40 protein-coding genes and 2 tRNA genes are annotated in these 45495 nt (G+C 74.0%); 24 read left to right on the plus strand and 18 right to left on the minus strand.

Features of this window, described 5'->3' with window-relative positions; translation table 11 throughout:
* Positions 1-58 precede the first annotated feature (58 nt).
* Positions 59-2476, minus strand: a complete 2418-nt coding sequence (locus EBN88_RS07150; protein ID WP_158621329.1) for an ATP-binding protein — start codon at positions 2474-2476, stop codon at positions 59-61.
* A gap of 265 nt (positions 2477-2741) precedes the next feature.
* Between EBN88_RS07150 and EBN88_RS07155 the strand changes: the two genes are divergently transcribed.
* The 6 genes from EBN88_RS07155 (at position 2742) to EBN88_RS07180 (ending at position 7606) form a co-directional block, all read left to right on the plus strand.
* Complete coding sequence (locus tag EBN88_RS07155) at positions 2742-3518, plus strand: DUF6338 family protein (RefSeq protein ID WP_199742290.1); 777 nt, start codon at positions 2742-2744, stop codon at positions 3516-3518.
* Between the two features lie 108 nt (positions 3519-3626).
* Entirely contained in the window at positions 3627-3836 is a 210-nt protein-coding gene (locus EBN88_RS07160) for a hypothetical protein (RefSeq protein WP_122182970.1), read from the plus strand.
* A gap of 105 nt (positions 3837-3941) precedes the next feature.
* Positions 3942-4958 (plus strand): glycosyl hydrolase, encoded by a 1017-nt coding sequence (locus tag EBN88_RS07165; RefSeq protein WP_122182971.1) that lies wholly within the window; start codon positions 3942-3944, stop codon positions 4956-4958.
* Between the two features lie 147 nt (positions 4959-5105).
* Positions 5106-5513, plus strand: a complete 408-nt coding sequence (locus EBN88_RS07170; protein ID WP_122182972.1) for a MerR family transcriptional regulator — start codon at positions 5106-5108, stop codon at positions 5511-5513.
* 49 nt (positions 5514-5562) lie between these two features.
* A complete protein-coding gene (trxA, locus tag EBN88_RS07175) occupies positions 5563-5904 on the plus strand; it encodes a thioredoxin (protein ID WP_122182973.1) in 342 nt (113 codons plus the stop codon).
* Positions 5905-5971: 67 nt separating this feature from the next.
* Positions 5972-7606 (plus strand): hypothetical protein, encoded by a 1635-nt coding sequence (locus EBN88_RS07180; RefSeq protein WP_147472672.1) that lies wholly within the window; start codon positions 5972-5974, stop codon positions 7604-7606.
* 111 nt (positions 7607-7717) lie between these two features.
* On the opposite strand, the gene pdxR is transcribed toward EBN88_RS07180, so the two are convergent.
* Positions 7718-9127, minus strand: a complete 1410-nt coding sequence (pdxR, locus tag EBN88_RS07185; RefSeq protein ID WP_122182975.1) for a MocR-like pyridoxine biosynthesis transcription factor PdxR — start codon at positions 9125-9127, stop codon at positions 7718-7720.
* Positions 9128-9173: 46 nt separating this feature from the next.
* Here pdxR and EBN88_RS07190 point away from each other — a divergent pair, with 46 nt between their 5' ends.
* Together EBN88_RS07190 and EBN88_RS07195 are read left to right on the plus strand one after the other, a co-directional pair.
* A complete protein-coding gene (locus tag EBN88_RS07190) occupies positions 9174-9626 on the plus strand; it encodes a carboxymuconolactone decarboxylase family protein (protein WP_233580513.1) in 453 nt (150 codons plus the stop codon).
* 53 nt (positions 9627-9679) lie between these two features.
* Positions 9680-10885: an MFS transporter gene (locus EBN88_RS07195; protein WP_233580514.1), complete on the plus strand. Its 1206-nt coding sequence runs from the start codon at positions 9680-9682 to the stop codon at positions 10883-10885.
* A 92-nt stretch (positions 10886-10977) separates the two neighbouring features.
* Here EBN88_RS07195 and EBN88_RS07200 read toward each other — a convergent pair.
* The 7 genes from EBN88_RS07200 to galU form a co-directional block, all read right to left on the minus strand.
* Positions 10978-11051, minus strand: a tRNA-Ala gene (locus EBN88_RS07200).
* Positions 11052-11162: 111 nt separating this feature from the next.
* Positions 11163-12179 carry a divisome protein SepX/GlpR gene (sepX, locus tag EBN88_RS07205; protein ID WP_233580515.1) on the minus strand — a complete coding sequence of 339 codons (1017 nt, stop codon included), beginning with the start codon at positions 12177-12179 and terminating at the stop codon, positions 11163-11165.
* Positions 12180-12340: 161 nt separating this feature from the next.
* Positions 12341-13078 carry a GNAT family N-acetyltransferase gene (locus EBN88_RS07210; protein WP_122182978.1) on the minus strand — a complete coding sequence of 246 codons (738 nt, stop codon included), beginning with the start codon at positions 13076-13078 and terminating at the stop codon, positions 12341-12343.
* Positions 13075-13572: a MogA/MoaB family molybdenum cofactor biosynthesis protein gene (locus EBN88_RS07215; protein WP_122182979.1), complete on the minus strand. Its 498-nt coding sequence runs from the start codon at positions 13570-13572 to the stop codon at positions 13075-13077. The genes EBN88_RS07210 and EBN88_RS07215 overlap by 4 nt, the downstream gene beginning before the upstream one ends.
* Positions 13569-14048 carry a cyclic pyranopterin monophosphate synthase MoaC gene (gene moaC / locus EBN88_RS07220; protein ID WP_122182980.1) on the minus strand — a complete coding sequence of 160 codons (480 nt, stop codon included), beginning with the start codon at positions 14046-14048 and terminating at the stop codon, positions 13569-13571. Before moaC ends, EBN88_RS07215 begins: the two co-directional genes overlap by 4 nt.
* A gap of 23 nt (positions 14049-14071) precedes the next feature.
* Positions 14072-15436, minus strand: coding sequence for a molybdotransferase-like divisome protein Glp (gene glp / locus EBN88_RS07225; protein WP_267902540.1), 1365 nt, complete (start codon positions 15434-15436; stop codon positions 14072-14074).
* The gene (gene galU / locus EBN88_RS07230) at positions 15429-16340 is read right to left on the minus strand and encodes a UTP--glucose-1-phosphate uridylyltransferase GalU (protein WP_122183004.1); all 912 of its coding nucleotides are present in this window, start codon (positions 16338-16340) and stop codon (positions 15429-15431) included. Before galU ends, glp begins: the two co-directional genes overlap by 8 nt.
* A gap of 251 nt (positions 16341-16591) precedes the next feature.
* Here galU and EBN88_RS07235 point away from each other — a divergent pair, with 251 nt between their 5' ends.
* Positions 16592-17203 (plus strand): 5-formyltetrahydrofolate cyclo-ligase, encoded by a 612-nt coding sequence (locus EBN88_RS07235; RefSeq protein ID WP_122182982.1) that lies wholly within the window; start codon positions 16592-16594, stop codon positions 17201-17203.
* 58 nt (positions 17204-17261) lie between these two features.
* Here the strand turns inward: EBN88_RS07235 and EBN88_RS07240 are convergent, their stop codons facing one another.
* Entirely contained in the window at positions 17262-19970 is a 2709-nt protein-coding gene (locus EBN88_RS07240; protein WP_122182983.1) for a penicillin acylase family protein, read from the minus strand.
* A gap of 180 nt (positions 19971-20150) precedes the next feature.
* On the opposite strand from EBN88_RS07240, the gene EBN88_RS07245 reads away from it, so the two are divergent.
* From EBN88_RS07245 to EBN88_RS07260, 4 genes are all read left to right on the plus strand, one after another.
* Positions 20151-20528 (plus strand): FmdB family zinc ribbon protein, encoded by a 378-nt coding sequence (locus tag EBN88_RS07245; protein WP_122182984.1) that lies wholly within the window; start codon positions 20151-20153, stop codon positions 20526-20528.
* Positions 20525-21439 (plus strand): S-methyl-5'-thioadenosine phosphorylase, encoded by a 915-nt coding sequence (locus tag EBN88_RS07250; protein WP_122182985.1) that lies wholly within the window; start codon positions 20525-20527, stop codon positions 21437-21439. Before EBN88_RS07245 ends, EBN88_RS07250 begins: the two co-directional genes overlap by 4 nt.
* A gap of 450 nt (positions 21440-21889) precedes the next feature.
* Positions 21890-22489 carry a hypothetical protein gene (locus EBN88_RS07255; protein ID WP_122182986.1) on the plus strand — a complete coding sequence of 200 codons (600 nt, stop codon included), beginning with the start codon at positions 21890-21892 and terminating at the stop codon, positions 22487-22489.
* A 210-nt stretch (positions 22490-22699) separates the two neighbouring features.
* Positions 22700-23206 (plus strand): large conductance mechanosensitive channel protein MscL, encoded by a 507-nt coding sequence (locus EBN88_RS07260; RefSeq protein WP_407703384.1) that lies wholly within the window; start codon positions 22700-22702, stop codon positions 23204-23206.
* Between the two features lie 20 nt (positions 23207-23226).
* Here EBN88_RS07260 and EBN88_RS07265 read toward each other — a convergent pair whose 3' ends face one another.
* From EBN88_RS07265 to EBN88_RS07280, 4 genes are all read right to left on the minus strand, one after another.
* Entirely contained in the window at positions 23227-23922 is a 696-nt protein-coding gene (locus EBN88_RS07265; protein WP_122182987.1) for an AMP-binding protein, read from the minus strand.
* 321 nt (positions 23923-24243) lie between these two features.
* A complete protein-coding gene (locus tag EBN88_RS07270; RefSeq protein ID WP_122182988.1) occupies positions 24244-25776 on the minus strand; it encodes an MFS transporter in 1533 nt (510 codons plus the stop codon).
* Positions 25777-25926: 150 nt separating this feature from the next.
* Positions 25927-26577: a TetR/AcrR family transcriptional regulator gene (locus EBN88_RS07275; protein ID WP_122182989.1), complete on the minus strand. Its 651-nt coding sequence runs from the start codon at positions 26575-26577 to the stop codon at positions 25927-25929.
* 300 nt (positions 26578-26877) lie between these two features.
* Complete coding sequence (locus EBN88_RS07280; RefSeq protein ID WP_122182990.1) at positions 26878-27888, minus strand: sigma-70 family RNA polymerase sigma factor; 1011 nt, start codon at positions 27886-27888, stop codon at positions 26878-26880.
* A 464-nt stretch (positions 27889-28352) separates the two neighbouring features.
* Here EBN88_RS07280 and EBN88_RS07285 point away from each other — a divergent pair, with 464 nt between their 5' ends.
* The 10 genes from EBN88_RS07285 to EBN88_RS07335 all read left to right on the plus strand — a co-directional run bounded on the left by EBN88_RS07285 (position 28353) and on the right by EBN88_RS07335 (position 39314).
* Positions 28353-29885: an FtsW/RodA/SpoVE family cell cycle protein gene (locus tag EBN88_RS07285; RefSeq protein ID WP_122182991.1), complete on the plus strand. Its 1533-nt coding sequence runs from the start codon at positions 28353-28355 to the stop codon at positions 29883-29885.
* Between the two features lie 70 nt (positions 29886-29955).
* The gene (locus EBN88_RS07290; protein ID WP_122182992.1) at positions 29956-31143 is read left to right on the plus strand and encodes a M20 metallopeptidase family protein; all 1188 of its coding nucleotides are present in this window, start codon (positions 29956-29958) and stop codon (positions 31141-31143) included.
* Between the two features lie 98 nt (positions 31144-31241).
* Positions 31242-32711 carry an ergothioneine biosynthesis glutamate--cysteine ligase EgtA gene (gene egtA, locus EBN88_RS07295; RefSeq protein WP_122182993.1) on the plus strand — a complete coding sequence of 490 codons (1470 nt, stop codon included), beginning with the start codon at positions 31242-31244 and terminating at the stop codon, positions 32709-32711.
* Positions 32708-34132, plus strand: coding sequence for an ergothioneine biosynthesis protein EgtB (gene egtB, locus EBN88_RS07300; RefSeq protein ID WP_122182994.1), 1425 nt, complete (start codon positions 32708-32710; stop codon positions 34130-34132). The genes egtA and egtB overlap by 4 nt, the downstream gene beginning before the upstream one ends.
* Positions 34132-35031, plus strand: a complete 900-nt coding sequence (gene egtC / locus EBN88_RS07305) for an ergothioneine biosynthesis protein EgtC (RefSeq protein ID WP_122182995.1) — start codon at positions 34132-34134, stop codon at positions 35029-35031. The genes egtB and egtC overlap by 1 nt, the downstream gene beginning before the upstream one ends.
* 13 nt (positions 35032-35044) lie before the next feature.
* The gene (gene egtD, locus EBN88_RS07310; RefSeq protein ID WP_122182996.1) at positions 35045-36031 is read left to right on the plus strand and encodes an L-histidine N(alpha)-methyltransferase; all 987 of its coding nucleotides are present in this window, start codon (positions 35045-35047) and stop codon (positions 36029-36031) included.
* Positions 36032-36078: 47 nt separating this feature from the next.
* Positions 36079-36151, plus strand: a tRNA-Arg gene (locus EBN88_RS07315).
* A 522-nt stretch (positions 36152-36673) separates the two neighbouring features.
* The gene (locus EBN88_RS07320; RefSeq protein WP_122183006.1) at positions 36674-37327 is read left to right on the plus strand and encodes a restriction endonuclease; all 654 of its coding nucleotides are present in this window, start codon (positions 36674-36676) and stop codon (positions 37325-37327) included.
* 575 nt (positions 37328-37902) lie between these two features.
* Entirely contained in the window at positions 37903-38490 is a 588-nt protein-coding gene (locus tag EBN88_RS07330) for an RNA polymerase sigma factor (protein ID WP_233580516.1), read from the plus strand.
* Between the two features lie 2 nt (positions 38491-38492).
* Positions 38493-39314, plus strand: a complete 822-nt coding sequence (locus tag EBN88_RS07335; RefSeq protein ID WP_122182998.1) for a hypothetical protein — start codon at positions 38493-38495, stop codon at positions 39312-39314.
* Between the two features lie 124 nt (positions 39315-39438).
* On the opposite strand, the gene EBN88_RS07340 is transcribed toward EBN88_RS07335, so the two are convergent.
* From EBN88_RS07340 to EBN88_RS07355, 4 genes are all read right to left on the minus strand, one after another.
* Positions 39439-40641 (minus strand): alpha/beta hydrolase-fold protein, encoded by a 1203-nt coding sequence (locus EBN88_RS07340; RefSeq protein WP_122182999.1) that lies wholly within the window; start codon positions 40639-40641, stop codon positions 39439-39441.
* A 39-nt stretch (positions 40642-40680) separates the two neighbouring features.
* The gene (locus EBN88_RS07345) at positions 40681-41487 is read right to left on the minus strand and encodes a heme ABC transporter ATP-binding protein (protein WP_122183000.1); all 807 of its coding nucleotides are present in this window, start codon (positions 41485-41487) and stop codon (positions 40681-40683) included.
* A gap of 64 nt (positions 41488-41551) precedes the next feature.
* Entirely contained in the window at positions 41552-42811 is a 1260-nt protein-coding gene (locus EBN88_RS07350) for a FecCD family ABC transporter permease (protein ID WP_122183001.1), read from the minus strand.
* Positions 42808-43863, minus strand: coding sequence for an ABC transporter substrate-binding protein (locus EBN88_RS07355; protein WP_199742291.1), 1056 nt, complete (start codon positions 43861-43863; stop codon positions 42808-42810). Before EBN88_RS07355 ends, EBN88_RS07350 begins: the two co-directional genes overlap by 4 nt.
* A 214-nt stretch (positions 43864-44077) precedes the next feature.
* On the opposite strand from EBN88_RS07355, the gene EBN88_RS07360 reads away from it, so the two are divergent.
* Positions 44078-45115 carry a hypothetical protein gene (locus EBN88_RS07360; RefSeq protein WP_122183002.1) on the plus strand — a complete coding sequence of 346 codons (1038 nt, stop codon included), beginning with the start codon at positions 44078-44080 and terminating at the stop codon, positions 45113-45115.
* The last annotated feature ends 380 nt before the right edge of the window (positions 45116-45495 follow it).

Here is a 45495-nt window from a genome sequence, read left to right on the forward strand (position 1 = left end):
CCGCGCCGCGCCGGCGCCCGGCGCCGGCCGGCGCATCCCGAGGCTGGCCGCCAGGCCGTCACCCGTCGAGTTGGGCCAGCCGCTCCCGCAAACGACGAACCGTCGGATGGTCCGCGCCCCGGGCGGCCAGTGCCTCCGCGGCCGTCAGGTCGGCCCGCTCGGCGGCGGCGTCCCCGTCCTCCCTGGCCACGCGGGCGCGCAGCTCCAACGCGTCGATCCAGTAGGGCCGCGCGTCCGCCGCCGCCATCTTCTCGATGGCCCGGTCCAGACAGATCCGCGCGTCGGGCAGCGCGCCCGCCTCCAGATGGGTCTCGCCCAGGCTGGTGTAGACGCGGCCCTCGTTGTACGGGTCGTTCACCTCGCGCAGCGCGACAAGCGCCGCGTTCAGCTGGTCCACCACCTCCGGGTAGGGGCGCAGGGGGCGCATCGCGCGCCCCCGGTTGTGTTCGAGCAGGGCAACGGCGCGCGGCACGTCCTCCGCGCCGACCTCCCCGGGCCGGATCGCGCGGAGCACCGCCATGGCCTCCGTGAACAGGTCGAGCGCCTCCTGGCAGCGCCACTGGCGCAGCCGCAACAGGCCCCGCATCTCCAACGCGCTGGCCTGGCCGCGCCGGTGCTCGGCCCTGCGGTCAGCCGCCAGCGCCCGTTCCAGCGCCTCCTCGGCCTCCGCGAACCGGCCCAAACCCAGGTACCCGTAGGCCTGTTCCACCAGCATCCGGCCCTCGGCCATCGGGTCGCCATAGGCCTCCGCCGCGTGCCGCGCGGCGGCCTCCGCGCCCTTCGCGTGGGTGGCCACCAGCCGCTCGTGGTAGCCGAGCCGCAGATGGAGCGGCCAACTGGCCTCCGCCAGCTGCCACGTCTGCTCGTCCAGCCCGTACCGGGCGGCCGCGTCGACCGCCGCCCACAGCGTCTCCCGTTCCGCGTCCAACGCGCGCAGCGCCAGCGCCGCGTCCTCTCTCGGGCGGTCCGCCGGCAGGCTCAGCCGGGCGAACGCCGGGCCCAGCCACCAGCGGTCGGGCAGCACCCGGAAGGCGCGTTCGGCGGTGCGCCCGAGGACCCAGAGCACCGCGAGGCGCATCGCCCGCGCCCGCTCCCGCTCGCTCTCCTCGCCCTCCGCCCGCGCGGCGCCGAACCGCCGCACCGCGTCATGGAACCGGTACCGCTCCTCGCCGAACTCCTCCAGCAGATGCACCGACGCCAGCTCCTCCAGGCCGGCGCGGGCGCCCTCCTCGTCCAGCCCGGCCATCGCGGCGGCCAGCCCCGGCGTGATCGCCGGCCAGGGCCACAGCGCCGTCAGGCGCAGCAACCGGGCGGTGTCGGTGGACAGTTCGCTGTAGCTCACCTCGGTGCTGGCCCACACCGGGTCGGGCCTGCCTCGGTCGGTCATGGTGTCCTCCCTGTTGTCGCCCTCCTGCGGTCGGGCCGCCGTCCACTCGGCCAGCCTCCGCCCCACCGTGGTCACGGACAGGTGCTCGCGCTCGCGCAGCAGCGAGCCGGTCTCGCAGAGCGCGAGGGGCATCCCGCCGCAGTGCGCGGCCACCTCGCCGAGCGCCGACGCGTCCTCCGCCTCGCGCCCGGCGACGCGGGCCAACAGCAGCTGGTCGTGGGGCGGTTCCAACGGGCCCAGCGTGATGATCTCCGCTCCCGGGTCCATGCCCAGTCCGCGCAGCCTGCGGCGGCTGGTGACCAGCACCAGCGCCTCGGGATGCGCCGGCAGCAACGGGAGGACCTGCGACGCCGAGTGCGCGTCGTCCAGCAGCACCAGCAGCCGCCGGCCGGCCACGGTGTCGCGGAACCGCGCGGCCAACTCGTCGAGACCGCCCGTCGGCTGCGGGCCCCTCGGGTCGAGGGCCCGGAGGAAGGCGGTGAGCACGTCGGCCGGCGAGACGGCGGTGGCGGCGGAGGCGCCGCGCAGCGGCGCGTACAACTGCCCGTCCGGGAAACGGTCCTTGAGGCGGTGGGCGCAGTCCAGCGCGGTGGCGCTCTTGCCGACCCCGCCGGGGCCGACGAGCGCGGCCACCGTGGGCGCGCCGACCACCGGCGAGCCGCCGGGCGCGTCGGCCACGGCCTCCAGCAGCGCGCCGAGCCGGGCCCGCACCAGGTCCCGGTCGGTGAAGTGGCGCGTGACCGCCGGCAGCATCCGGGGCACGGCCAGCGGGGCCCTGCCGGCCCTGGCCATCGCCTCGGCCTCCTCGACCAGCCGCGCCAACTCGGCGCCGAGGTCCGTCGATCCGCTGGCGAGCCGGTGCAGCTCGGCGGCGAGCTGCCGCCGCTCGTCGGGGGTGGTCGGCAGGGTGGGAACCGGCTCGTCCGTGCCCTCCCTGGCCCGACTGGCGAAGCCGAGAAGCCGGTTGGCCAGCCGCTGGCCGGCCACGTCGGCGGCGCCGGAGAGATAACCGGAGACCGCCGTGTCCACCATCGCGAGGACCGAGCCCATCGGGTCCATCGTCCACCCCCAACTCCACGCTCTCGGCATCGTATCGGCACCCTCTGACATGGAACGACTACGGCGAGGCGGCCGGCCTGAGGAACCGTCACCCCGCGTCATGGAGGCGGGGGCGTTGTCAGTGGTGGGCGTTACGATGGGCGCCAACTGGTCACGCTCGGTGCATGTTTGGGGCCGATCCGGGCCTGGCCCACCGCCCCGGCGTGTCGCGCCGGGACCGGACCGGCACCGGCACCGACGGAAGTACGGAAGCCCGGAAGCATCGGACGCGGAAGCACGGAGGGAGGGGAGCGACATGGGACAGGCGGCGCCCTCGACGGTGGTGCAGCTGGCGCTGTTGGCGCTGGTGGTGCTGCCCGGCGCGGTGTACCAGTTCCTGCGGGAGCGGTTCCGAGGCCCGGTCCCGGGCGAACGGGAGCTCGGGGAGCGGGTGTTGCGGGCGCTGGTGGCCTCCATCCTGCTCGACGGGGTCTATGCGGTGGCGGTCGGTCCCCGGCTGCTGCGGCTGCTGCGCGGGGCCGACGGCAAGGGGTGGGACGGGCCGCTGGAGCGGCCGAGGGCCGCCGGGCTGTGGGGGCTGGTGCTGCTGATAGCCGTGCCGGCGCTCGCCGCCGGCCTCGTCTCCTGGTGGGAGCGCCGCCGTTGGCGCGCCCGCTACCACGGCACGCCCACCGCCTGGGACCACATGTTCCGCGCCCGTGGCTCGTGCTTTGTGCGCATACGCCTCAAGGACGGCACCTGGGTGGGCGGTTGGTACGGCGGCCGGTCGTACGCCACCTCCTATCCGCATCCGCCGGAGCTGTTCCTTGAGTCCGCCTGGCGGATGCGCGCGGACGGCTCCTTCGACCGGCGCACCCCGCACACGGCGGGTCTCCGGGTGCTGGGCGAGGACATGGACCTGCTGGAGTTCCTCTCCCCGCCCCGGGCCACGCCCGCGCCACCCGACCCGTCGCCCGACCCGTCACCCGACCCGTCGCCCGGCCGGGACCCCGCGCCGTCCGCCCCGACGTCCCCCGATCCGACGCTCCCCGACCCGTCGCCGCCGGCCGGCGACCCGAAGGCAGGAACATGACCGCCGGTGACGCGGGTTCCGGCCGCCCGCCCGGAGCCGCCCGGGAAGCGGAGCGCCCACGAGCGACCCGACGAGGGCGCACGCCCCACGGCACAGAGAGGTGATGCCATGCGACAACGCGACGAGCCCGAGCTGGAGTTGACGCCGCAGGAGTTGGCCCTGCTGGAGAACCCGGGGGAGGTGCGCGGCTACACGCCCTACGACGGGGTTCCCGAGCCGACCGAGGCCCCGGGCGGCCCGGCCAGCCCCTCGCCCGCCGGGGCCTCCGACGAGGAACGCCCACCGGCCACAGGCCCGGGCGCCAGCCCCGACTCCTGAGGCGCCACGGCGCGACCGCCCGCGTTCCCTCGGGGAGCGCGGGCCCGCGGCCCCGGCCGCCCGCCCTCCCGGGCCCCCGCCGACCGGCGCCTATATCGTTACACCATGCCGCACACACCGCCCACGCCAGCCACCCCGCCCACACCACCCGCACCGCGCGAACCGGCCGCCCCCACCGCCCCGTTCGCGCCCGTGACGCCCGACGCGACCCCGGGCGCCCGGGGCCTGCTCGACCTGCTCCACCGGGTCTCCGGCGAGGCCACACTCTCCGGCCAGCACAACCAGCCCGTTCACCGCTCCGAATGGACCGAGCGGATCACCGCCATCACCGACCGGGTGCCCGCCGTCTGGGGCCAGGACATCGGTTTCTCCGCGCCCGGCACCCTCGACGGCGTCGACCACCGCGAGCCCAACGTCGCCGAGGCCATCGCCTGGCACCGGCGCGGCGCGGTCATCACCTACACCTGGCACGCGGTCTGCCCGGCCGACGACGAGCCGGTCGCGTTCGAGGGCGGGCTCATCAGGGAGTTCGCCCCCGCCGAGTTCGACGCGGTCCTCGAACCGGGCACCGACCTCCACGCCCGCTGGTGCGCCCAGGTCGACGTCGCGGCGCACGTGCTGCGGCGCCTGAGCGATGCCGACGTTCCGGTGCTGTGGCGGCCGTACCACGAGATGAACGGCCCCTGGTTCTGGTGGGGAGCCCAGCCCGAGCGGCTGGTCGCGCTCTGGCGACAGCTCTTCGACCGGCTGGTCCACCACCACGGGCTGCGCAACCTGGTGTGGGTCTGGAGCCCCAACGCCGCCTACGACAGCGCCACCCCGTTCGCCCCCTACTACCCGGGGCACGACGTGGTCGACGCGCTGGCCATGGACACCTACGGCGGCCACTACGAGCCCGAGCACTACGAGAACCTGCTCGCCCTCGCCGAGGGCCGCCCCCTCGGGCTGGGCGAGATCGGCGACCTCCCGTCCGCCGAGGTGCTGGCCCAACAGCCGCGCTGGGCCTGGTTCATGGCCTGGCCGAACATCATCACCGACCGCAACTCCGACGAGGCCATCCGCGCCCTCTACCACCACCCCCGGATCAGCAACCTCCCCGACCTCCCCGCCCGGCACTCCTGAGCACCTGCCGCCGGAAGGATCGAACGCGCCCGGGCTGGCGTTGACGCCGACGTCAGGTACTACCGTCGCTCATGACGCGGCCAACGGCACAACCGCCGTTGGCCGGCCGTCGCGCGGCGGTAGGCCCACGTTCGGAGAGGAGAGCCCATGCGCATCGGAGAGCTGGCCACCCTGGCCGGCACCAGCACCCGCGCGCTGCGCCACTACGAGTCGCTGGGACTGCTGACCGCGCGCCGCGACCACCGGGGGCACCGCACCTACGACGAGAACGACCTCCGGATGCTGCGACAGATCCGCACGCTCCAGGACTTCGGGTTCGGCCTGGAGGAGACCAGGCCCTTCGTGGAGTGCCTCCGCGCCGGCTTCCCCAGCGGCGACGTCTGCCCCGCCTCACTCGCCACCTACCGCGCCAAGCTCGCCGAACTGGACACCATCATCGGCGAGTTGACCCGGGTCAGACGCTCGGTGCGGGAACGCCTCAGCCAGGCGGAGGCAACGGCCGCCGACGCGCCCCCCGGCTGCGCCTTCGCGCCCCCACCCGCCCCGCCCGCCTGAACCCGCACCACGGCTCCTCGCCCTCACCCGCCCCATGGAAGGCTCCGCCATGCCCGAAACCCTGGACATCACCGCCGTCACCGACGCCACCTTCGCCGACGAGGTGCTGGCCGCACCGCTGCCGGTGCTCGTCGACTTCACCGCCGACTGGTGCCCGCCCTGCCGGATGATCGCCCCCGTGCTGGCCGCGTTCGCCGCCGAACGACGCGGCCAACTCCGCGTCGTCACCCTCGACATCGACCACAACCCGCTGACCACCGTGACCTACGGCGTGCTCTCCGCGCCCACCCTGATGCTCTTCCGGGACGGCCAGCCGCTGAAGGCCCTGGTCGGCGCCCGCTCCAAGGCCCGCCTCGCCGAGGAGCTGGCCGACGAACTCGCGCCATGCTGACCTCCGACGGGGACGACAACACGCCACCTCCTCCCGCCCGTTGCCCCGGAACTCGTACCGTCGGCCCATGACTCCGTCTGGGACTCCTGCCCGCCGACGAACGCGTCGCCCGGTCACCCGTCGCCCCGGGACGCGCCGCCGCCTGGCCCCGCGCCCGGCGACGGCCGACCCGGGCGCGATCGACGAGCCGACCGCCGTGGACATCCCCCACCCCTACAGCCGCCGCGTCGCCGTCCTGGCCGAAGTCCTCGACCGGCCGGCCGAGTTGGACGCCATCCGGGAACGGCTCGCCGCCCTGGACTGGCCGGTGCGGGACCCGGACCCCGACGAACGCCCGCCGCACCGCCCCGGTCGCCGGCACCTGATCGTCGAGGTCCGCCTCCGCCGCGCCGCCTGGCGCGCCGAGAAGGCGGCCGAGGAGTCCCTCAACGAACTGGCCAGCCGCCACGGCCTCGCCCTGTGGGTGCGGGAGTCCCGCCAACTCACCCACGAACGCGGCCGCTGGCGGCGCTACCGCGTCGTCCCCAGGCAGCCCGAGGGCGCCAGCGCGCTGGAGCGCCGCTGGAACCACCTGCGCGCCCTGGCCGGCGTCAGCGAACGCCGCGTCTGGGCGCCGGCCACCATGACGCGCCAGGAGATCAGCGACTGGCTCGCCACCCACCAACTCGCCGGCCACCGCTACGCCGAGGCCACCCACCGCATCGTCCCCGCCCCGCCCGAGCGCGCCGACGACGTGCCGGAACCGCTTCCCCTGGAACGGGTGATCGTCGGCGCCGTGGCGCTGGTCGCGGCCGCGTTCTGCGGCTACGCCATGCCCGGGCTCTCCGGGGCCGGCTACGCCGTGCCGGCGCTGCTGGTCCCGGCGGCCGCCCTGGCCATCGCGTTCGCGACCCGCTGGGAACCGCTGGCGGTGCGCCTCACGATGCCGGTCGTTCTCGCCGCCGGCGTCTTCGCTTTGGGCTGGCAGGCGAGCGCGGCCCTGCCCTCCTGGAGCCCGTCCAACGCGGTGCTCAGCCTCCTCGTCGCCGTGCTCGCGCTGGGCCTCGCGCCCGGCATCCACCACGCGTTCCGTGGCACCTGGCTCAGCAGGAACGGACCCCTCGTCCTCACCATCGCGCTGCCGTCGTCCGGCGTGCTGATCGCCCTGCTGGGACGGCTGATCCAGACCTCCTACCTGGAACAGTTCGGCATCCCCCGGGGCGAGGTGCGGACCCAGAGCGAACTGTGGGAGTACTTCGCGGCCGGCAAGCCGCTCGGCCTGGCGCTCGGGCTCTGCCTGCTGATCCTCGGGGTCGTCGGCTGGATACGCCACTTCTTCTCGGCGCCCGCGTTCCTCGCCGTGCCGGTCACCGTCACCCTCTGCGTGGTCTACGCGCTGACCGCCGTCGTCCTCGCCGCCGAGGGCGCCGGCGCCGCCGCCGAGCAGGCCAAGGCGGACTTCCGCGCCGGCCGAACCCCCGCCTCCTACTTCGGGCTCCACCCCAGCATCATGTGCGTGCGACCGACCGGCGAAGGCCCGGTGGCCGTCGAGAACGGCCCCGTCCCCACCGACCGCCCGGTGCTCTCCTTCGGCGCCTCCGGCACCTGGATCTGGCTCTGGGACGCCCAACGCGACGGCGACGCGACCACCTGGCGCACCTTCGCCGCCCGCCGCGAGGACATCCAACTCACCGCCCCCACCACCCCCGACTGCGCCCGCTGACCCGACCAACCGCCGGCGGAACGCAGCCGGGCGGGGCCTTCCTGGGGCGTTCCTTCGGCAACTCACCTCCGGCCCGGACGAGAAGCGCTTCCCGTCCCGACCCCCGGTGGGTCAGGCAGGGTCGGGCAGGGTCAGGCAGAGCGCCTCCAGGGCGGCGGCGAAGGCGTGGTCGGGTGGCGTGCCGTAGCCGATGACGAGGCCCTCGCGCCGGGGCATCGTGGTGTCGGGATGACGGTAGGGGCCCAGTCCGTCGAGGGCCAGCCCCCGGCGCCTGGCCGCGCGCAGCGCCGTGGCCTCGGTGTTCTCCGGCAGTTCGAGCACGGCGTGCAGCCCGGCCGCGATGCCGCTGACCCTGATGTGCGGGGCGCGTTCGGCGAGCGTGCCGACCAGCTGGTCGCGGCGCCGCCGGTAGTGCGGCCGCATCCGGCGCAGATGCCGGTCGTAGGCGCCGCAGGCGACGAAGTCGGCGAGGGCGAGCTGGTCGACGGCGCTCGACCAGATCTCCCGGGGCCCCTTGGCGGCGACGACCTCGTCGACGAGCCATGGCGGCAGCACCATCCAGCCCAGCCGCAGCGCGGGCGACAGGCTCTTGCTGGCCGACCCGAGGTAGACGATCCGGTCGGGGTCGAGGCCCTGGACCGCGCCGACCGGCTGCCGGTCGTAGCGGAACTCGCCGTCGTAGTCGTCCTCCACCACCAGCCCCCCGTGGGCCCTGGCCCAGTCGACGACGGCCGCCCGGCGTTCGGGGTGCAGCGGCCCGCCGGTGGGGAACTGGTGCGCGGGCGTGAGCAGCACGGCCCGCGCGCCGGTGCCCGGCAGCTCGTCGATCCTGGCCCCGTGCGCGTCGACCGTCAGCGGGACGGTGCGCCGACCCGCCTTCTCGATCAGGTCCCGGTGGAAGTCCAGCCCGTAGGACTCCACCGCGACCGGGCCGGTCAACACGCGGCCCAGCAGCTGGAGTCCGTGGGCGAAGCCGGAGCAGACCACGATCCGGTCGGGCTCGGTGCGCACGCCCCTGGCGCGCGCCAGGTACTCCGCGAGCGCCTCGCGCAGTTCCACCCTGCCGCGCGGATCGCCCACGCCGAAGGCGTCGTTGGGGGCCGCCGCGACGGCCCTGCGGGTGGACGTGAGCCAGGCGGCGCGCGGGAACGCGGCGGCGTCGGGCGAACTGGGCATCAGACTGTGCGTCACGCGTGGCCGGTGCGGGCGCCGCGAGGGGCGGGCACGGTCCAGCGGGAGCGGCGTGGCGCGCTGGGCGACGCGGGTGCCGGAGCCCTGGCGGGCGTGCAGCCAACCCTCCTCGACGAGTTCGGCGTAGGCGTTGGCGACGGTGTTGCGGGCGATGCCCAGGTCGTGGGCGAGGCTGCGGTGCGGTGGCAGCCGGGTGCCAGGCGCGAGCCGGCCGGAGCGGATCGCCTCCCGCAGGGCGCGCATGAGCCGGCCTCGGAGGCTCCCCTCCCCGGAGAGGTCCAGATGGAGATCGGCCCCCGACTCCGGGGCATTGCCCCACGTTTCTGCCATGGAAATGCACCATACTCGGGGACTTTTCCGCTCTTACGGTCGAGGCATGTCAACGATCCAGATGCCTGAGCGCATGAACTTCTCCGCCGTCGCCCCCAAGGTCTTCAAGGCCGTCCTGGCCCTCGACGCCGCCGCCCGCGAAGGACTCGACCCCGTGCTGCTGGAGTTGGTGCAGATCCGGGCCTCCCAGATCAACCGCTGCGCGTACTGCCTCGACTACCACACGTCCGACGCCCGCCGGGCCGGGGAGACCGAGGAGCGCGTCCACCAGCTCGCCGCCTGGCAGGAGTCGAGCCTGTACACCGCGAAGGAACGGGCCGCCCTGGCGCTGACCGAGGCCGTCACGCTCCTTCCCCGTGGCGTGCCCGACGACGTCTACCAGGAGGCCGCGCTGCGGTTCGACGAGCGGGAACTCGCCCAGCTCATCGCGCTGATCCTCACCGTCAACGCGTGGAACCGGATGAACGTCGCGACCCGCAAGACCCCTGGCACCCCGTAGCCGACCGTCCCGTTTCAACCCGAACCGCGTGTCGACGAAAGGCTGATGACGTCGTGACCACCGAGGCCCCACCGGCCGCCGCCAGCACCGGCCGCTCGCCCGTCAGGGGCTGGCTGGCCGTCCTGGCGGTGACCCTGGGCATTTTCTCGCTGATGACCTCCGAGCTGCTACCCGTTGGCCTCCTCACCGAGGTCGGCTCCGCCCTGGAGGTGTCCGAGGGCAGCGCGGGGCTGATGGTGACCGTTCCCGGCCTGGTCGCGGCCGTTTCGGCGCCCGTGGTCACCGTGGCGACGGGGCACCTGGACCGCCGCCTCGTGCTGGCGGTCCTGATCGGCCTGATGGGCGCGGCCAACCTCGCCTCGGCCCTCGCCACCAGCTTCACCGTCGTCCTGGCCGCCCGGTTCCTGATCGGCGTCAGCGTCGGGGGCTTCTGGGCCATCGCCGGCGGGATAGCGCTGCGCCTGGTGCCGGAGAAGCACGTTCCCCGGGCGATGGCGGTCATCTTCGGCGGCGTCGAGGCCGCCTCGGTCCTCGGCGTCCCCGCCGGAACGTTCCTCGGCGACCTCAGCGGCTGGCGGACCGCGTTCGCCGCCGTGGGCGTCCTGGGCCTCTTCGCCCTGGTCTGCGTGGTCTTCCTGATGCCGGCGGTGCCGGCGCGGCGGACCGTCACGTTCGCGGAACTGCCGGGCGTCTTCCGGGGCAACGCGGGCGTGCGGGCCGGGATCGCCCTCACGTTCCTCGTGATCACCGGCCACTTCCTGGCCTACACCTTCGTCCGGCCGATCCTCCAGGAGGGCGGAGTCGACCCGGGCCTGATCGGCGCGCTGCTGCTGGTCTTCGGAGTCGCCGGCATCACCGGCAACTTCGTCGCCGGAGCCCTCGTGGCCAGATGGCTGGCCCGGACCGCGGCGGCCATCTCCGTGGTGCTCACGCTGGCCATGGCGCTTCTCGCGCTCACCGAGCCCTCCGTCGTCGGCGCGGCGGCCCTCATGGTCCTGTGGGGCCTGGGGTACGGCGCGGTGCCGGTCACCCTCCAGACCTGGATTCTCGAAGCGGCACCGGACACCGCCGAGGCCGCCTCCTCGCTGTACGTCTCGACGTTCAACCTGTCCATCGCGCTGGGCGCCCTCCTCGGCGGCCTGGCCGTCGACGGCATCGCCACCACCAGCGTCCTGTGGATCGGCGCCGCCCTCGCCCTCGCCGCCCTCCTCGTGCTGGCCCCGGCCCGCCGCACCACCACGCCGGCCACCCCGGAGTAGCCCTGCGTCCGAACGCGATAGCCCCCGCCGACTCGACGTCGGCGGGGGCTATCGCTGTCCGTTCCACCTGGTGTTGTGAACGGTCCTGTCTGTGGACCTGAGGGGATTTGAACCCCTGACCCCCTCGTTGCGAACGAGATGCGCTACCAGGCTGCGCTACAGGCCCGTGCGGACGCCAGAACTCTAGCACTCCGAGCGGGGTGGGCCGAAATCCGCGGTCGGCCGCTCCCGGCCGCCGGCCGGCCGGGTCCCCGGCGGGTTCGGCCTGGCCGGCCGGCTACTCGCCGGCGGCCCGGCGGCGGTCGTCGTCCGCGTACTGGTCGAAGAGCGGGGTGCGCTGCGGCCCCTTCGGCTCGGCGCGGGGCGCCGGCGGCTGCGGGGTGCCCGCCGTCGTGGAGCGGGCCGCGCTCCAGGTGTCGGGGGCGTCGAGGTCCACCCCCCGCGAGGTGCGCGGCGCCACCGGCGCCTTGACATAGGTCGGCAGCGGAACGGGCGCCGGGTCCCAGCCCTGCGCCGGGTCCTCGGGCGCCGCCGCGTGGTCGCGCTGCTGGTCGTCGACCCACTCCGCGTGGTCGGTCTGCTCGACGACCGCCCTGGCCGGCTTCTCCGGAGTCGCGGCCGGCGCCGGAGTGGCCTGGCTCCGCTCACGCAGCCGGCGCGCGGCCTCCTCCGCGCGCCGGCGGTCCACCGCGACCGCCCACCGGCGGCGCTCCTGCTTGCGCAGGTGGACCATGTACGCGACGAGCAGCAGTCCCGGGATCGCCGGCAGCCAGAGCAGGCTCGTGCTGGTGGAGACCGCGAAGATGCCGAGCAGGGTGAAGGCGAGGAAGAGCACCATGGTGGTGCGCCGCCGGCGGGCCAGGACCCTCGCGCGCTGACCGTTGCCCTGCTGCGCCCCCGAGGAGCCGCCGGCCGGGCCGCCGGAGGCGGATCTGCCCGAGGATGCCGAGGATCTGCCGGCCGGGGAGGCGTGCCCCGAAGCCCCGTCGTCGACGGCCGGTTCGGAGGACGACGGGGTGACGGCCGGTCCCACCGTGGTCACGGGCTCGGCGAAGGCCCGGAGGTCGGCGGAGCCGTCCGGGGCGTCGGGCGCGGCCGGGCCGTTCTCCGCTGTGTCCCCCTGCTCGGCCGGTGCGGGCGCGCGCTTACCGCGCGTCAGCAGCCGGATGGCGGTGCTGAAGCGTTCCGTCGGGCGGGAGTCGTTCAACTCGTCCTGCCGGCGGAGCCACATCGGCACGAGGTACGCGGCCCAGGCCCCGACGATCATTGCGAAGATGAGGCCACTGCTGCTCACGGTCACACCGTAGAGGGGTTGGCGGGGGTCCATCTGCCAAATTGGGCGGTGTGTCGCACGATCAGGCGGTCATCCCGGGGCTTTCTTCGGATTGTTATGAAGTCGGCCGTGCGTTCGGCTATCCGCGTGGCGTTCTTCACCCCGAAATTCGAACAAGTATCTTATTTCCGGGGCGAGTCCTCGTGTGAGGGGCCCTCACGTGAGGGGTCGTCGTGTGACGGGGCGTGCGACGGACCCCCGCTCGACCCGGGGGCGGAGCCGCGAGGTGGCGAGGCGTCATCCCGTCCGGTCGCCGCGTTCCGCTGGCGCCAGCGCGGCACGAGGCCCTGGGGCACCTCCTCGGCGGTCAGCGCGAAGACGAGGTGGTCGCGCCAGCCGCCGTCGATATGCAGAAAGCGCGGCCGCACCCCCTCTTCACGAAATCCCAGTTTCTCCACCACGCGTCGACTCGGCCCGTTCTCCGGACGAATACAGACCTCCACACGGTGTAGCCCCAGCGTCAGAAAACAGTGGTCGACGGCGAGCGCGACCGCCGCCGGCATCACGCCACGGCCGGCGACGGCGCGGTCGACCCAGTAGCCGATGTGCGCCGAGCACATCGAGCCCCAGGTGATGCCCGCCACCGTCAACTGCCCGGCCAGCCGCCCCCGGTAGGTCACGACGAACGGCAGCATCCGCCCCGACTGCGCCTCTCCGCGCAGATGCCGCACCATCTGCCGGAACGTGGGCCGACGCGGCGCCAGATGGCCGTGCGGCGGGGGCGGGATCGTGGCCTCCCACGGGCGCAGCCAGTCGCGGTTGCGCTGGTTGACCTCGCGCCAGGCGCGGTGGTCCCGCTGTCTGATGGGTCGCAGTCCGACCTCGTCGAGGGCCAACTCGACGCTCCAGGACGCGTTCACGACGGGTGGTCGCCGCCGCGCAGCTGGTCCACCGCGTGCCGCAACAGCGGGCGGAGCACCGCGAGCCCGTCGCGCACGCCGCCGGTGGAACCGGGAAGGTTGACGATCAGGGTGCGTCCCGCGACGCCGGCCAGCCCACGGGAGAGCGCGGCGGTCGGCACCTTCTCCCGTCCGGCCGCGCGGATCGCCTCGGCGATGCCGGGCACCTCGTGGTCGAGCACCCGGCGGGTGGCCTCCGGGGTGGCGTCGGTGGGGGAGATCCCGGTGCCCCCGGTGGTGAGCACCACGTCGTGGCCCTCGGCGACCGCAGCGCGCAGCGCCTCGGCGACCGGCTCCCCGTCGGGCACCACCACGGGCCCGGTGACGGCGAAGCCCAACTCGGCCAGGCCCTCGACCAGCAGCGGCCCTCCGGTGTCCGGATAGACGCCGGCGGCGGCACGGTTGGACGCGGTGACGACCAGCGCCCGGTACGGGCCGTTCAACGGTTCGCTCATCGGCGTCGGCTCCAGTCCCCCGACGCGCCGCCGGTCTTCTCCTCGACGCGGACGTCGCTGATGACCGCCGCCTTGTCCACCGCCTTCACCATGTCCACCAGCGTCAACGCGGCGACCGAGACCGCCGTGAGCGCCTCCATCTCCACGCCCGTGCGGTCCGTGGTGCGCACCTCGGCGGCGATCTCCACCGCGTCGTCGGCGACCTCCAGGTCGACCGTGACGCCGGAGACCGCCAGCGGGTGGCAGAGCGGGATCAGGTCGGGGGTGCGCTTGGCGCCCATGATCCCGGCGATCCTGGCCGTCGCCAGGGCGTCGCCCTTGGGCATCCCCGCACCCCGCAGCAGCGCCACGACCTCGGGCGACACCAGCACCCTGCCGGTGGCCCTGGCGGTGCGGGTGGTCGTGGCCTTCTCGGAGACGTCGACCATCCGAGCCGCACCCGTGTCGTCGATGTGGCTGAGACGAGGGCTGTTCATGACGGCTTACGGTACCCCTCCGCTCATCCCAGGAGCACCACCGCGAACTCCCCACCGGGGGCCGCCTCCGTGGTGTCCTCGGGGATCTCGATCAGGGCGTCGGCCCGGGCCAGGGCGGCGACCAGGTGCGAGTCGGCCGCGCCCACCGGCCGCACCGTGCCGGGGCCCGCGCCCGAGGCCGGCGGCTCGTACCGTCCGCGCAGATACTGCCGCCGCCCGCCGGGGGAGGGGAGCGGGGCGTCGGCCAGCAGCCGGGCCCTGGCGCGCGGCCGCGTCAGCGTCCCGCTGGGGTGCCCGGCCAGCGCGCGCAGCGCCGGGCGGACGAACAGCTCGAACGAGACATAGGCGGAGACCGGGTTCCCCGGGAGCGCGAAGAGCGGGGCGCGCCCGCCGCCGACCAGCCCGAAGCCCTGGGGCTTGCCCGGCTGCATGGCGAGCCTGCGGAAGGTGACCGAGCCGAACGCGGGGTCCAGGTCCGTCAGCGCCTCCTTGACCACGTCGTAGGCGCCGACGCTGACCCCGCCGCTGGTCACCAGCAGGTCGGCGCTGGCCAGTTGGTCCTCCAGCGTGGCGCGCAGCGTGCCCGGGTCGTCGGCCACGGCCGCCACCCGGTGCGCGACGGCGCCCGCCTCCCTGGCGGCGGCGGCCAGCATGAAGCCGTTCGAGTCATGGATCTGCCCGGGGCCCAACGGGGCGCCCGGCGCGACCAGTTCGCTGCCGGTGGAGAGCACCACCACGCGCGGGCGTGGCCGGACCGGCACGGAGGCGCGGCCCAGCGCGGCGAGCAGGCCGAGCTGCGGCGGGCCCAGCGCGGTGCCGGCGGTCAACGCGACCGCCCCCAGCGCCGCGTCGCTGCCCCGGGCGCGCACGAACTGCCCGGGCGCCGGCGCGCGGTGTACCCGCACCTCCGCGCCCGCCGGGCCCGTCATGTCCACGGCCGGGCCGCCGCCGGTCCCGCCGTCCGTCCACTCCACGGGGACCACGGCCTCGGCGCCGGGAGGCAGCGGCGCCCCCGTCATGATCCGGGCCGCCTGCCCCGGCCCGACCCGGGGCAACGTCCCGCTGCCGGCGGCCACCTCGCCGACCACGCTCAGCACGGCCGGGAACGCCTCGCTGGCGCCGTCCACGTCGGCGACGCGCACCGCGTAGCCGTCCATCGAGCTGTTGTCGAACGGCGGCAGCGCGGCCGGCACGGTGACGTCCTCGGTGAGCAGGCAGCCCTGGGCGTCCAACAGCGGCAGCTCGATCGGTTCCAGCGGGCGGACCGCGCTGAGCACGTCCGCCAGGTGCTCGTCGACCGACCAGGGTTCGGTGGGGGAACGGGGGCCGGGCGGCGCCTCGCCGTCGCTCCCGGCGTGGCCCCCGTCCCGGGCGTGGCTGTCAGTCAAGGCGCGGCAACTCCTCCGCCACATAGGTCCGCAGCCAGGACCGGAACTCCGGCCCCAGGTCGGGGCGTTCACAGGCCAGCCGGACGATGGACCGCAGATAGTCGGCGCGGTCGCCCGTGTCGTAGCGCCGGCCCTTGAACGTCACCCCGTGCACCGGGCCGCCGAGGCCCGGGTCGGCGGCCATCGCCTGGAGCGCGTCGGTGATCTGGATCTCCCCGCCCCTGCCCGGGGCGGTCTGGGCGAGCACCCGGAAGACGACCGGGTCCAGGACATAGCGGCCGATCACCGCGTACGAGCTGGGCGCCTCGCCGCTCGGCGGCTTCTCGACCAGGCCCTTCACCCGCAGCACGCCGTCCGCCGCCGGCTCGACGGCCGCGCAGCCGTAGAGGTGGATCTGCTCGGGCGCCACCTCCATCAGCGCGATCACGCTGCCGCCGTGTCGCTCCCTGACCCTGATCATCTCGGTGAGGAGCGGGTCGCGCGGGTCGATCAGGTCGTCACCGAGGAGCACCGCGAACGGCTGGTCGCCGACGTGGGGTTCGGCGCAGAGCACCGCGTGGCCGAGGCCCTTGGGGTCGCCCTGGCGGACGTAGTGCATGGTGGCGAGGGCCGTCGACTGCTGGACGCGGGCGAGGCGTTCGCTGTCGCCCTTGCGGCGGAGCAGGTCCTCCAGCTCGTAGTTGCGGTCGAAGTGGTCCTCCAGGGCGCGCTTGTTGCGGCCGGTGACCATCAGAACGTCCGTGAGGCCGGCCGCCGTCGCCTCCTCGACCACGTACTGGATGGCCGGCTGGTCGACCACCGGCAGCATTTCCTTGGGCGTGGCCTTGGTCGCCGGGAGAAACCGAGTGCCGAGACCAGCGGCGGGAATGACAGCCTTGCTGATCCGGGGGCGCGCTGAGGTCATGCCGGTCACTTTATCCATCTGGCCTGTGTGTTCCCGACACTTGCCCTGGAGGCGTCGTGTTGTGAACAGTTTTGGCGTGCGGGTCGCCTACTGGTTACGTGCCGCTTATCGAACGGTGTGGTGGAAGGGACGGTTGTGAAGCGAAGGACGCGGGGCGCACGGCGGGGCGGTGCGCGAGGAACCGGGGGGACCGGCCAGGCGAGGGCGAGGACGGCCTCAGGGGTGCGCACGGCGGGAACGGGGGCGGCGGCATGGCGGTGACCGAGTCGGCCCGGCTCAAGCGCGCGCTGCGACGCGACCTGTCGGCGGTGCGGGCGGCGCTGGCCGACGACGAGGTGGCCCAGGCGGCCGAGGCGCTGGCCGAACGGGCCCTGAAGCTGCCGGAGTTGGCCGAGGCCGGCACGGTGGCCGCCTATGTCTCGGTGGGGCGTGAACCGGGCACGGGACCGCTGTTGCGCGCGCTGCGCGAGCGGGGCGTGCGGGTCCTGCTGCCGGTGCTGCTCGCGGACAACGACCTGGACTGGGCGGAGTTCGAGGGCCACGGCCGGCTGGTCGAGGCCGAACACGCCGGCCGCGTTCGCCTGTTGGAGCCGTCCGGCCGTCGTCTCGGCCCCTCCGCCGTGACCTGGGCCGACACCGTTCTGCTGCCCGGCCTCGCGGTGGACGGACGCGGGGTGCGGATGGGGCGCGGCGGCGGTTCCTACGACCGCGCGCTGGCCAGGCTCGCCGAGTCCGGGGCCGATCCCGCGCTGGTGGCGTTGGTCTACGGGCACGAGGTCGTCGACATGGTGCCCGACGAGCCCCATGACCGGCGCGTGCACGCGGCGCTCACGCCGGAGGGCGTGCACCGGTTCGCGCGGTGAACCGGGCACCTCGCCCCGGCCCACCGCGCGCCGCTGTCGGCCCGGCGGGGCCGCCCGGTCAGCCCCCGGCGGCCGGGGTCAGGTTGAGGGTGTCGGTCGACCGCTCGCTGACCGCCTCCTGGCTGCTGGGCCAGGGCAGGTACTCGCCCCTGGCCCAGAGGTCGGTCTGGTCCGTGTAGTTGGCGTGGTAGGCGTGGCCTGACGCGCCCGTGAGGTTGATCCAGAGCGACTCGTCGAGGTCGTCGAGGTTGACGATCATGCGCATCGACGGCACCCAGGTCACGTCGTAGCCGCCGGCCGCGTTCCACCCGGTGGCGTCCACCGCGTCGGAGCCGCCGGCCATGTTCCACGGGCCCCGGTTGAGCAGCCACTGGACGGGCCCTGGGCCCTCGGTGCCGAGCGTCTGGTTGTTGAGCATCAGCTGGTGCAGCCGGCCCCAGCTCCAGGTGTCGATGTCCTTGCCCAGCTCGGCCGTCAACTCCCAGCGGGCGTCGCGCATGGCCCGCGCCAGCAGCTCGTCGAGGTTCTCCGCGCCCTGTGCCTGGGCGGTCGCCGGCGTGCTCCACCACTCGCTGTCCGGCTCGTCCAACAGGTCGCGCACCACCTCGAACCAGCGGTCGCCGCCGTCCGGCTGGGCCGTGTCGGGGGAGCGCTCGCCGCACTCCTCGATCAGCCGCTCCTCGCCGTCGAGGTCCTCCAACGGCTCGGAGTCGTCCGCCGGCCGCACCCACAGGCACTGGTCCTCGACCCGCAGCTCCTTGGGCATCTTGTTGCCGAAGGCCAGCTGGAGCAGGTTGCGCCAGACCGCGTTGTAGTAGGCGGCGCCGGGCGAGTCGGAGTCCTGGCTGAAGTCCCAGCCCTCCAGCAGCTCCTGGGCCTCGCGGACATAGGGGTCGGAGATGTCGATCTCCAGCAGGCGCGGGACCAGGATCTTGGCCATCTCGTTGCTGTTGTCCAGCTGGATGTCCTGCATGTCGCCCATCGAGATCTTGCCGCCGTCCTCGATGGTGGTCTGGATCAGGTCCTCGATCCGCTGGCTGCGGGTGCCGTAGCTCCAGTCGTCGGTGAGGTGGTAGGCGTACTCGTCAGGGGAGATCACGGCCTGGTTGGCGGTGACGATGTAGCCGCGCTCGGGGTTGAACTCCCAGGGCAGCTCGTCCTGTGGGATGAACCCGGTCCAGTCGTAGGAGGAGTCCCAGCCCGGCGAGGGGTAACGCCCGTCGCCCGCGCCCCTGATGGGGATCTGGCCGGGGGTCTGGTAGCCGATGTTGCCCTCGGTGTCGGCGTAGATCAGGTTCTGCGAGGGCACGGCGAAGTCCTGGGCGGCGGCGCGGAACTCGTCCCAGTCCCGCGCGGCGTTGAGCCCGAAGACGGCGTCCATCGTGTTGGAGGGCCGCAACGCCGTCCAGTTGAGCGAGACCGCGTAGCCGCTGCCCCGGTCGGGCGCGCCGGCGTCCACGGGCGCGCTGCTCCCGAGGGCCTCCAACTCCTCGTGCCGGTCGGAGACGATGGGCCCGTTGACGGTGGAACGAACGGTGATCTCTCTGGTCTCCCCGCCGGCCACCCGAATTTCCTCGGTCCGGGTGTCATAGGGAACCTGTTCACCGTCGCGCAGATAGTTGCCGTGGTCGAGCTTCTCCAGACGCAGGTCGGTCACGTCGGCGCCGAGATTGGTCAGGCCCCAGGCGATGTCCTGGTTGTGGCCGATTATCACGCCCGGCATTCCGGAGAACGTGAAGCCGGAGACGTCGAACGGGCACTCCGCGCTCACCTCGGAACAGTGCAGCCCCATCTGGTACCAGACGCCGGGCAGCGAGGGGGCCAGGTGCGGGTCGTTGGCCAGCAGCGGCTTGCCCGTGGTGGTGTAGTCGCCGTGCACGACCCAGGAGTTGGAGCCGATGCCCGAGCCGTTGGTGCCCAGCAGCGCGGGGATCTCGTCGAGGGTCTCGGAGAGCGAGCCGAGCTGGGTGGTGACGCCGTCGGCCGCGTCCTGGACGCCGTCCGGGTCCTCGACCGGGAAGAAGCCGCTGCCGTCTCCCCCGTCGTCGTCCGCGCCGTTCTCGGTCACGATCGGGCGGTTCCGGTCGTACGGGTACTCCGGATAAAGCTCCTCGATCTGTTCCGGAGTGAACCGCTCGGTCATGAAGGCGCGGTCGATCTCGTCCTCCATGTTGCCGCGCAGGTCCCAGGCCATCGCCTTGAGCCAGGCCACGGAGTCCACCGGCTGCCACTCCTCGGGCCGGTAGTCGTTGACCAGGTCGAGTGCCGCGTACTCGACGGAGATCTCCTCGCCGCTGTGCTCGGCGAGATAGGCGTTCACGCCCTCCGAGTAGGCGACCAGGAACTCCTTGGTCTCTTCCGACAGTTCGTTGTCGAACTCCTCCTGGGCGACCCGGTGCCAACCGAGCGTGCGGAGAAAGGCGTCGGTCTCGACCTGATCCTCGCCGAACATCTCCGAAAGGCGCCCGGCGGTCATATGCCGCCGCACATCCATCTCCCAGAACCGGTCCTGGGCGTGCACATAGCCCTGGGCGCGGAACAGGTCGGTGGCCGAATCGCCGTAGAGCTGGGGGATGCCGTTGGCGTCCCGCTCCACCGTCACGGGCGCCGAGAGCCCGTCGATCGCGATCTCCCCCGAGACCTGGGGGAACGACGCGCGCACGGTGGACACACTCCACCAGGCGCCGTAGCCGACACCGGCCACGAGCAGCACGACGAGCGCGATCACGATCAGACGACCGCGTCGCCTGGGCTTCTTGGCGGGCATCTCTGTCCTTCACAGGGCAGCTGAGCGGGTGGAAGCAACCATAGACATACGGCCACTGGGGTGAGCCTACGGGGAGCGTGACGGGCGGGTCACAGGCGACTGCGGTGGACTTCCGGCCCCGGAATGTTGCACGATGGGTCGTCGTTAGCACTCCACAGTGCAGAGTGCCAGGAGGAAGACGTGCCGACCTATCAGTACCAGTGCACCGCGTGCGACGAGGGTCTTGAGGTGGTGCAGAAGTTCACCGACGACGCGCTGACCGAGTGCCCCAGCTGCCAGGGGCGCCTGAAGAAGGTCTACTCGGCGGTCGGCATCGTCTTCAAGGGCTCCGGCTTCTACCGCAATGACAGCCGCAACGCCTCGTCGAGCGGCAGCCCGGCGGGCGGGGGCGCGTCGAGCGGCGGCAAGGGCGAGAAGTCCGACTCCTCGTCGGGCTCGTCCGGGTCCTCGGGCTCGTCTGGTTCCTCTGGTTCCTCGGCGCCGGCGGCCACCTCGGGTGGCGCCGGGCTGACCAGCGGCCCCTCCAAGAGCGCGGGCGCTGCGGCCTCCGCCGCATGAACTCGACCGGTTCCTCCGGGGCCTCGCACTCCGTGGGCGGGGGCTCGGTGGGTGGGGACTCGGTGAGTGAGGGTTCGACGACCGAGCCTCTGGCCGAGATCGGTGTGATCGGTGGCTCCGGGTTCTACGCGTTCCTGGACGACGTGACCGAGATCACCGTCGACACCCCGTACGGGGCGCCGAGCGACGCGCTGTTCCTCGGCGAGGTCGCGGGGCGGCGCGTGGCGTTCCTGCCCCGGCACGGGCGGGGGCACCACCTCACGCCCGCCCGCATCAACTACCGCGCCAACCTCTGGGCGTTGCGCTCGGTGGGCGTCCGCCAGGTGCTCGGACCCTGCGCCGTGGGCGGGCTGCGCCCCGAGTACGGGCCGGGGACCCTGCTGGTGCCCGACCAGCTGGTCGACCGCACCAGGAGCCGCGTCGGCACCTTCTTCGACGGCGAGACCAGGCCCGACGGGCAGCGCTCCCGGGTGGTGCACGTCTCGCTCGCCGACCCGTACTGCCCGGCCGGGCGCCGGGTCGCCCTCGACGCGGCGCGCGGGCGTGACTGGGACGCGGTGGACGGCGGCACCATGTGCGTGATCGAGGGGCCGCGCTTCTCGACCCGTGCGGAGTCCCGCTGGCACGCCGCGCAGGGCTGGTCGGTCGTGGGCATGACGGGCCACCCCGAGGCGGCCCTCGCGCGCGAGTTGGAGCTGTGCTACACGTCGCTGGCCCTGGTCACGGACCTGGACGCGGGCGCCGAGGCGGGCGAGGGGGTCTCGCACGCGGAGGTACTGGAGGTCTTCGGGCGCAACGTGGGGCGGCTGCGGGACGTCCTCTTCGACGTGGTGGGCCGGCTGCCCGAGCGGCGCGACTGCCTGTGCGCCTCGGCGCTGGCGGGCCAGGACCCGGGGATCGCCCTGCCCTGAGGGGCCGGGCGGGGCGGCGGGCTCGCTGCCCCGGGCACTGGGGGCGCCCCGGGCACTGCCGGCGCCCCGGGCGCGGGGTGCGCCGGGCCGGGCCTCTTCTGCTCCTCCCGGTCGCCGTTTCCGCTGCCTTCGGAGGCGGCGCCACATCCCCTTCGCGGCCCAACCCCCGCCGGGGCGTGGGGTGTTCGGCCGCCCGGCCGGTGCCGAGGTTGGCGGCCGGCGGGGTTCGCGTGTCACACGTTCGGGTGAGGGGTTTTTCCACAGGGCGGGGGTTGTCCACAGGCCCCAGCGAGATCGGCGCGCTAGGGGCAGGGTGGCGCCATGAACTCCTTCGTCAAGCGTCTGCGGGCCCCCTTCTCACACCCTGCCGAGCCTCGCGCCGGCGTCGACCGAGCGGTGCCGGCCGGCCCTCGTTCCCTCGCCGCCCGTGCCCCGCGTCACTCGGGCGTCATGGGGGTGGAGTCCGTGGTGGTGCCGGCGTTCCCGCCGATCCGGCCGCGTGCCGGGCGCCGGCGGCTGTGGCCGCCCGGGCGCGGGAGGCGGCTGCTGGCGGGGGCCCTGGCGCTGTTCGCCTCAGCGCTGCTGACCCTGCTGGCCCAGGGTGGCCCGCCCTCGGAGCGGGAGGAGGGCGGCCTGGTCAGCGGGGGTGCGGACGGTCCGCGCGAGTCGAGGGACGGCGGTGGCGGGCGGCCGGCCAGGCCGCCGGAGCCGAGGGTCGTCGAGCTGCCGCTGCGCATCGCCGACCCGGGCTCGGTGCGCCTGTTGAAGGTGGGCGACCTGGTCGATCTCTACGCCTCCGCAGCCCGGGTGGACGAGGGCCCGCCGGGCGCCTCGGGCGCCGTCTCGGGCGCCGTCTCGGGCGCCGGGGAGGCGCGGCTGGTGGCCAGCGGGGTGCGGGTGATCGAGCTGCCCAGGCCGGCGGAGGGCGAGGCGTTCGCCGCAGGGCCGGACGGTCCCGGCGGGCAGCTCGTGGTCTCGGTCGACGCGGAGACGGCGGTCGAGCTGACGGGCGCTGCGGCGGGTTCCCGGCTGGCGGTGGCCCGATGGTGAGGGCGCTGCCGCGGTGGTTTCTGGATTGGACAGCCCGTCCGCGCGTGGTGCACGGTGACCGGCACGGATCGACGAGAGCGCACGGACCGCTCGGCGCACCGCGCCCGGGCGGAGCGGCAGGAAGGCACCACGGTGAACCAGGAAGATCGGAGCGGCGGGCAGAGGCTGGCGGGCGTGCGGAACACCCTGGAGGGTTTCCGAAGCTTCCTGATGCGGGGCAACGTGGTCGACCTCGCGGTCGCCGTGGTCATCGGAGCAGCCTTCACCAACATCGTGAACTCGGTGGTCGAGGGCGTCATCAACCCGATCGTGGGCGCCTTCGGCACCCAGAGCCTGGACGACTACGACTCCTGTCTGCGGGGTGTCTGCGACGGGGACAGCGGCATCTCGATCCGCTGGGGTTCGGTGATCAGCGCCTCGCTGACCTTCCTGATCACCGCCGCGGTGGTCTACTTCCTGATGATCCTGCCCATGACCCGCTACCTGGAGCGGCGGCGGGCGAAGCAGCCGGTGGAGCCGGAGGCCAAGACCGACGTGGAGCTGCTGGCGGAGATCCGCGACGAGCTGATCGCCCTGCGGACGGGTGGCGCTGCCGGCGTCGCCGCTCCGGGCGTGGCCTCGGTCGGCGCCCAGCGGCGGGCGCCGGGCGCGGAGACCGGGGAGGCGTCGGCCGAGCGGCGCGAGGGCTCGGACCCGGCCGAGGGCGACGACGCGTAGGGGGCGGGCCGGCCGCCGCCTCAGATGTGGTGCGGCGGCCGCTCGTTGATCAGGCGCGCCAGGTTGCCGTCGGCGGCGTCCTCGGGCGACCCCTCGCCCCAGCCGTGGTCGCTGTCGTCGGACGAACGGCCGGCGAGCGGGTCGTCGAAGACGAGCCGCTCGGCTCCCTGGCGCGGGTCCTCCGGGTTCAGCTCGCTCATGCGGCCAGGATAAGGCCGGGGCGGAAGGGTGCGGGGGCGCAGCTCCTCGTGCCACCAGCGGTCCCGCCCGGGCTCCCAGGGCACGGGCCGGGCGAGCTGCCTGACCACCATCACCGTCCGCACGTCGGGGCAGTCCTCCAGGACGCGGTTCATGGCCGATTTCACGGCGTGGACGCGGCCGTCGATCTCGCAGGCGTCGGCGCAGACGACGACCCTGGCCCGGCAGCTGTTGAGCCGGTCGCGGACGAAGCGCTGGTGGTCGCCTATCGGCAGCGTGATCCGTTGGGCCCCGATCGCCAGGCAGGCGAGGGTGACCACCACCGACTCCAGGCACATGGGCAGTTGTACGGCGACGGCGTCCCCCTCGGCCACCCCGTGGCGGCGCAGCGCGGTGCCGGCCTTCTCGCCCATGCGCAGCAGTTGGCCGTGGGTGAGGACGTCCGCAGGGCCGGACCAGCGTCCTCCACCGTGTTGATCTCCCGACATGCCACCAGACTGGTCGGTCGCGTTGGACATTCGATAAACGCCCCATCGACACCCCGAGGGCCGGCGTCAAGCCCCGCTCGGGGGCCTGCGGCGCCCTGCCGTCCGGCGCGGCGCGGGTGTCCGCCGACGGCGGGTGCGGTGCGGGCCAATGGCCCCGGAGCGTCGGCGCGCGTCCGGGACCACCGCACTGTCCACGCTGCCGCGTCCGCCCCGGCCTCGGCAACCGGAGGCCATGCGAAGGCGCGCGGCCCCCGGTCGACGGACCGGGCAGGCCGCGTGCCCTCGGGGTGCCCCGGCGGGCCGTGGGGCCGGTTGACGGTGTCCGGCCCCGGCGCCGGGGCGCCCCCGGCGTCAGTGCGCCATGACGGGGGCCGGCTGCCCCTCCAGCTCGCCGTCGGCGTTGAGCACCGGGCCGCCGCTCTTGGTCGCGTTGATCAGCGCGAAGGCGATCACGGCCGCCAGAGCCACGATGGCGAAGCCCCACCAGATGGCCACGCTGTAGCCGTGCACCTCGGCCTCAAGGCCCAGCCGCAGCTGGGCGGCCTCGCCGGAGGTTCCGGCGATGCGGGAGGCGAGGTAGCTGCTGCTGGCGCTGGCGGCGATGGTGTTCAGCAGCGCCGTGCCGATGGCGCCGCCGATCTGCTGGGCGGTGTTGACCATGGCCGAGGCCACGCCGGCGTCGGTGGGGCGCACCCCGGACGTCGCCAGGCTCATCCCCGCCATGAAGGCGGTGCCCATGCCGAGCCCCAGCAGGAACTGCGCGGGCAGGATCACCTCGGTGTACGAGGAGTCGAGGTCGAGCTGGGTCAGCCAGAGCATCCCCAGCGCCGCGACGCCCAGGCCGGGCCCCATCAGGTAGCGGGGCGCGAGCTTCGACGTCAGCCGGGGCGCGACCTGGGTGGAGCCGATCACCATGCCGAAGACCATCGGCAGGAAGGCGACCCCGGTCTCGACCGGCTTGTACTCCCTGACGACCTGGAGGTACAGCGTCAGGAAGAGGAACAGCCCGAACATCGCGATCACGGAGAGGGCGAACGCGAGATAGGTGCCGCCCCGGTTGCGGTCGGTGACCACGCGCAGTGGGAGCAGGGGCGCCTTGACGCGGGACTCGACTATGACGAAGGCGAGCAGCAGCACGGCGGAGGCCACGAAGCTGGCGACCGTCCAGGTCTCGGTCCAGCTCTCCTGCTCGGCGCGGCTGAAGCCGTAGACGAGCGCGACCAGCCCGAGCGTGGCCAGGAGCACCCCGGGCACGTCGAGAGTCGAGCGGTTGCGGGCCTCGGCCGGCTCGCGGATCACCAGCACGGCGCCCACGACGGCGACGGCGGCGAAGGGCACGTTCACAAAGAACGTCCAGCGCCAGTCCAGGTACTCGGTGAGCACGCCGCCGAGCAGCAGGCCGACGGCCGCGCCGGCACCGGCGATGGCGCCGAAGATGCCGAAGGCCTTGGCGCGCTCCTTGGCGTCGGTGAACATCACGGTCAGCAGCGAGAGCGCGGCCGGCGCGAGCAGGGCACCGAAGGCCCCCTGGAGCGCCCGGGCGCCGTACATCATCAGCTCGTTCTGGGCGGCGCCGCCGAGGGCGGAGGCCGCCGCGAAGCCGACGAGGCCCAGCACGAAGGTGCGCTGCCGTCCCCACAGGTCGGAGATCCGGCCGCCGAAGAGCAGCAGGCCACCGAAGGCGAGGGCGTAGGCGGTGATCACCCACTGGCGGTTGCCCGCCGAGATGCCGAGGTCCGCCTGGGCGGTGGGCAGGGCGATGTTCACGATCGTGCCGTCGAGCACGACCATCAGCTGGGCCAGGGCGATGAAGAAGAGCGCTTGCCAGCGTCGAGGGTCGGCGCCGACCGGCGCCTTGCTCAGGGTGGCGTTGTCGGGTGGCATCGGGTGGTTACCTCAATCGGGAGGGTCAGAAGTGACGGAAGGAGGCCAGGAGAAGGCAAGGCTTCGCTGGCAGGGCGTGTCGTGAGGGCCGGTGGGATGACCGGCCGGTGATGTCGAACTCATCGGTGGCGCACCGGCCACCGGGGTCGGTCAGCGGGACTCGTCCTTGAGGTCCGCCAAGTGAGTGGGGTTGCCGGGCAGTTGGCTGCGCGGCGGGGTGCGGAGACCGTCCAGGAAGATCTGGAGGTGTCGCCGGGCGAGAGTGCTGTCGTGGGCGCAGGTGCTGCCCGGCACGGTGAGGGTGAGCCGGCTCACGGCGACCAGCAGGTCCCCCGCGCCGACGTCCTCGCGCAGCTGCCCCGAGGCATGGGCCCTCGCGAGCAGCTCCTCGGTGGCCTTCAGGAACCGTTCGCGGCCTGCGGCCAGTTCGGGCCCGTGCACGTCGACCGAGAGGCTGAGCAGTCCGCAGAGACCGCCCACGCGTTCGTCGGCCGAGTCGAGGATCAGCCGGCTGAGGGCCTCGAACGGATCTCGTTCGGTCTCCAGCGCCTCCTGGGCGCGCCGGGTGATCCGGTCACTGACGTGGATCAGCACGTGGTGGAGCAGCGACTTCCGGTCGGGGAAGTGCCGGTACACGGTGGCGTTGCCCACCCCGGCACGGCGAGCGACCTCGTCGAGGGCCACGTCCGGCCCCTGCTCGACGATCGCCTCCCGCGCCGCGACCAGGATGCGCTCCCGGTTGCGCGCCGCGTCGGCACGCAGCGGGGCGCGTGTCCCGCCCTTGGCGATGGTGGTCTCCACGTTGCTCCCCCACGGACGTACCGGTCTGGTGCTTCCGCGCCGAATGGCGCGGATGTCAACTGGTGCGGATTTCAACAACCGGGGAGATGTTCCCCGTTTGCTCGGACAAGGGACTCAACGGGGAGGATGTCCCCGGTTATTTCCCCTCGTCGGTGTGTTGCCCGTCACACCTGCTTCGGGCAGTGCTCGGCCCCGGTGCCGTGGGCACCGGGGCCGTCGAGTCGGTGAGGGGGGACGGCCGTCAACGACGGGCCGTCCCGGGGTGGTTGGGGCGAGCGCCCCGCCCGACGGGCGGCCGGGTCAGGCCGCCGCGTCGAAGCCGGAGTCGTTCGCCATCCGCTTCAGCTCCAGCAGCGCGTGCTTCTCGATCTGTCGGATGCGCTCCCTGGTCAGGCCGTGCTGCTTGCCCACCTCGGTGAGCGTGCGTTCGCGCCCGTCCTCGATGCCGTAGCGCGCCCTGATGATGTCGGCCGTGCGCTGGTCGAGCCGGCTGATCAGGTCCTCAAGACCCTCCCGCCGCATCATCACCAGCACCGACTGCTCGGGCGAGGCCGCCGACGTGTCCTCCAGCAGGTCGCCGAACTGGGTCTCCCCCTCGTCGTCCACCGACATGTTCAGGCTGACCGGGTCGCGCGCCCAGTCCAGCACGTCCTGGACCCGCTCCGGCGTGGAGCCCAACTCGCCGGCGACCTCGGCCGGTTCGGGCTCGCGGCCGTGCTCGCGGTTGAACTCGCGCTGGACTCGGCGGATGCGGCCCAGCTCCTCCACCAGGTGCACCGGCAGCCGGATGGTGCGCGACTGGTCGGCTATCGACCGGGTGATGGCCTGCCTGATCCACCAGGTGGCATAGGTCGAGAACTTGAACCCCTTGGTGTAGTCGAACTTCTCCACCGCCCTGACCAGGCCGGCGTTGCCCTCCTGGATCAGGTCGAGCAGCGGCAGTCCGCTGCGCGGGTAGCGCCGGGCGACGGCCACGACCAGGCGGAGGTTGGACCGGATGAAGCTGTCCTTGGCGCGCTCGCCCTCGCGGACCAGCTCCTCCAGCTCCTCCCGCGAGGCGGAGGCCGAGGCCCCACCCTCCACGGGCTCCTCCAGCCCCTCCAGCAGGCGGCGGGCGTACAGCCCCGCCTCGATGGCGAGGGACAGCTGGACCTCCTTCGCCGCGTCGAGCAGCGGAGTGCGGGCTATCTCATCCAGATACATTCCGACCAGGTCGCGCTCCGTGGCATCGCTGCTCGCGCTGGACCGGACACTGCCCGTCGCGACACTGTCATCGGTGTCCTGACGCCGGGCGACGGCACGGGTTGCCATACGTGCTCCCTTGCGATTGATCAAAGGTGATCGAGGTGATCACACACGGTCCTCCTCGGACCGGACCCGGGATGCCCCCTTGCCTCCCAAGCCCGTAACGATCTAACGACGGGAATCCGGACAGAATTCCCAACCAGTGCATCTTTTTCTGGGCGATGGAGTACCCTGCCCGGCCACACGTCCCCACCCCGCGCCGACGCCGTCCGGGCACCCACTCGGTCACCCTCGGCCATCGCGCGCCGGCGCCGGAAACCGGGCCGTCACCCCCTCCCCACCCTGAAGACGAACAGGGACGAGCGATAGTTGCGTCCGGGTACCCCCGGTCGTCGCCCGACATGCGCCGTGCCCCCGCCGGGTGACGCGCCCAACGTCGCTGGGTAGGTTGCGAAACGGCGTTCGCCTCCGCCCGGCGCGACGGCCGTCCGGGCCGTCGCCGCGTGTGCGGAACGACACATGGGGTGGGGATGGATCGCAGCAGCACGCGCGCGGGGCGGAGACCCCGCCGCCGTGGCGCGGGCCGGCGGCGCGGCGGCCGGGGCCCGCACGTTCCGCCCTGGGTGCGCGCCTGGACCGCGCACCGCCGCAATGTCGAACTCGCCCTGGTGATCTTCGCGATCGCGATCGTCACCGGCGGGCACGCCATCGTCGGCCTGACCCTCCAGGAGCGGCTGCCGAGCGGCCTGCCCGCCCACACGCTGGGCCTGGGCGCCCTGGCGCTCGCCGCTCATCTGGCGGTGCGCCGGTTCGCCCGCTACGCCGACCCGTTGCTCCTGCCGATCACGGTGTTGCTCACCGGCCTCGGGCTGGTCCTGCTGGACCGGCTCGACCACGCCTACGCCACCCACCTCGCCCACGACCCGGGACTCTCGCCGCCCGTCGCCCCCGACCAGGTCCGCTGGACCGTGATCGGGGTGGCGCTGCTGATCGCGACGCTGGTGGTGCTGCGCCACCACCGCACGCTCCAGCGCTACCCCTACCTCGGCATGGCGGTCGCGATGGCGCTGTTGATCGCCCCCGCGTTCTTCGGCGAGGACACCTACGGCGCCAAGCGCTGGATCACCGTGGGCTCCTTCTCCGTGCAGCCGGGCGAGTTCGTCAAGGTCATGATCGTGATCTTCTTCGCCAGCTATCTGATGGCCAACCGCGACGCGCTCGCCCTGGTGGGCCGCCGGGTGCTGGGCGTGGCGCTGCCGCGCGGGCGGAACGTGGGCCCGATCCTGCTGGTGTGGGCGGTCAGCCTGGTGGTCCTCTTCTACGAGCGCGACCTGGGCACCTCGTTGATCTTCTTCGGCGTCTTCGTGGCCATGCTCTACATCGCCACCGCCCGCATCGGATGGCTGATCTTCGGCGCGCTGCTGGCCGTGGTGGGAACGGTCACGGTGGCCGCGACCCAGGAGCACGTCCAGGGGCGGGTGCGCGCCTGGCTCGACCCCATGGCGGCGTTCCTCCCGCCCGACCAGCAGCCGGCCGGGATCGTCTCGGACCAGCCGGCGCAGGCCCTGTTCAGCTTCGGGGCGGGCGAGTTGACCGGCACGGGCCTGGGGCAGGGCCACTCCTGGCTGGTGCGGTTCGCCGGCCGCAGCGACTTCATCCTGACCACGGTCGGCGAGGAGTTGGGCCTGGCGGGCATGACGCTGGTGCTGACGCTCTACGCGCTGCTCGTCCAGCGCGGGATACGGGCGGCGCTGACCACGCCCGACCCGTTCGGCAAGCTGTTGGCCGCCGGGCTCTCCACGGTGCTCGCGCTCCAGGTCTTCGTGATCACGGGCGGGGTCACGGGGTTGATCCCGTTCACCGGCAAGGCGCTGCCGTTTCTCGCCCAGGGCGGGTCGGCGACGGTCGCGAACTGGCTGCTGGTGGCGCTGCTGATCCGGGTCAGCGACCGCGCCGGGCGGGCCGCGACCGAGCCGGAGGGGAACGCCACCATCATCACCCCCGCCGTCACGGACGGGCCGCCCGTCCAAGGCCACCGCCGCGACCGGCCCGATCCCCTGTGAGGGCGCGGTCGCCCCGATCCGGGGGCCGCGAAGAGCGCTGAAACCGGCCAGAGTTGGGAAGAACCTCACGATGAACCTTCTCGACGACGCCAGGGCGATGAGCGACGAACTCGTTCGGCTCCGCCGTCAGTTGCACACCATTCCCGAGATCGGCCTCCAACTGCCCAGGACCCAGGAGGCGGTGCTGGCCGCGCTCGACGGGCTGCCCATCGACGTCACCACCGGCGCGGGACTGACCTCGGTCACCGGCGTGCTGCGTGGCGCGCGCCCCGGCCCCACCGTGCTGCTGCGCGGCGACATGGACGCGCTGCCGGTCGTCGAACGCACCGGGCTGCCGTTCGCCGCCGAGGCCGACCGGATGCACGCCTGCGGCCACGACCTGCACACCGCCATGTTGGCCGGCGCGGCCCGGCTGTTGGCCGCGCACAGGGACCAACTGGCCGGAAACATACTGCTGATGTTTCAACCGGGCGAGGAGGGCTACAACGGCGCCGGCCACATGCTGGAGGAGGGCGTGCTGGACGCCACCGGCGACCGCCCGGTCGCCGCCTACGCCCTCCACGTCCTCTCCCACAGCTGGCCCGCCGGCGTCTTCACGGCCAGGGGCGGCCCGGCGATGGCCGCCTCCAGCGTGCTGGAGGTCACGGTGCGCGGCGCCGGCGGCCACGGCTCGGCGCCGCACCGCTCCCTCGACCCGATCCCGGCGGCCTGCGAGATGGTCACCGCGCTCCAGACCTGGATCAGCCGCGCGTTCGACGTCTTCGACCCGGTGGTGCTGACCGTCGGCCGTTTCCACGCCGGCACGGCCACCAACATCATTCCGGACACGGCGCACTTCGCCGCCACCGTGCGGAGCTTCTCCCACGAGGCGAGGGCGCGGCTCGCCGAGGGCCTGATCGCGGTCTGCGAGGGGGTGGCCACCGCCCACGGACTCGGCGTTGACGCGCGGTTCGTGGAGCAGTATCCGGTCACGGTCAACGACGTCGCCGAGACCGCGTTCGCCGCCGACGCGGTGCGGGAGGCGTTCGGCGAGGAGTGGTTCTCGCCCATGGAGAGCCCGCTGACCGGAGCCGAGGACTTCTCCCGGGTGATCGACGAGGTGCCGGGCGCCATGGTCTTCCTGGGCGCCACCCCCGAGGGCGCCGATCCCAGGACCGCGCCCACCAACCACTCGCCGCTGGCCGCGTTCGACGAGTCGGTGCTCGCGCGGGGCGCCGCGCTCTACGCGGAGCTGGCCGTGCGCCGACTGGCCGTATAGCGCCCGGCGGGTCGCCCCCGGCCGTCCTACCGTGATTTCACTGGCCCGACGAAACAGAACCAAAGGGTCGGATCGGAATCGCAAGGAGGGCGGCCGGGATGGCCTCGGATGCGTCTCGCCCCGCGAGGGACCCGGCCGGCGCCGCCGGGCGCACACCGGCGCACGCGCCCGCTCCCGCGCCTCCGTCCGCGCCCACGCCGCTGAGCGAACGCGACGCCGAGGCCCATGTCGCCGCCCACTGCTTCGCCCCCGGGCCGCCCGCCCGCACCGGGGTCGAGCTGGAGTGGCTGGTGTGGCGCCCCGACGACCCCGGCGCCCTGGTGCCGGGCGCCGCGAGCCGCGCCGCCCTCGACCGCCTCACGGACGCCGGGCCGCTGCCCGGCGGCGGCCGGCTGACCCGGGAGCCCGGCGGCCAGGTCGAGATCAGCAGCGCCCCCGCGCCCTCCCTCGCCGCCTGCGTCGCCGCCACCCGGGCCGACCTGGAACGGGTCCGCGCCGCCCTCGCCGACGCCGGCCTGGCGGCCGTCGGCCTCGGCCTCGACCCGCACCGCAGCCCGCCCCGGGTCCTGGACCACCCCCGCTACCGGGCGATGGAACGCTACTTCGACCGCCAGAGCCCCGGCGGGCGGCTGGTCATGCGGGCCACCGCCTCCGTGCAGATCAGCGTGGACGCCGGCGACGAGTCCGACGGGCCCCGGGGCTACCGCGCCCGCTGGGCGCTGGCGCACCGGCTGGGCCCGGTGCTCACCGCCGCCTTCGCCAACTCGCCGCTCTGGCTGGGCCGCCCCACCGGCTGGCGCTCCACCCGACAGGCCCTGTGGGCCCGGATCGACCCGGGCCGCACCCGCCCGCCCGCGCCGGGGGAGGCGCCCGGCGCCGGCGACGGCCACGTCACCGGCCACGCCGACCCCCGCGCGGCGTGGGCCCGTTACGCCCTGGACGCCTCGCTGCTGTGCGTGCGCCGCGCCGCGCCGGCGAGCTGGACGGCGCCGCCCAACCGTTCCTTCCGCTCCTGGCTGCGCGGCCCCACCGCCGACGCCCGCGCCCCGGCGCTCGCCGATCTCGACTACCACCTGGGCACGCTCTTCCCGCCGGTGCGGCCGCGCGGCTGGCTCGAACTGCGGATGATCGACGCCCAGTCCGGCGACGGCTGGACCGTTCCACTGGCCGTCGCCAGCGTCCTGCTCGACGACCCGCGCGCGGCCGAGGAGGCGTGGCGCGCCACCGAGCCGCTCACCCGGGGGCGCGCGCTGCCGGCGCTCGACCTCTGGCTGCGCGCCGCCCGCCACGGCCCGGCCGACCCCGAACTCGGCCCAGCCGTCCGCGCCTGCCTCGCCGCCGCCGAGTCCGCCCTGGCGCGGCTGCCCGACGCGGCCGAACTCCGCGCCGACGTCGCCGCGTTCGCCGACCGCTACGCCGAGCACGGGCGCTGCCCGGCCGACGACCAACTCGACGCGCTCGAAGGCCGCCCCCGCGCGACCCGGGGCGGCCGTCGGCCGGCCCCGACCGAACCCCAGGGACGACGGCCTCCATCCCGTCGGCTCGCCCCCCAGGAGGCAAGCGAATGACCGAGACCCCCGTCGCCCCCTCGTCCGCCCAGCACCCCGTCGATCCCGTCGATTCCGTCGATCGCGCCGACGCCGTCGAGCCCGCCGTTCCCGTGCGCCGCCTCGACGCCGACGCGTTGGCCGGTGCGCTCCGGGCCGCGCGGGAGCGCACCCACGACCTCACCGACTGCCTGCCGGAGAGCGAACTCACCGCGCAGCACTCCCCGTTGATGTCCCCCCTGGTCTGGGACCTGGCGCACATCGCCAACCAGGAGGAGATCTGGCTGCTGCGCCGCGCCGGCGCACGCGCCCCCCTGCGCGCCGACCTCGACCCCCACTACGACGCGTTCCGCCACGCGCGCCGCGACCGGCCGGCGCTGCCGCTGCTGCCGCCCGCCGAGGCCAGGCGGTACGCCGCCGAGGTCCGCGCGCTCGCCCTCGACGTGCTCGCCGAGGCGGGCCCCGAGCAGGCGTTCCTCTTCGCGATGATCGCCCAGCACGAGCAGCAGCACGACGAGACCATGCTGGCCACCCACCAACTGCGCCGTGGGCGCCCCGTGTTGCACGCCCCCTCGCCCCCGCGCGCGCCCCAGGGCGAGGCGCTCCCCGCCGAGGTGCTCGTGCCCGGCGGCCCGTTCACCCTGGGCACCGACCCCGCCGACGACCCCTGGGCGTTGGACAACGAACGCCCCGCCCACCGGGTCGAGATCCCCGCGTTCTGGCTGGACACCACCCCCGTCAGCAACGCCGCCTACCAGGAGTTCATCGCCGCCGGCGGCTACCACGAGCCGCGCTGGTGGCACCCCGACGGCTGGCTCCACCGCCGGCAGGCCAACCTCACCGCGCCCGCCTTCTGGTACCGCGACCTCGACGGCCGCTGGCTGCGCCAGCGCTTCGGCCGCGTCGAACCCGTGCCGCCCGACGAGCCCGTGCTCCATGTCACCTGGTACGAGGCCGACGCCTACGCCCGCTGGGCCGGCCGCCGGCTGCCCACCGAGGCCGAGTGGGAGAAGGCCGCCCGCCACGACCCGGCCACCGGCCGTTCCCTGCGCCACCCGTGGGGCGACGTGCCCGCCGAGCCGCGCCACGCCAACCTCGGCCAACGCCACCTGCGCCCCGCCCCCGTCGGCGCCTACCCGGAGGGCGCCGCGCCCTGCGGCGCCCGTCAACTCCTGGGTGACGTCTGGGAGTGGACGGCCACCGAGTTCACCGGCTACCCGGGGTTCGCCGCGCATCCCTACCGCGAGTACAGCGAGGTCTTCTTCGGCGCGGGCTACCGGGTGCTGCGCGGCGGCTCGTTCGGCACCGACCCGGTCGCCTGCCGGGGCACCTTCCGCAACTGGGACCTGCCCGTCCGCCGCCAGATCTTCGCCGGCTTCCGCACCTGCCGGGACGCCGAGCCCGCCGGGGGCGGCGCCCGCCGGTCCACGAGAGCCCGCTGATGTGCCGCCACCTCGCCTATCTGGGGCCGCCCAGGTCCCTCGCCGAGTTGCTCACCACCCCGCCGCACAGCCTCTACGAACAGGCGTGGACGCCCCGCCACCAGGCGGGCGGCACCGTCAACGCCGACGGCTTCGGCATCGGCTGGTACCCGCCGGGCGACGGCGCCGGCCCGGTGCGCTACCGCCGGGCCGTCCCCGTCTGGGCCGACGCCAACCTGCCGGGGCTCGCCGGCCTGCTGCACAGCGGGGCCGTGCTGGCCGCCGTCCGCTCGGCGACGCCGGGCTGTGGGCTCGACGAGTCCGCCAGCGCGCCCTTCGCGCTGGGGCGTTGGCTGTTCAGCCTCAACGGGCGGATCGACCGGTGGGAGCACCTGCCCGCCGACCTCGGCGAGGTGCCGACCTCCGCCGAACTCCTCGGCATCGAGGGCCGCTGCGACGCCGCGCTGGTCTGGCTGCTGCTCGCCCGCCGCCTGGTCGCCGGCGAGTCGGCCGGCGCGGCGCTCGCCGAACTCGTCCCCCGCATCGCGGCCGTTCGCCCCACCGCCCGGCTCAACCTGCTGCTCACCGACGGCCACACCGTCACCGCCACCCGGCACGGCGACAGCCTCTGGTACCGGCCGGCCGACACGGACCAGGGCGCCGACACGGACCAGGCCGCCGACGAGGGCCAGGCCGGCGACGCCGTCCCGGCCGACGACGCCGACCCGGCCGACGACGCCGACCCGGCCGACCGGGATTCCGACGGCGCCAAGCTGATCGTCGCCTCGGAACCCGTCCCCGGGCAGCCCGGCTGGCGCGAGGTGCCCGACCACTCGCTGCTCCGCGCCAGCCGCACCTCGGCGACCGTCGAGCCCCTTCCGCCCCACGCCACCGGCCCGCCCCCGCGGCCGGCCCCCTGAGAGGAACAGCGCCATGACCACCAGCCTCACCGTCCACGACACCCTGCCGGACGACCACTTCGCCCGCACCCTCCACGAGGACGTGCGCGCCGGTCTCACCGCCGAGCCCAAGTCCCTGCCGCCCAAGTGGTTCTACGACGCCAGGGGCAGCGAACTCTTCACCCGGATCACCCGGCTTCCCGAGTACTACCTCACCCGCGCCGAACGCCAGATCCTGCGCGCCCACGCCCCGGACATAGCCCGCCACACCCGGGCCCGCACCCTGATCGAGCTGGGCTCCGGCTCATCGGAGAAGACCCGCACGCTGCTGGACGCCCTGATCGCCGGCGGAACGCTCCGCCACTACGCGCCCGTCGACGTCTCCCGCGATGCCCTCACCTCGGCCGCCGAGTCGCTGATGGCCGCCTACCCCGACCTCGGAGTCACCGCGACCGTCGCCGACTTCGACGACCAGCTGTCGCTGCCCGAGGGCCCGGGGCCCCGGCTGGTCGCCTTCCTCGGCTCCACCATCGGCAACTTCGACCCGGTCCAGCGCGCCGCCTTCCTCGGCCGCCTCAGCGCGGCGCTCACCCCCAACGACGCGGTCCTCATCGGCGCCGACCTCGTCAAGTCGCCCACGACGCTGGTCCGCGCCTACGACGACGCGCAGGGCGTGACCGCCGAGTTCAACAAGAACCTGCTGCGGGTACTCAACCGCGAACTCGACGCCGACTTCGAACCCGGGGCCTTCGACCACCACGCCGTCTGGAACGAGGGCGCCGAACGCGTCGAGATGTATCTGCGGGCGCGGTACGGGCACACCGTCAAGCTCCCGGTGCTCGACCTCAAGGTGACCTTCGCGCAGGGGGAGTCGCTGCGCACCGAGCTGTCCACCAAGTTCCGCCGCCCCCGCCTGGCCGCCGACCTGAACCGCGCCTCGCTGACCCCGACCCACTGGTGGACCGATCCCCAGAACCGCTTCACCCTCCTCCTGGCCCGCCCCACCGAACCGACCGGCTAGACTGACCGACGCACGACGGGGCGGCGACGCCCCGGCGCGCCTCGGTTGCCTCCGTAGCTCAGGGGATAGAGCACCGCTCTCCTAAAGCGGGTGTCGCAGGTTCGAATCCTGCCGGGGGCACAGACGCGGGACAGGCCCCGGACCGGTCATGGTCCGGGGCCTTCCGCGTGCGCGGTGCGCGGGGAGTTGGTCTCCCGGGTGGTACCCGACCGACGATCCTCCCCGATCCGATCCGGCCGCCCTTGCTGCCGGAGCAGCGTCAGCCAGTCGGCGGCCTCCGCCCTCAGGGCGGGGTCGGCGAGGGCGTCGGTCAGCCGGGGCAGCGCGGTCAGCGCCCGTTCCAGACCGTGCGGTGGGACGTTCGGGGCGGGGTGGCCGTCCGCCAGCCGCAGCGGCTCCGATCTCGCTCACGGGGTCTCTCCCACCCAGGTCGGCGTTCCACGGTGAGCCCTTTCGCGGGCCCGCTCCAGGGCGTTGACGCGGGGCGTTGACGCCGAGGCGCCCTTTACGCGAACGCCTGCGGCCGCCAACCTGTGGGGGAGCGACCGCGCGATCACCGGGAGTGGCAACGTGGCGAGGCGACGCACCCGCAGGGCTCGGCGACTTCGGCGGGTGCGGTGGGCCCTGGCGACCGTCGGGGCCGTGGCCGTTGCCGGGGTGACGCTGCGGTGGGGCTGGCTCGCCGTCGTCGCGCTCGTTCTCCTCGTCGGCCTGGTCGCGCTCCTGTGGTGGGGGCGGCGCGTGCACCGGCGCGAGCGGGCGCGGGACGAGGAGTGGCGGCGCGAGGACGCCGTCCTCGCCAACAACCGTTCGCTGGCCGGCGTTGACGCGCTGCCGGGGACGGCGTTCGAGGAACTGGTGGCGGCCCGGCTCCGTGAGGACGGCTGCACCGAGGTGCGCCGCGTCGGCGGGGCCGGGGACCGGGGGCGGGACATCGCCGGGCGGCTGCCCGACGGTCGGACCATGGTCGTCCAGTGCAAGCGCCTCGCGCCCCGACGGCCCGTCACCCCCTCGACCATCCGGGATCTCCTCGGCACCCGGACCCACTTCTCCGCCGATGTCGCCCTGTGCGTCACCAACACCCGTTTCACCCCGCAGGCCACGGAGTTCGCCGTGGCCAACGACATCGTGCTGGTGCACCGCGATCTGCTCGCCCCCTGGCTGAACGGGGCCCAGCTGGCCAGCCTCATCGAACTCAACGGAGCCGGCCTCGGCGACCGTCGCCACCTCCGCACCTGGCGCCGTGCCTACGGCACCGCCCGCCGCCGCGACCGCCCCTCGTCCCCGGCGTCATAGGGCGGGCGCCGCACGCGGGGGCCGTTGGCCACGAAAAGCGGCCGGCAGTGCCCCAATCCCGGCATATCAATCGCCAACTGCTATGTGATCTCTGCCACATCACCGATCGTGGTGAGGAGTATGACCAACGAGCGGAGGGGCCGTCCCGCCCCAACGGAACGCGGATCACGCCTGGTCACGCTCGGTTTCGGCGTCACGGTCCGGTCCGCTCGCGTCTGGGACTTCGGCATATGCGCCGTCAGCAGCACCGCACGGCCGGAAAGTTGCCGGGTTCGGCATCAACAAAACGCCGTCCTTCCGGGTTTGCTGGTTGCAGAGAGCTACCACCCAGGCCGGTACCGGGGGTCCGGCCACGCCCCTGACACCGACTCGAAAGGCGGTCCCGTGGACCTCTACGCGGTCGTGACCCTGCTTCTGGCCCTACGCGTGTTAGGGCCCGACGTGCTCCACCTCATACGGCGTCTGCTCGGCGCCGGCGTCCGGATAGGCGCTGCCGACCTGGCGGCGCGCCGCCCCACACGCCGCCCCACGCAACCACCCACGGCCGGCCTGCCGGCGGGAGAGGAGATCCAGGCGTGAACACCAGCGAGACCCCCGAGCTGCCTCCGTACGCCCAGGCGGTCCGAGAGATCACCAGTCGACTCCCCGACGACTTCTGGACGTTCCACGAGAGGTACTACGGGCTGTACCAGGAGTACGCCGAACTGCAACTCGACGACTCGGGCCTGTCCGAGGAGTTGGTGGACGCGGTCATGATGGACATCGCCTGTAGCTGGGCGCGCCTGCGTCGGGAGTCGGCGCCGGAGACCGCCGCCTGGGCGATCCTGAAGATCAGCATCGCCGACGAACTCGGACGCCGTGGTCGCCGCCCGGCGCTGGAGGCAGCCGCGTTCCGACGCGTCAGCCGACGCGCGCTGGAGGACTTCCGCCGACAGTTCGCCGCCCTGGAGAGCGCGTTGGGGCTGTACGCGGCGATCGCCCGCCTTCCGGAGCGCCAGTACGACGTCATCGTGCTCCAGTTCGTCATGGGGCTGGCACCGGACCAGGTGGCCCAGGTGATGGGCATCGCCGCCCCGACGGTTCGTTCGCATCTCAGGATGGCCAGGGCCCGGCTGGCCACGGAACTCGGGCCCTCGACCGTGCGCGAGGACGAGGAGAAGTGAACATGCGACAGCTGTCCGACATCGAGGTCGAGGCGCTGCTTCTGGGCGCCGCCCTGCCCCGGCGGACGGAACGGCCCTCGCGCGTGGCGCCTGAGGACGTCGCCCGCTCGCGCCGGCGTATCGAGGCCGCCATCGGCGACGCGCTCTGGCAGGAGGCGCTGGAGCGCGACGAGTACGCGCAACAGGCTCTTGACTCCTCGTCCACCCGTCGCTCGCTCGGCCCCCGTCCTCCGGCTGTTCTCCAGGACCAGGCCGGAAGAGATCTGGCCGAGTTCTCCCGCATCATCATCCGCACCTCCCACGCGGCCACCGACATCGCCGGACTGGTCCACCAGATCGACCCGGACGGGGCGATGGTGTTCGCCTGCCTGCTGCACCTCTCCGGCCGGCACGAGGGCGCGCGCTTCTGGTGGCAGTTCTCGGCGGGCGCGGGCAAGTCGACGGCCGCCCTGTGCCTGTACCTCCTCCACCTCCAACAGGGGGACATGCGCGACGCGCGGCACTGGGCCGAACAGGCGCTGGACCTGGACGCCCAGGAACGCCGACCGGCGCACCACGCGAACTCCCCGCGACGCCTCGCTCCTCGCCGGACGTTCTACGTCTGGGACGAGCCGACGCTGTACCAGCGTGGGGTGATCACCATCGAGTCCATGCTGCTGCGCACCGTTGCCTCCCTCCACCGGGGGGAGGCGGCCGAAGGCCGTCGCATGAGCCCGAGGCTGGTCGCCGCGATCGACGGGCTGGACAGTGAGCATCACCCGCTCTTCGGGGAGATCCCTCGCCCGGACATCTCCCTGGCCCGGCAGATGGAGTCCGTCCCCTGAGGCCCGCCCTCGTGGGGTGTGGGCCAACGGCGGCGGCCTCGGCCGGTTCGCCAGCCGGCGAACCGGCGAACGGGTTGACCGGCGAACCGGCCGACGGCGGGCTGGCGTTCGGGTGTGCGACGGCTCAGCCGTCGAGCAACTCGGCCGCTCCCTCGATCGCGTGGGGGACCCACCAGGCCCAGTCGTGGCCGCCGCTGACGACCGTGGCCGTGGCGTCGACGCCACGTTCGCGGAGGCGGACGGCGAGGTCGTCGGCCAGTTCGGGGAGGGCGCCCTCGTAGCGCCCCGACTGGAGGCGCAGGCGCAGCCGGTGACCCCGGTCGGCGGCGACCAGGGGCGCGAGCAGGGCGCGTTCGGGGTAGCGCCACAGGGAGGTGGACTGCGCCAGCGCCGCCCCGACGACCTCGGGCGTGCGGGCCACCGTGAACAGCGCGGTCAGGCCGCCGAAGCTCGATCCGGTCACCACCGTGCGGGCCGGGTCGGCGGTCAGCCGCCGGCCGTCAAGGCCGTCGCGTCGCAGCCGGGGCACCAGCCGTTCCCCGATCCACCGCGCCCGCCCGCCCGGCACCCCGAGCACCTCGGGGCGCCGGGGCCCCGAGTCGACGAAGACGGCGGCCAGTGGCGGGAGTTGGCCGGTGGCGACCGCCCCGGCGAGCACCCGGTGGGTGGCCAGGCGTTCGGTGTGGGCCTCGCCGTCGAGGACGACGAGCAGCGGCAGCGGCTCGTCGCACTCCGCCGCCCACCAGCGCACGCGCGGTTCGCGCGCTCCCGTGCGCAACTCGCGCGCCGGCGCGCCCTCGGTGGCGAACGCGGCGAGCCAGGGCCGGCGCGCGACCCCCGGCACCCGGACCACCGCGCAGTCCTCGCCCCGCGCCGCCGCGTGCCGCGCCGGGTTGTGCCGGTCGGCGACGGTGGGGGCGCCCGGGTCGCGCAGCCCGCGCTTCCACCAGGGCGGGGGCGTCGCCCCCCGGTGTTCGACGAAGCGGTAGGTGGCCTGCCAGTCGGCCGGCACGCGGAACGTCGCGGTCCACCACCCCGTCGCCCCGACCCGCGCCAGGTCGCAGCGGTCCGGCGCCTGCGGTCGCCACCAGCCGCTCGCCGAGAGGGCGACGGCCGTCGCCTCCGGCGCGTGGTGCCAGAAGCGCACCTCGGCCGTCGCGGCGGTGCGCCGCACCACCTCGGGCCCGCCGGCGCGCGCGACCCGGCGCGCGATGGCGTCGCCGTTGAGCCGGGCCGCCTCGGGGTCGGCGACCCGGGCGACGACCACCGGGCGCGGCGGCCCGGCCGGTCGGGGGAGCGGCTGCCAGTCGGTGTCAGTCAGATGCATGATCCATCGGCTCGGAACGGGCCCAGGCCCGTGCGGTCCTCAGACCGGCACGACCAGGGGCTGGTCGGACACGGGATGCCGCAGCACGCGGACGGTCTGCCCGTAGACCTCGGCGATGCGCTCCTCGGTGAGCACCTCGTCGGGCGTTCCGTCGGCGACCAGCCGCCCGTCGGCGAACATGGCGACGCGGTCGGCGTACCGCGCCGCCAGGTTGAGGTCGTGCAACACGACGACCACGCACGCCCCTTCGGCCGCCCGCTCGGTCGCGACGCGCATCACGGCCTCCTGGTGGCGCAGGTCGAGCGCGGCCGTCGGCTCGTCGAGCAGCACGAGCGGGGTGGTCTGCGCGAGGGCGCGCGCGAAGGCGGTGCGCGCCAGTTCGCCGCCGGAGAGGGTCGTGGTGTCGCGTTCCGCGAGCCCGGCCACGTCGGCGTCGGCGAGGGCCCGCTCCACGATCCCGGGGTCGTCCGGCGACGGCGGATGCGGGATGCGGCCCATGGTGACGAGTTCGCGGACGCTGAACGCGAAGGCGGCGGTGTGCTGTTGGGCCATCACGGAACGGTTCCTGGCCAGCGCGTTCGCCCGCCACGCCGTGGGTGGCAGGCCACCGACCAGCAGCCGGCCGGCGGTTGGGGCGTGGTCGCCGGCGACGAGGCCCAGCAGCGTGGACTTGCCGGCGCCGTTCGGTCCGACGAGCGCGACGACGCTGCCGGGGCCCAGCGTGAGGTCGACGTCGCGCAGCAGGGTCGCGCCGTTGACGCTGAAGCCGACGCCCTCGGCGACGACCCAGGGGCCGTCGTTCCCGGCGAGTTCCGTTCCGTCCTCCGGGCGGGTCCGCACTCTCATGTCCCCGACTCCCCTCCGCTCGTGTCGGTGACCCCCGTGTCGGTGACCCTGGTGTCGGTGACCCTCATATGCGCACCTCCCGCGAGCGCAGCACGAGCCAGAGGAAGAACGGGGCCCCCAGCGCGGCGGTGAAGACGCCGATCGGGACCTCGGCGGGCGGCGCCACGGTGCGGGCCGCCGTGTCGGCCACCACCAGCAACAGGCCGCCGAGCAGCGCGGAGAGCGGCAGCAGGGCGCGGTGCGCCGGGCCGAACGCGAGCCGCACGATATGGGGAACGACCAGCCCGACGAAGCCGATGGTGCCGGCGAAGCTGACGCAGGCGCCGGTCAGCAGGGCGGTCACCGCGACGATGGTGCCGCGCGCCGCGCGGACGTTGAGGCCCAGGTGCTGCGCCTGCCGCTCCCCGAGCGTGAGCATGTCCAGCCTGCGGTGCAGCACCAGCACCACGGTGATCCCCGCCAGGATGGGGATGGCGACGAGCCCGAGCCGCAGCCAGTCGATGCGGGCGAACGACCCCAACTGCCAGAAGACGATGGTCTCCAGCTCCTCGTCGTCGGCGACAAAGGTGAAGAAGCCGGTGAGCGCGGCGAATCCGGAGCCGATGGCGATGCCGACGAGCAGCAGCCGGGACGTCCCGGCCGACCGGCCCGGGCGCGCCAGCAGATAGATGACGGCCGTGGCGAGCAGGCCGCCGAGGAACGCGGAGGCGGGCACCAGCCAGCCGGTGGCGGCCGAGGCGACGGGCGGCGTCAGGACGATCGCCGTGACGGCGCCGGCGGATGCGCCGCCGCTGACGCCGATGATGCCGGGGTCGGCGAGCGGGTTGCGGAACAGGCTCTGGAGCGCCGCGCCCGAGACGGCCAGGGCGGCGCCGGTGAGCGCGGCGAACAGGACGCGCGGGGTGCGCAGGTTCCAGACGACCGAGGTGCTCAACCGGTCCTCGCCGGCGCCGATTCCGAGGGTGCGCTCGGCGAGGACGCTGAGCACGACGCCGGGGGAGAGGTCGATCGGGCCGACGCCGAACGAGACGACGACGGCCACGACCAGCGCGACGGCGCCGACGGGCAGCCCCACGGCCAGGGGAACCCGCCGCACGCCCCCGCGTTCGGCGGCGGTGGCGGCTCCGCGCCCGGGCGCGGAGCCGGTCTCCGGTTCGGGTCCCCGCCGGTCAACGGGCCGGCGCTCGGGGTCCGTTCCGCGCCGGAGGTCCGTTCCGCGCTCGGGGTCCGTTCCGCGCTCGGGGTCCGTTCCGCGCCGGAGGTCCGTTCCGCGTTCGGGCGTCGCCCCGTTCCCCGTCGCGTCCCCGTCCCTGACGGTGGTCATGCCGCGAGTTCGGCGAGGGCCAGTGCCAGCGCCTTCGCCCCGGCGCCCGAGGCCGGGCCGCTGACCTTGATCTGCTCGCTCGGCATCACCACGATGTTGCCCGCCTGCCCGGCGGGGGTGTCGAGGAGCGTCGGGAAGGCCCGGGCGAAGCCCTCCAGGCCGCCCCACTCCTCCAGGTCGGCGGTGCCCATGAGGATCACGTCGGGCCGGGCGTCGAGCAGCCCCTCGTCGCTGAACTCGACGGAGTAGCCGCGCAGTCCGGCCTCGACGCCGACGCTGGTCGCGCCGAGCGCCTCGACGATGTCGGCCCCGGCCGTGCCCGTGCCGACGACGGCGTTCGCGCCGCCGGCCCCGCTGGAGGTCACCTGGAGAACGCGGAGTTCGTCGGCGCCGCCGATGCCCTCGGCGGTCTCGCTCGCCTCGGCGAACTGCTCCTCGACGGTCTGGGCGAGCCGTTCGCCCGCCTCGTCCACGCCGAGGTAGCCGGCGATCTCGCGGATCTTGTCGGCCGTGGACTGCTGGTCGTCGAGCACCACGGCGTCCACGCCCGCGTCCCTGAACTGCGCGGCGACATCGCCGTGGCGGGCCGGGTTGTTGCCGATGAAGAGGGTGCCGTCCACGGAGAGCAGGCCCTCGGTGCCCGTCTCCTGGGAGAACGCGAACTGTTGGGGCGCCTGAAGGGCGACCGTGGAGGCGCTGTTCTCGGGGGCGGCGTGGACGAGGTCGGCGAGGCCGAGGCCGCCGAGGATGGCGGCGACGTCGTCGCCGCCGACGATGACCCGGCTGGCGTCGTCGACGGTGACCTCGGTGCCGGTGCCGTCGACCACGGTGACGGGGAGTTCGGGGGTGGCGCTCTCGGCGGGGATGTCGTCGCCGGCGACATAGTGCCAGCCCTCGGGGAGGGTGGGCGGCGCCTCGGAGTCGGTCTCGGCCGAGGGGCTCGCGGACCGCGCCCCGGTCGGCTCGGCGTTGTCGTCGCCACCGCCGCCGCAGGCGGTGAGCGCGAGCCCGAGGGCGAGGCAGAGGGGAACGACACGGGTTGAGCGCAGCACGGTACTTTCCGATCCCTGAGAACTTAGGTGAGGCTTGCCTAAGTTACAACAGGTGGGGCGTCGGGGCACCGGGGGCCCGTCCGTCCTGTTCCGTCATCGTGGTCCCGTCGGCGCGTGGTCACTGTCAGTGGTCCGCGCTAGGGTCGCAGGCGCATGGTCGGTGACGGACGATGACCGGTCTCCGACGGTCGGTCGATGACGGGGGAGTGGGGGCATGGCGGGACAAGGGCGCGGGGGCGCTCCCGAGGAGTACCGAACGAACAACACCGCGCGGGTCGTTGTCGGCTGGGTGGCGCTGGGGCTGGGGGCGGCGGCGGTCGCGGTCGGGATTCCGGTGCTGCTCGGCGGGACGGACCAGCCGCGCGAGGGGTTCGGGCCCACGCTCCTGCCCGGGGTGCTCCTGGGGGTGGGGCTCGCCGCGCTGCTGCTCGGCGGGGTCCGCCTGTGGCAGGCGTTGACGCGCGACGAGGAGTCGTTCGCGCTGCGGGACGACGGGTTGGTGCACCGGGTCGCCGGCGAGAGCCGGCGGGTGCGTTGGGCGGACGTCGAGCGGGTCAGCGAGGTGCGCGGGCGCGGCCCCGACTGGCTGGGGTACGGCACCCATCTGCGCATACGCCCGAGGTCGGGCGACGAACTGCTGGTCACGGGATACACGGCGGACGCGCGGCGGCTGGCCGAGGCGATAGCCGACGGCGTGCGCGGGGAGGGCCGGGGGGAGGTGCGCCTGGTCAACGGCCGCTGGTGGCAGGCGGGTTGGGTGCTGCTGGTGGCGACGGCGGTGCTGGGTACGGCCCTGTGGGCCCACCTCCAGCGGACGCCCGTGCCCGGGTTCGAGGCGGACGACCCGATCGCCTGCCGGTATCTCTCCGAGGGCGAGCGGGAGGACATGGGCCTGGAGGAGGGGATGCGGCTTCCCGAGGCGCGGGACGAGCGGATCGTGAACGGCTGCCTGTTCCGCAGCCGGGTCGTCTCCTCCACCGGCGCCTATCCGGGCGAGATCGTGGTCCACGTCTGGTCCGCCGGGGCGGAGGAGCTGGCGGACGAGCTGGGGTTCGATCCGCGTCCCGACGGGGCGGAGGGGTTCACCGGGCAGGAGGTCTCCGGCACGAACCTCGCGTCCTGCGCGGTCCTCTACGAGATAGCCGAGGAGACCTCGGTCTCGGTGCGCGTCCGGCTGGAGAACGTCGGACGGAGCGGCTGCGAGGACGGCCTGCCCGAGGCGGCGCCGGAGCTGGTCGCCAAGCTGCCCTGACGGGAGCAACGCCGGCCGCTCTGCAAGAACTTGCGGCACGGTCCCGCTCCGCCGCGCCTCACCCCGGTTCCTCGGGCCCGTGCGCGGAGTGTTTACAGCGTCGGCCAGGGCTCATACGATGCCGCAAGTTTCTGCATCATCTTGCAGGAACGGCCGCTGGCGCGTGTGGCCTTCCGCAGCCGTCGAAGGAGCCGTAGTGCGCAGGACACCCCCACACCCCATGTCCCCCGGACCGACCCCACCCGAGCCGATCTCCCCACGCCGGCCGGCCGGGCGCCGAACGGCCATGCGCCGCGCCGCGTTGCTCGGCCTGCCGGCCGCCGCCCTGCTGGCGGCCCTGCTGCCGGCCACGGGCCAGGCCGCGCCGGCCGAGCCGGCAT

It is taken from the genome of Streptomyces triticirhizae, assembly GCF_003696235.1.
Taxonomy (GTDB): domain Bacteria; phylum Actinomycetota; class Actinomycetes; order Streptomycetales; family Streptomycetaceae; genus Streptomyces; species Streptomyces triticirhizae.

Coding starts and splice junctions, on each gene's coding strand:
- EBN88_RS07190 (WP_233580513.1), top strand. CDS start 9,174: ATGTCAACGATCCAGATGCCTGAGCGCATGAACTTCTCCGCCGTCGCC.
- EBN88_RS07170 (WP_122182972.1), top strand. CDS start 5,106: ATGCGCATCGGAGAGCTGGCCACCCTGGCCGGCACCAGCACCCGCGCG.
- EBN88_RS07260 (WP_407703384.1), top strand. CDS start 22,700: ATGCGGGGCAACGTGGTCGACCTCGCGGTCGCCGTGGTCATCGGAGCA.
- egtA (WP_122182993.1), top strand. CDS start 31,242: ATGGCCTCGGATGCGTCTCGCCCCGCGAGGGACCCGGCCGGCGCCGCC.
- egtB (WP_122182994.1), top strand. CDS start 32,708: ATGACCGAGACCCCCGTCGCCCCCTCGTCCGCCCAGCACCCCGTCGAT.
- EBN88_RS07215 (WP_122182979.1), bottom strand. CDS start 13,572: ATGAGCGAACCGTTGAACGGCCCGTACCGGGCGCTGGTCGTCACCGCG.
- EBN88_RS07165 (WP_122182971.1), top strand. CDS start 3,942: ATGCCGCACACACCGCCCACGCCAGCCACCCCGCCCACACCACCCGCA.
- moaC (WP_122182980.1), bottom strand. CDS start 14,048: ATGAACAGCCCTCGTCTCAGCCACATCGACGACACGGGTGCGGCTCGG.
- EBN88_RS07255 (WP_122182986.1), top strand. CDS start 21,890: ATGGGGGTGGAGTCCGTGGTGGTGCCGGCGTTCCCGCCGATCCGGCCG.
- EBN88_RS07250 (WP_122182985.1), top strand. CDS start 20,525: ATGAACTCGACCGGTTCCTCCGGGGCCTCGCACTCCGTGGGCGGGGGC.
- egtC (WP_122182995.1), top strand. CDS start 34,132: ATGTGCCGCCACCTCGCCTATCTGGGGCCGCCCAGGTCCCTCGCCGAG.
- EBN88_RS07345 (WP_122183000.1), bottom strand. CDS start 41,487: ATGAGAGTGCGGACCCGCCCGGAGGACGGAACGGAACTCGCCGGGAAC.
- trxA (WP_122182973.1), top strand. CDS start 5,563: ATGCCCGAAACCCTGGACATCACCGCCGTCACCGACGCCACCTTCGCC.
- EBN88_RS07285 (WP_122182991.1), top strand. CDS start 28,353: ATGGATCGCAGCAGCACGCGCGCGGGGCGGAGACCCCGCCGCCGTGGC.
- EBN88_RS07150 (WP_158621329.1), bottom strand. CDS start 2,476: ATGCCGAGAGCGTGGAGTTGGGGGTGGACGATGGACCCGATGGGCTCG.
- EBN88_RS07350 (WP_122183001.1), bottom strand. CDS start 42,811: ATGACCACCGTCAGGGACGGGGACGCGACGGGGAACGGGGCGACGCCC.
- EBN88_RS07160 (WP_122182970.1), top strand. CDS start 3,627: ATGCGACAACGCGACGAGCCCGAGCTGGAGTTGACGCCGCAGGAGTTG.
- EBN88_RS07240 (WP_122182983.1), bottom strand. CDS start 19,970: ATGCCCGCCAAGAAGCCCAGGCGACGCGGTCGTCTGATCGTGATCGCG.
- pdxR (WP_122182975.1), bottom strand. CDS start 9,127: ATGGCAGAAACGTGGGGCAATGCCCCGGAGTCGGGGGCCGATCTCCAT.
- EBN88_RS07280 (WP_122182990.1), bottom strand. CDS start 27,888: ATGGCAACCCGTGCCGTCGCCCGGCGTCAGGACACCGATGACAGTGTC.
- EBN88_RS07290 (WP_122182992.1), top strand. CDS start 29,956: ATGAACCTTCTCGACGACGCCAGGGCGATGAGCGACGAACTCGTTCGG.
- galU (WP_122183004.1), bottom strand. CDS start 16,340: ATGACCTCAGCGCGCCCCCGGATCAGCAAGGCTGTCATTCCCGCCGCT.
- EBN88_RS07180 (WP_147472672.1), top strand. CDS start 5,972: ATGACTCCGTCTGGGACTCCTGCCCGCCGACGAACGCGTCGCCCGGTC.
- EBN88_RS07340 (WP_122182999.1), bottom strand. CDS start 40,641: ATGCATCTGACTGACACCGACTGGCAGCCGCTCCCCCGACCGGCCGGG.
- EBN88_RS07335 (WP_122182998.1), top strand. CDS start 38,493: ATGCGACAGCTGTCCGACATCGAGGTCGAGGCGCTGCTTCTGGGCGCC.
- EBN88_RS07360 (WP_122183002.1), top strand. CDS start 44,078: ATGGCGGGACAAGGGCGCGGGGGCGCTCCCGAGGAGTACCGAACGAAC.
- EBN88_RS07155 (WP_199742290.1), top strand. CDS start 2,742: ATGGGACAGGCGGCGCCCTCGACGGTGGTGCAGCTGGCGCTGTTGGCG.
- EBN88_RS07235 (WP_122182982.1), top strand. CDS start 16,592: ATGGCGGTGACCGAGTCGGCCCGGCTCAAGCGCGCGCTGCGACGCGAC.
- EBN88_RS07265 (WP_122182987.1), bottom strand. CDS start 23,922: ATGTCCAACGCGACCGACCAGTCTGGTGGCATGTCGGGAGATCAACAC.
- egtD (WP_122182996.1), top strand. CDS start 35,045: ATGACCACCAGCCTCACCGTCCACGACACCCTGCCGGACGACCACTTC.
- EBN88_RS07270 (WP_122182988.1), bottom strand. CDS start 25,776: ATGCCACCCGACAACGCCACCCTGAGCAAGGCGCCGGTCGGCGCCGAC.